43 protein-coding genes (2 of these 43 running past the window's edge) are annotated in these 57,671 nt (G+C 48.7%); 20 read left to right on the forward strand and 23 right to left on the reverse strand.

The window, feature by feature from the left end:
• From AC5FX6_RS05260 to AC5FX6_RS05270, 3 genes are all read right to left on the reverse strand, one after another.
• On the reverse strand, positions 1 to 65 hold the beginning of the coding sequence (locus AC5FX6_RS05260; protein WP_493595969.1) for a ferredoxin reductase family protein. 1,270 nt of this gene lie to the left of the window's left edge; the window shows 65 of its 1,335 coding nt (coding positions 1–65); the start codon lies at positions 63 to 65; its stop codon lies beyond the left edge, outside the window.
• A 54-nt stretch (positions 66 to 119) separates the two neighbouring features.
• The gene (locus AC5FX6_RS05265) at positions 120 to 3,257 is read right to left on the reverse strand and encodes a transglycosylase domain-containing protein (RefSeq protein WP_493595970.1); all 3,138 of its coding nucleotides are present in this window, start codon (positions 3,255 to 3,257) and stop codon (positions 120 to 122) included.
• A 101-nt stretch (positions 3,258 to 3,358) separates the two neighbouring features.
• Complete coding sequence (locus AC5FX6_RS05270) at positions 3,359 to 3,577, reverse strand: hypothetical protein (RefSeq protein WP_493595971.1); 219 nt, start codon at positions 3,575 to 3,577, stop codon at positions 3,359 to 3,361.
• A gap of 249 nt (positions 3,578 to 3,826) precedes the next feature.
• On the opposite strand from AC5FX6_RS05270, the gene AC5FX6_RS05275 reads away from it, so the two are divergent.
• The 3 genes from AC5FX6_RS05275 to AC5FX6_RS05285 all read left to right on the forward strand — a co-directional run bounded on the left by AC5FX6_RS05275 (position 3,827) and on the right by AC5FX6_RS05285 (position 6,592).
• The gene (locus AC5FX6_RS05275) at positions 3,827 to 4,714 is read left to right on the forward strand and encodes an SRPBCC family protein (RefSeq protein WP_493595972.1); all 888 of its coding nucleotides are present in this window, start codon (positions 3,827 to 3,829) and stop codon (positions 4,712 to 4,714) included.
• 24 nt (positions 4,715 to 4,738) lie between these two features.
• Complete coding sequence (locus AC5FX6_RS05280) at positions 4,739 to 5,173, forward strand: VOC family protein (protein ID WP_493595973.1); 435 nt, start codon at positions 4,739 to 4,741, stop codon at positions 5,171 to 5,173.
• A gap of 135 nt (positions 5,174 to 5,308) precedes the next feature.
• On the forward strand, positions 5,309 to 6,592 hold the full coding sequence (locus tag AC5FX6_RS05285) for a cation:proton antiporter domain-containing protein (protein ID WP_493595974.1): 1,284 nt from the start codon (positions 5,309 to 5,311) through the stop codon (positions 6,590 to 6,592).
• A gap of 183 nt (positions 6,593 to 6,775) precedes the next feature.
• Here AC5FX6_RS05285 and AC5FX6_RS05290 read toward each other — a convergent pair whose 3' ends face one another.
• The 5 genes from AC5FX6_RS05290 to AC5FX6_RS05310 all read right to left on the reverse strand — a co-directional run bounded on the left by AC5FX6_RS05290 (position 6,776) and on the right by AC5FX6_RS05310 (position 14,871).
• Positions 6,776 to 10,684, reverse strand: a complete 3,909-nt coding sequence (locus tag AC5FX6_RS05290; protein WP_493595975.1) for an AsmA family protein — start codon at positions 10,682 to 10,684, stop codon at positions 6,776 to 6,778.
• 306 nt (positions 10,685 to 10,990) lie between these two features.
• Positions 10,991 to 11,803: a hypothetical protein gene (locus AC5FX6_RS05295; RefSeq protein ID WP_493595976.1), complete on the reverse strand. Its 813-nt coding sequence runs from the start codon at positions 11,801 to 11,803 to the stop codon at positions 10,991 to 10,993.
• Between the two features lie 279 nt (positions 11,804 to 12,082).
• Entirely contained in the window at positions 12,083 to 13,549 is a 1,467-nt protein-coding gene (locus AC5FX6_RS05300) for a hypothetical protein (RefSeq protein ID WP_493595977.1), read from the reverse strand.
• Positions 13,543 to 14,085: an RNA polymerase sigma factor gene (locus AC5FX6_RS05305; protein WP_493595978.1), complete on the reverse strand. Its 543-nt coding sequence runs from the start codon at positions 14,083 to 14,085 to the stop codon at positions 13,543 to 13,545. Before AC5FX6_RS05305 ends, AC5FX6_RS05300 begins: the two co-directional genes overlap by 7 nt.
• A gap of 72 nt (positions 14,086 to 14,157) precedes the next feature.
• Positions 14,158 to 14,871, reverse strand: a complete 714-nt coding sequence (locus tag AC5FX6_RS05310) for a hypothetical protein (protein ID WP_493595979.1) — start codon at positions 14,869 to 14,871, stop codon at positions 14,158 to 14,160.
• 252 nt (positions 14,872 to 15,123) lie between these two features.
• Here AC5FX6_RS05310 and AC5FX6_RS05315 point away from each other — a divergent pair, with 252 nt between their 5' ends.
• On the forward strand, positions 15,124 to 16,089 hold the full coding sequence (locus AC5FX6_RS05315) for an HNH endonuclease (RefSeq protein ID WP_493595980.1): 966 nt from the start codon (positions 15,124 to 15,126) through the stop codon (positions 16,087 to 16,089).
• A 163-nt stretch (positions 16,090 to 16,252) separates the two neighbouring features.
• Here the strand turns inward: AC5FX6_RS05315 and AC5FX6_RS05320 are convergent, their stop codons facing one another.
• The 3 genes from AC5FX6_RS05320 to AC5FX6_RS05330 are packed head-to-tail and all read right to left on the reverse strand — an operon-like array spanning position 16,253 to position 20,830.
• Positions 16,253 to 17,401, reverse strand: coding sequence for a response regulator (locus tag AC5FX6_RS05320; RefSeq protein WP_493595981.1), 1,149 nt, complete (start codon positions 17,399 to 17,401; stop codon positions 16,253 to 16,255).
• On the reverse strand, positions 17,398 to 19,587 hold the full coding sequence (locus tag AC5FX6_RS05325) for an ATP-binding protein (RefSeq protein WP_493595982.1): 2,190 nt from the start codon (positions 19,585 to 19,587) through the stop codon (positions 17,398 to 17,400). The genes AC5FX6_RS05320 and AC5FX6_RS05325 overlap by 4 nt, the downstream gene beginning before the upstream one ends.
• On the reverse strand, positions 19,574 to 20,830 hold the full coding sequence (locus AC5FX6_RS05330) for a DNA cytosine methyltransferase (RefSeq protein WP_493595983.1): 1,257 nt from the start codon (positions 20,828 to 20,830) through the stop codon (positions 19,574 to 19,576). Before AC5FX6_RS05330 ends, AC5FX6_RS05325 begins: the two co-directional genes overlap by 14 nt.
• Positions 20,831 to 21,348: 518 nt before the next feature.
• On the opposite strand from AC5FX6_RS05330, the gene AC5FX6_RS05335 reads away from it, so the two are divergent.
• The 5 genes from AC5FX6_RS05335 (at position 21,349) to AC5FX6_RS05355 (ending at position 27,376) form a co-directional block, all read left to right on the forward strand.
• Positions 21,349 to 21,747 (forward strand): NUDIX hydrolase, encoded by a 399-nt coding sequence (locus AC5FX6_RS05335; protein ID WP_493595984.1) that lies wholly within the window; start codon positions 21,349 to 21,351, stop codon positions 21,745 to 21,747.
• Positions 21,748 to 21,816: 69 nt separating this feature from the next.
• Positions 21,817 to 24,042, forward strand: a complete 2,226-nt coding sequence (locus AC5FX6_RS05340) for an FUSC family protein (protein ID WP_493595985.1) — start codon at positions 21,817 to 21,819, stop codon at positions 24,040 to 24,042.
• Positions 24,043 to 24,141: 99 nt separating this feature from the next.
• Positions 24,142 to 24,465: a hypothetical protein gene (locus AC5FX6_RS05345; protein ID WP_493595986.1), complete on the forward strand. Its 324-nt coding sequence runs from the start codon at positions 24,142 to 24,144 to the stop codon at positions 24,463 to 24,465.
• A gap of 374 nt (positions 24,466 to 24,839) precedes the next feature.
• The gene (locus AC5FX6_RS05350) at positions 24,840 to 26,651 is read left to right on the forward strand and encodes a hypothetical protein (RefSeq protein ID WP_493595987.1); all 1,812 of its coding nucleotides are present in this window, start codon (positions 24,840 to 24,842) and stop codon (positions 26,649 to 26,651) included.
• 5 nt (positions 26,652 to 26,656) lie between these two features.
• Positions 26,657 to 27,376, forward strand: coding sequence for a hypothetical protein (locus AC5FX6_RS05355; protein WP_493595988.1), 720 nt, complete (start codon positions 26,657 to 26,659; stop codon positions 27,374 to 27,376).
• 5 nt (positions 27,377 to 27,381) lie between these two features.
• Here the strand turns inward: AC5FX6_RS05355 and AC5FX6_RS05360 are convergent, their stop codons facing one another.
• Positions 27,382 to 28,278 (reverse strand): aldo/keto reductase, encoded by an 897-nt coding sequence (locus tag AC5FX6_RS05360; protein WP_493595989.1) that lies wholly within the window; start codon positions 28,276 to 28,278, stop codon positions 27,382 to 27,384.
• 783 nt (positions 28,279 to 29,061) lie between these two features.
• On the opposite strand from AC5FX6_RS05360, the gene AC5FX6_RS05365 reads away from it, so the two are divergent.
• The 4 genes from AC5FX6_RS05365 to AC5FX6_RS05380 all read left to right on the forward strand — a co-directional run bounded on the left by AC5FX6_RS05365 (position 29,062) and on the right by AC5FX6_RS05380 (position 32,660).
• Positions 29,062 to 29,529 carry a MaoC family dehydratase gene (locus AC5FX6_RS05365; protein ID WP_493595990.1) on the forward strand — a complete coding sequence of 156 codons (468 nt, stop codon included), beginning with the start codon at positions 29,062 to 29,064 and terminating at the stop codon, positions 29,527 to 29,529.
• A 35-nt stretch (positions 29,530 to 29,564) separates the two neighbouring features.
• Positions 29,565 to 30,797: a cysteine desulfurase-like protein gene (locus AC5FX6_RS05370; RefSeq protein ID WP_493595991.1), complete on the forward strand. Its 1,233-nt coding sequence runs from the start codon at positions 29,565 to 29,567 to the stop codon at positions 30,795 to 30,797.
• A gap of 214 nt (positions 30,798 to 31,011) precedes the next feature.
• Positions 31,012 to 31,659: a fasciclin domain-containing protein gene (locus AC5FX6_RS05375; RefSeq protein ID WP_493595992.1), complete on the forward strand. Its 648-nt coding sequence runs from the start codon at positions 31,012 to 31,014 to the stop codon at positions 31,657 to 31,659.
• 350 nt (positions 31,660 to 32,009) lie between these two features.
• Entirely contained in the window at positions 32,010 to 32,660 is a 651-nt protein-coding gene (locus AC5FX6_RS05380; protein ID WP_493595993.1) for a fasciclin domain-containing protein, read from the forward strand.
• A gap of 80 nt (positions 32,661 to 32,740) precedes the next feature.
• Here AC5FX6_RS05380 and AC5FX6_RS05385 read toward each other — a convergent pair whose 3' ends face one another.
• The 3 genes from AC5FX6_RS05385 to AC5FX6_RS05395 form a co-directional block, all read right to left on the reverse strand.
• A complete protein-coding gene (locus AC5FX6_RS05385; RefSeq protein ID WP_493595994.1) occupies positions 32,741 to 34,255 on the reverse strand; it encodes a SpoVR family protein in 1,515 nt (504 codons plus the stop codon).
• Positions 34,256 to 34,543: 288 nt separating this feature from the next.
• Positions 34,544 to 35,809 carry a YeaH/YhbH family protein gene (locus AC5FX6_RS05390; protein WP_493595995.1) on the reverse strand — a complete coding sequence of 422 codons (1,266 nt, stop codon included), beginning with the start codon at positions 35,807 to 35,809 and terminating at the stop codon, positions 34,544 to 34,546.
• A gap of 9 nt (positions 35,810 to 35,818) precedes the next feature.
• On the reverse strand, positions 35,819 to 37,747 hold the full coding sequence (locus AC5FX6_RS05395) for a PrkA family serine protein kinase (protein WP_493595996.1): 1,929 nt from the start codon (positions 37,745 to 37,747) through the stop codon (positions 35,819 to 35,821).
• A gap of 528 nt (positions 37,748 to 38,275) precedes the next feature.
• Here AC5FX6_RS05395 and AC5FX6_RS05400 point away from each other — a divergent pair.
• Complete coding sequence (locus AC5FX6_RS05400) at positions 38,276 to 38,737, forward strand: hypothetical protein (RefSeq protein ID WP_493595997.1); 462 nt, start codon at positions 38,276 to 38,278, stop codon at positions 38,735 to 38,737.
• A 55-nt stretch (positions 38,738 to 38,792) separates the two neighbouring features.
• Positions 38,793 to 39,116: a hypothetical protein gene (locus tag AC5FX6_RS05405; protein ID WP_493595998.1), complete on the forward strand. Its 324-nt coding sequence runs from the start codon at positions 38,793 to 38,795 to the stop codon at positions 39,114 to 39,116.
• Positions 39,117 to 39,181: 65 nt separating this feature from the next.
• Here AC5FX6_RS05405 and AC5FX6_RS05410 read toward each other — a convergent pair whose 3' ends face one another.
• Positions 39,182 to 41,494, reverse strand: coding sequence for a T9SS type A sorting domain-containing protein (locus AC5FX6_RS05410; protein ID WP_493595999.1), 2,313 nt, complete (start codon positions 41,492 to 41,494; stop codon positions 39,182 to 39,184).
• 581 nt (positions 41,495 to 42,075) lie between these two features.
• On the opposite strand from AC5FX6_RS05410, the gene AC5FX6_RS05415 reads away from it, so the two are divergent.
• On the forward strand, positions 42,076 to 43,362 hold the full coding sequence (locus tag AC5FX6_RS05415) for a citrate synthase (protein ID WP_493596000.1): 1,287 nt from the start codon (positions 42,076 to 42,078) through the stop codon (positions 43,360 to 43,362).
• A gap of 188 nt (positions 43,363 to 43,550) precedes the next feature.
• Here the strand turns inward: AC5FX6_RS05415 and AC5FX6_RS05420 are convergent, their stop codons facing one another.
• From AC5FX6_RS05420 to lepA, 4 genes are all read right to left on the reverse strand, one after another.
• Complete coding sequence (locus AC5FX6_RS05420) at positions 43,551 to 45,476, reverse strand: OmpA family protein (RefSeq protein ID WP_493596001.1); 1,926 nt, start codon at positions 45,474 to 45,476, stop codon at positions 43,551 to 43,553.
• Between the two features lie 6 nt (positions 45,477 to 45,482).
• Entirely contained in the window at positions 45,483 to 46,136 is a 654-nt protein-coding gene (locus AC5FX6_RS05425) for a 7-carboxy-7-deazaguanine synthase QueE (RefSeq protein ID WP_493596002.1), read from the reverse strand.
• A 319-nt stretch (positions 46,137 to 46,455) separates the two neighbouring features.
• The gene (locus AC5FX6_RS05430; protein WP_493596003.1) at positions 46,456 to 47,337 is read right to left on the reverse strand and encodes a bifunctional 5,10-methylenetetrahydrofolate dehydrogenase/5,10-methenyltetrahydrofolate cyclohydrolase; all 882 of its coding nucleotides are present in this window, start codon (positions 47,335 to 47,337) and stop codon (positions 46,456 to 46,458) included.
• 134 nt (positions 47,338 to 47,471) lie between these two features.
• Positions 47,472 to 49,256: a translation elongation factor 4 gene (lepA, locus tag AC5FX6_RS05435; protein ID WP_493596004.1), complete on the reverse strand. Its 1,785-nt coding sequence runs from the start codon at positions 49,254 to 49,256 to the stop codon at positions 47,472 to 47,474.
• Between the two features lie 185 nt (positions 49,257 to 49,441).
• Between lepA and AC5FX6_RS05440 the strand changes: the two genes are divergently transcribed.
• The 3 genes from AC5FX6_RS05440 to AC5FX6_RS05450 all read left to right on the forward strand — a co-directional run bounded on the left by AC5FX6_RS05440 (position 49,442) and on the right by AC5FX6_RS05450 (position 53,988).
• Positions 49,442 to 50,143, forward strand: a complete 702-nt coding sequence (locus AC5FX6_RS05440; protein WP_493596005.1) for a LuxR C-terminal-related transcriptional regulator — start codon at positions 49,442 to 49,444, stop codon at positions 50,141 to 50,143.
• A gap of 144 nt (positions 50,144 to 50,287) precedes the next feature.
• On the forward strand, positions 50,288 to 53,674 hold the full coding sequence (locus tag AC5FX6_RS05445) for a methylmalonyl-CoA mutase family protein (protein WP_493596006.1): 3,387 nt from the start codon (positions 50,288 to 50,290) through the stop codon (positions 53,672 to 53,674).
• A 152-nt stretch (positions 53,675 to 53,826) separates the two neighbouring features.
• Positions 53,827 to 53,988 carry a hypothetical protein gene (locus tag AC5FX6_RS05450; protein WP_493596007.1) on the forward strand — a complete coding sequence of 54 codons (162 nt, stop codon included), beginning with the start codon at positions 53,827 to 53,829 and terminating at the stop codon, positions 53,986 to 53,988.
• Between the two features lie 101 nt (positions 53,989 to 54,089).
• Here AC5FX6_RS05450 and rnk read toward each other — a convergent pair whose 3' ends face one another.
• Both rnk and AC5FX6_RS05460 read right to left on the reverse strand, forming a co-directional pair.
• Entirely contained in the window at positions 54,090 to 54,500 is a 411-nt protein-coding gene (gene rnk / locus AC5FX6_RS05455; protein WP_493596008.1) for a nucleoside diphosphate kinase regulator, read from the reverse strand.
• A gap of 1 nt (position 54,501) precedes the next feature.
• Entirely contained in the window at positions 54,502 to 56,058 is a 1,557-nt protein-coding gene (locus tag AC5FX6_RS05460) for an FMN-binding glutamate synthase family protein (RefSeq protein WP_493596009.1), read from the reverse strand.
• Between the two features lie 743 nt (positions 56,059 to 56,801).
• Between AC5FX6_RS05460 and bamJ the strand changes: the two genes are divergently transcribed.
• Positions 56,802 to 57,401, forward strand: a complete 600-nt coding sequence (gene bamJ, locus AC5FX6_RS05465) for a BamJ family beta-barrel-assembly machinery protein (protein ID WP_493596010.1) — start codon at positions 56,802 to 56,804, stop codon at positions 57,399 to 57,401.
• 81 nt (positions 57,402 to 57,482) lie between these two features.
• On the opposite strand, the gene AC5FX6_RS05470 is transcribed toward bamJ, so the two are convergent.
• On the reverse strand, positions 57,483 to 57,671 hold the final stretch of the coding sequence (locus tag AC5FX6_RS05470; protein ID WP_493596011.1) for a hypothetical protein. 303 nt of this gene lie beyond the right edge of the window; the window shows 189 of its 492 coding nt (coding positions 304–492); its start codon lies off the right edge, out of view; the stop codon is at positions 57,483 to 57,485.

Below are 57,671 nucleotides of genomic sequence, written 5' to 3' on the forward strand. Positions count from 1 at the left end.
AGGGCAAGTATAGTAAAGAGTAGCAGCCATGAAAAACCTCTTCGGTAGGAATATCTCATTTCCATTCAGTTAGTCCGCCCAGCTATACCTGCCCCTGATTTAGAAGTCAGGTTCGAGGTTTAGAAAGCGGGCGCATCCGTGTTTACAGCATAATGTTTAGTATACTGATTTTCGAGCTTGTTGGCCATATGTAAGGTGGAATCCTGTGGTACAGGAGCCTGTATGCTATCACCTGCTGCCAGGTAGGGTGCCAGGATCGGCGCCATGCCGCGTAGTACCTGCACGGGCAGCGAGGAAGTAAAGTGAAAGTCGGCTGCTTCACGCCCTGGCACGAAAGCGGTCAGCGTACCAAAGTGATTATCACCTATAAAAAAGACAAAGGTAGCCGTGCGGTTGACGCTTCGGGAGGAAAGCCGCTGTCCTTTTTTGTTCATGGTCACGATCCGGTTATCGCCGGTGCCGGTCTTGCCACCCATGTGCAGTGTCTCCCCGTCGGTGCCTGGTATACCGCCCTGCAAACGACGGGCTGTACCTGTGTCCACGACTTCCTGCAAAGTTTCCCGTACGAGCGCGGCAACTTCCGGTGCCAGCACCTGCTTTCCTTCTGTTTCCTGCCACTTCAGACCGGTTTCATAGGGTGTTTGTCTGGCGAAGCGCAGCTCTTCAATGCGACGGGTCCGGTGTCGCACGCCATCGTTCAGAATGATACCCATCAGTTCAGCCAGTGCTTCGGGACGGTCACCGGATGAGCCGAGGGCCGTCGCCAGTGAGGGAACCAGCTGCTGAAAAGGATAGCCTACTTTGTGCCAGCGTTGCTGCAGATCAGCGAAGGCGTCCAGCTCGAGCATGGTGCGGATACGGGAGTCACGGGCGCTCTTATGACGGGAGCGGAACAGCCAGGCATATACCTCCTGCCGGGTTTCCATACTGGCCTCAGCCACTTCTGGCCATTGAGTGTCCGGGTGTTTCTGAAGGTATTGTAAGAGCCACAGCTCCAGCGGATGTACCCGTGAGATATAGCCCTGGTCGTTCAGATCAAAAGCATCCGGCCCGAACTGGTGATACAGCTCCATGATGCGCTTGTCTTTCAGTTTTTTCTCCAGCGGCAATCGCTCGCGCATCATACGGGTGAAGCTGATGGAGTCAGTATCGGGATAAAAGAAGCGATGCACCGTGGCCAGGCGAACCGGGTTGAGGCGCATGCCTTTGAGCAGCGTTTCAAAACGCTCTTCTTCTGACTTGCCTTTATATTTGTGCCAGTAGCGAAGCAGGTATACACCTCCTTCCCGATTCGCGAAACGGGTCAGATATTCCCGCCGGCGCGGGTCTGTATCATTTCCGAGCAATGTGGCGCTCCCTCCTGTCTGCTGCTGTATGCTGTAGCGCACCACGTCCCGCGTCAGCCTGACAAAGGGCAGGTTGATCGATTTCAGGAAAGCTTCGCGCACGCTGGGGTTGCGGCCATTGTCGGTGTTGCTGAAGTTGTGGAAGGTATGCATGCCACCGCCTGTAAAGAAACACTCGTGCGGACTGGCCGAGTAACGGCGCTCCATGGCCGCATCGAGTGTGGCGGCCAGGCTCTTGTCGCTGGCCTGCAGCAGGTAGCGCAGCACCCAGCGACTCAGGTTGTCCTGCGAACCGGCCAGTGCCCTCCGCAAGGCTGGTGCAGACTCCCCGGCATAGGTTGTATGGAGTTCAGCGATCATCTCCAGGTAAGTGACGAGCATGCGTAGTTTGGCGGTAGAGCCCAGTTCCAGCTTACTGCCTTCGTTCAGGTCCAGTGGCTGCTCGGTATTGTCGGTTTGCACGCGCACCAGGTTGCCCTGCGGACTGCGCTCGTACAAGGTAAAACTATAGCGGATTTCAGTGGCTTGTTTCGGACTCAGCAGCCGCTCTCCGTACAGTCCCAGCTCTCTGGCGTAAGCAGGGTCACTGAGGCGATTCAGGTAGGCGCTTACCTCCCCTTGCAGGGCGTGCTCCAGTGTGGTGGTCGCGCCTACATCCATGCGGTCGAGGTCGTAAAGCGTTTTGCCCAGCATCCCAGCCAGGTGCGTGCGCACCATCAGCGACCCCTTGTTGGTTTCGGCTGGCACCGTGATAGGGTCGCTGCTGAACTCCCGGAAGGTCACGTCCTGGCTAAGCCCTGCATCGCGCAGTTCGGTGCTGATGTGCCCGTTCTCGGCAAGCAGGCGCAGGTAGCTGCTGGTTAGCTCGTTCAGGGCGTCGCGCCCACTCTCGTTCAGGTAGTAAGCCGGACGTCGCTGCGCTATGAAAAGCGAAATAACCTGTCGCAAGGCCTGGCCCTGGGCCAACAGGCTGTCGCCCTCAGCCGCAGGTAAACTGAGCAAGCGGTTGACCTGATCAAACTGCGTCCCGAACCACACCCACAACCCATCGCCCAGCCCATGCACCTCGCCGTAGCCCGGAGCACCGTAGAGCGGCAGCGTGTTTATATAAGAGAGCACCAAAGACTGACGGGCAGGGAGCGTTTCGGGTCCGGACTGGTAGGCGCGTACACTGGCCGACACCATCTGCTTCAGCTTGGCTTGCGGGCTCACCGTAATGCCGGCCGGGGAATGACGAAACTTTTCGATCTGGGTAGCCAGGGTGCTCGCTCCCATGGTCTGGTACTCGAGTCCCATCCGGCTGGCGGCCAGGTGCAGACTCGCCTTCGTAAAGCGCAGCCAGTCCACGGCCGGGTTCATATAAGGGCGGTCGGTGGCCAGCAGTTCGCGGTTCTCGATAAATAAAAGAGAAGAAGTGATCAGGGATGGAATAGCTTCGTAGCTGGCATACAAGCGGCGCGGGTACTTGAAATTATACACCGGTCGGCCCTGGTAATCGACGATGTGAAGACCGGCCTGCGTCTTTTCGGGGTAAGGTGCGAAGTAACCCTGCGAGGTATAGTGCATCAGAGCATCTGAAAAGCGGGCCTGCTCCACCACCTCCATACCGCGCGACGATGCCCGGTCGAGTAGTTGGGGCAGCTGCGCATAGCCGAGTCGCTTGTCAAAAGGTCCGGGCTTGGGGTAGACGATCGCGTCGCTTCGGCCAGGCTCTACCTGATAAGTCAGTGTAGTGGCATAGCGCGCAAGTTCGCGCGCCTGCAAACGGGATGTACGGGCTTCATATAGCACGGCCGCGACGACCACTCCGATAATGATGAGTGTGATGCCAAAGAGCATCCATTTGAGGATGGTCCCACGTTTTGTCTCTTTACTGGCCGTGTGGGTGGGACGGTAATTGCTGACTACCATCACCTAAGTGTTTTATTTTGTAAGAATTAGCTGGTAGTACTTGTACGTTTATTTAGTGTTAAAAGTGACTAAATATTAAATAACTACAATTTTCTATCTCTTCATATTCCCATGATCGTAGGGGATGAAGTTCTGCCCCTACCAGGGGTATAGGCATCCCCGAACGTAGTCCCGTGCAGTTCCCCGAAGATACTTTCCGCATTATCGCTATAGCTGAGGATAACGATGCCATTGCCCTGCTCCGGGAAAATGGTCGAATAGTGCTGAAAACCATTGCCGTGTCTCTCCCTGAATGTACCTCTGCCGTAGGGCGACTGCAAGAGCACTAAAACGCTAGCGCAGAACAGTTTCTTAAAACACAAAAACACTTAGAAGCAACGCCCCTTTTTTTGTCGCAAATCCCCCTCCTTTTGTCATGTTCACACCCGCTATGATCCTCTTCTTTGCGCTACCTTTGAATTATAGAAATTAAGCAGAGCAGTAGCCTGATCAACACGAATTTATCTGTACATTCAGGCTAGTCTATACCTGACTTACACAACAGAAATTAATACTTAAAAACGCATACTATGGAAAACACCGCAAAAATCGACACCATTACCATCAGCGCTACCATTCAGGCGCCAGTTGCAAAAGTCTGGAAGTTCTGGACTGAACCGCAGCACATCACCCAGTGGAACAATGCCTCTGATGACTGGCATACCCCACGGGCCGAGAACGATCTTCAGGTAGGTGGCAAGTTCCTCTCCAGGATGGAAGCCAAAGACGGCAGCATGGGCTTTGACTTCAACGGCACTTACACCGCTGTGCAGGAGCACGAACGCATTGCCTATAGCCTGGAGGATGGCCGCAAAGTAGAAATCAGTTTTGAACCTCAAGGCACGGAAACCCGCGTTACCGAATCTTTTGAAGCCGAGCATACCCATTCCGTTGAAATGCAGCAGGCGGGCTGGCAGGCTATTCTGGATAATTTCAGAAACTATGTGGAAGCCGCTTCCAAGCCGCGCACCCAGCACTACGAAGTCAGCATTGCCGCACCAGCCGAACAGGTATACCGCACTATGCTCGACGCGGAGCAGTATAAAACCTGGACCGCCGTGTTTCACCCTACTTCGCATTACAAAGGCTCATGGGAGAAAGGCGCTAAAATACAGTTTCTGGGAATAGAGGAAGATGGTAAAGTAGGTGGCATGGTGAGCCGGATCAAAGAGAACATCCCCAACCACTTTGTCAGCATCGAGCACCTGGGTCTGGTGCAAGACGGTGCCGAGATCACCAGCGGTCCGGAAGTAGTAGGCTGGGCTGGCGCACTGGAGAACTATACCTTTACCGAAACGCAGGGTGAAACAGTACTCGCTGTGGATGTAGACACCAACCAGGAGTTTGAGGACTTCTTTGCTGATACCTGGCCCAAAGCGCTGCAGAAAATTAAAGCCCTGTGCGAAACCGGATCTTAAACTGTTAACCTACCAGATATAACGATGGCCTCAGTAAGCACTTATCTCAATTTCACGAACCAGACCGAGGAAGCCTTTCTATTCTATAAGTCCGTTTTCGGAACGGAGTTTATCGGCAGCATCGCCCGCTTTGGCGACATCCCTCCGGGCGAAGACATGCCGCCTATACCCGAGTCAGACAAAAACCTGGTGATGAACGTCGCACTGCCGATCCTGGGTGGGCATGTGCTCATGGGAACGGATGCACCCGAGTCGATGGGTTTCCGGCTAACGAAAGGCAATAACGTGTACATTACCCTGCACCCCGACTCGCGCGAAGAAACACAGCGCCTGTTCAAAGCGCTGTCGGAAGGCGGTAAAGTAGAGCAGGACTTACAGGACATGTTTTGGGGCGACTACTACGGCAGTTGCCAAGACAAATTTGGCGTACACTGGATGTTCAACTGCGATCGGAAGTAGTTGCGGATAGCCATTATGACAGCAAAAGAGCCGCTCTTTCACTTCTGAAAGGCGGCTCTTTTCGTTTAGATAGTCACCTGTTGCTACTCATTGCCGTATGAGGCACAGCACTGCCTGCAAAGCAACTGCAAGAAAATGAACACCGAAAAGATCAATACGATTGTAACCATCTTAGGGGGCCTGGTACTGATACTGGGCCTATGCTCCAAAAAGCTGGAGCAAAGCCCTATACCTGCAACGCTGGTAGCTCTGGTTATCGGCATTCTATTAGGCCCGGAAGTCTTGGATATAATAGACCCGGAAGAGCTTGGCAACCGGTCCTCTATCCTGGAAAAGGTGGCTCGTCTGGTGCTGGGCATCGGTTTGGTGAGTGTGGCACTGCGTATACCTAAGTCCTATCCTCGTCAGAAATGGGGGCAGATGGTGACGCTCGTCGGCCTGAGCATGGTTTTGATGTGGGGGATCAGTACCCTCCTGATCTACCTGATACTTGGACTGCCCTTTTGGATGTCCGCACTTATCGGTGCCATACTCGCCCCCACCGATCCTATTGCCGCCAGCCCCATCGTAACGGGCCCCGTTGCCGAAAAAAACCTGCCAGAGCGGATCCGGAATGCCATCTCGTTTGAATCCGGTGCGAACGACGGACTGAGCTACCTTTTTGTATTTCTTCCGCTGCTCATGCTTACCAAAACGCCCGACAGTGCCCTCTCCCATTGGCTGACACATACTTTCCTGTGGGAAGTTCTGGGCGCCACGGCTTTCGGTTTGCTGCTGGGACTGGGAGCGGCCAAGCTGCTGAGGCTGGCCGAAAAACACGATCTGATTCAGGAGAACTGGCGACTCGTATACACCGTGGCACTCTCCTTACTGGCTGTTGGGGGTGGCAAGCTCATCAAGAGCGATGAAATACTGGTGGTGTTTGCAGCCGGCGCAGCCTTTGTGCAACTGGTGAGTGAGGACGAACGCGGAGAAGAAGAAAAAGGACAGGAAGCAGTGAACCGCTTTTTCTCCTACCCTATCTTCGCCCTGCTTGGTACCGCTATTCCCTGGAGTGGCTGGTGGCACCTGGGCTGGAGCGGATTGTTGCTGGTTGTCGCTATACTTTTGCTACGCCGACCGCCCGTGCTGTTGCTCCTCAAGCCGCTGCTTCCTGACCTGAGAAGTTCTAAAGATGCGCTGTTCCTTGGATGGTTCGGGCCAATTGCGGTAGCTGCGATATACTACGGTTCGTTGGCTGAACACAAACTAAAAGAGCCTTTGATATGGGAGGTTGTGAGCCTGGTGGTTTGTGCCTCTGTGGTGATACATGGCATAAGTTCCACCCCTTTATCGAAACTCTACGGGAAAGTGACGGGCCAGCGTGTACTTTCTGAGCGATCACATGATGATCAGCAGAAAAACAATCAAAGCGACTAGAAATGATAAAAGCACAAAGAGCCGCTCCTTCTACTCAGAAAGGCGGCTCTTTTACTTTCATAGCCTGTACGTGTAAGTTGGGTTTAACATCATAGCCACCCCAGGCGATGTGTATAGGTCTGCCCTACCCCTTTATGATCGGGTAATGAGAGTGATCAAGGGCTGGTGATATTACCTTCTTAATTACAAATCCACAAACACAGAGACAATCCGCTCCACCCAGTTGACCATCAGGCTGGAGGTAACGCCATCGAGCAGGGACTGGCCCATGTGATGGGTAACAGCCCGCTGCATATCACGCTCTTCCTTCACACTCCCTTCTCTGAATTTGCCCAGCGTGGAGGGGTTGTTGGTCTTCACGATCAGCGTATTTATAAGCCGGGTGCCCACCCGGAGCAGCAGACCGGGGTTGTCGGGGTCGTCTTTGCTCAGGAGCTGTATTTTCAGGTTTTTGTACGGAAAATGCACTTGCCCCGTGGAGGCCGTTGCCGTCGACTCGATCGAGAAAGTAGCCTTGCCGATCTGCCCGCTCCTGATACGAATAAACATCATGTTCTCAAACAAAGGGTTCAGCGCCGTGAAATCCATCGGGTCCAGCGTGCCCTCGTAGGTATAGCGGTCTTCCGGATGATTCATCTCAAATTGATAGCGCCCCTGCAGGGTGCTTGCCCCCATCAACTGGGCCGACACGTCTGCAGTAATGATGTTGTTCTGACGGATGAATGCCGAGTCGTTTGTGACGTTAAACAGCTCTAAATGCACGTCTTCTAACCTGAACACGCCTGGCTTATCTGCATTGATGGCGATAACCGGATGTACAAGGTTTTTCTTGTCGACGATGATCGTGTCGAGCCGGATGTAGAGCTCCGCATCGCGCAGCATCTGTTGCAGGGTCGGTGGCTTGCGGTCCGGATCGAGGCCGATGCTGTTGTCGCGGTAAATCTCCACCGTCGGGTTGCGAACAAGCATTTTGTGCGCGATCAGATCCTGGCTGTTGAACAGGGCTCGCAATCGGACGTTCATCAACTCCACTTTCGGCACTTCCAGGTCTACCCGGTCGCGGGCATATTCAAACAAGTCAGCATATTCTTCTTTGCTGAAAAGAGGCCGCAGACGCAGGCTGTCGACAAGCAGGGAGCTTTGCTGCATCGACGCAGTAATTTCCTTTATCTCCGGCACATACAGACTGTCAGGCATGTAATAAGAATAGCCTTGAATAAACACGTCGATGTCGTCGACATCAAAGATATCCAGGGGGTCGTTTTCCTCCAGCGATACGAGCCGAAGCTGATCGATGCCCAGCGCCACATGGTCCAGGGTATGGGTGGTGCGAATAGTATCGTTCCGCAGAATCCCAAAGTCAAATGCGCCGTCTGTCACATCAATCCGCCCTATCCGCAAAGTCGAAATCAGTTCCGCCATCTGCTCAGCAGTGCCGTTGTCTGAGGCAGTATCCTGCTCGGCCAGGGTAAGGCTCCTAACAGTGGGCACGTCCTGGTCCTGGATGATGTTCACCTCAGGGCCGGCGAGCAGCAGCCTGTCCATGTGGTACTGCCCCGTCGCATAGGCGTGAATCAGGTCAAAGCCTGTGATGCGCGATCTTCTGGCGGAAATATTGATCAGGTTGTGACTGGCCATGTCCGGGTTGGAGACTTTCAGACGTTCGTTCACCTCCCTGTCGGCATTCACCTGCAAGGTACGGGCGACCAGTTCCTGCTGCCTGCTGGAGTAGTGCAGGCTGTCCAGGCGGAAGGTATACAGGCTGTCGGTGGAGCGATAGGTATAGTCTGTTGCCAAAAGGGTCAGCTCCTCCATCGGAAGGGTGTCGTTCAGGTTGGCAAAAGTTTCCGGGGTGAGCTGAAATCCCGAGATCGTAGCGGTGGCGTGCTCCAGCTGATGAGTTCGCATCACAGGCCGGAGCTTTTCGCTGAAGGTAAAGGAGCCGTCTACCAGCCGGATGGTATTCACTGAAATCAGATCAACTATTTCAAAAAGAGTCTTTCCCGCATCCTGCTGCCCTGAGCCGGAAGACGCCGCTACCTGGCGGTCGAGCAACATGGCGACATCCGGTTGCCGCAGCACGAGCTGATCTGCCTCCAGCCGCCCGGTGTTCACCGCCTCGATCAGATCCAGTCCGGTGATCTGGAGCGAATGCGCCGACAGGTCCATCAGTTTACGGCTTGCATTGTTGAACCGCTTCTGCTGGTTGTTGGCTTGCAGGCTCGAATGTACGTCAATGGATCGGGCAGTGAACTCCTGCTGCCGGGTGGAGTAGCGCAATCCACCCAGGGTAAAGGTATAGGTATTGTCCGGCATCTGGTAACGGTAGTTCCGCGCCGACACCACCAGGTCCTGTAAGGGGATTTTATGATTGGGGTCGAAAACAAAAGCAGAATCGAGCTCCAGGCCAATGGCTAAAAGCGAGGCATGCTCCAGGTGCTGCAAGCGCTGTATGCTGCCCGATTTGCTGTGCTGTGTCAGGGCGGCATCGCGTATGCGTATCTCCCCTACCTCCAGGCTGCTCACCACACCCGACACCTGCCGGTACAGCTCCTGCAGATCGGGCCCTCCATCGGCAGGCGCAACACGCTGATCAGTGCGCACATCGATTATTGGCTGCTCAGCCTTTATACTGCCGATCGTCAAGCGGGACGTTTGGATAGCCTCCAGCAGATCCATTTGCTCAAAGCGCAGTTGCGGCAGCCGGATGTCATATAGCGTGTGCTTCGCCAGGCTCTGACTTTTCAACCTGTCGTTTTCCTTCCAGTCGCCGGCCAGGTGCAGGGCCTTTGCCTCGAACAGCTTATCGCGGGTAGAGAGCTGCATGCCGCCCGCCTGCAAGGTATAGGGACTCTGTACAGGGTGATAGGTATAGCGACCCGTCGTGATACTGACTGCATCTGCAAAGGCTTTTTGGTTAGGGGCAAACAGTGAAACGGAGTCGAGCTGCAGTCCTTCCAGTTGGACGTTTGCATCAGCCAGCCGATGAATAGCCTGCGCCGTATCGGCTCCCTGATGATAAGAAAAACTGGCATCCGACAGGCGCAGTTCCTGTATACCCAGCGCCTGCAGGTAGGGCGACAGCCGGGCATATTGCGCTTCCAAACTGAGGCTTTCCGGGTCTTCGGGTACGTTTGGGTTTTCGTGTATTTGCAGGCTTCCGCTCTTTAAGAGCAGCTGGTCTAGCTGTAAGGCTTTTGTTTCCCAGGCTGCTGCCATATCCAGGCCGTTAATGTCGAGCAGTGGCGAACTGAAGCGGTAAAGCGTGCGATGGGCCTGGTCCTGGGGAAGTGCTGCGTTGGCCTGCAGGTTTGGCTGCACGTCCATGTGCTGTGCTTTCAGTTGCTGTTGCCCCGAAGCGTAGGTAAAGCGCCCGACCCGAATGGTATACACGCTGTCGGGTGCCTGGTAGGTATAGCGCCGGATGTCGAGGGCAAGGGCATCAGCTTGCACCATCTGGCTGATATCGCCCTGCGCCTGCAGGTCCAGTTGCAGCTCCTGTACCTGCAGCGACAGTTGCGGAATGTCATGCAGCGGCCTCCCCTGCTCCCCCAGCAGTTGGTAGCGGTAGCTGGCTTCCCGCAGGTCGAACTCCCGGATGCGCAGCGCTTCCAGACCACCGCTCCTTTTGGAATTCTGCTGGCCGGCCTTTGGGACTGACGCATCGTGCAGTTGTGTGATCACGGGTCGTTCTGCTACGACTTTGCCTAACGCCAGACGGTCATTGAAGATAAGGGCACGGAGGTTGATGCCTGTGACTTCCAATTTAGGGCTTTGCACCTCGAACAGGTTGGGACTGGCTTGCCCCTGCTCCTTTTGCTGCCGGTGCACGGCGGTATCCGGGTATAGCTGCACACCCTGCAGGGTGACACCCCAGTTGCTGAAGCTCAGATTCAGTTCGTCGAGCTGTAGTTGGTAAAGCCCTTGTGTTTGCTCGGCTACCTGCTTTTTGAGATAGCGTTCTACCAGGGGCTCGGCAAAAAGGAAGAGGACAAACAGCGCCAACAGCAGCAAACCAGCGAAACTCACAAGCACAATGCCTGCCATTTTCAAGGCTTTCCGACCCTTGCCGGGCGTAGCTGGTTCTGACATAAATCGTTTCTGTTCGGGGAAAAGATGAAAGGCATACCCTGATGCCAGTGCCTTGTTTTACGGGAGGAAGGGGTTTGGGATATTTCTGAAGAGGGAGCCGTAGTAATTAGAGAGTAATTTTATATTAATTAGAAATCAGACAAGGACTTCGCACCCGGTACAGAACTTAGGCCATTAACGAAAAGCTAATTCATTAGCATTCTCGGCATAAGGCAATAACAGAGCGCCCTGTATACATAGCAAAAAGAGCCGCCTTTCATCCTAGAAAAGCGGCTCTTATCAATTTAAGTTTTGTCTCGATAGCTATTAGTAAGTATAGCCTTCACTTATGGCTGGCACGTGTGGGTGCGTTTGCAATCTGGTGTAGCGGCGCTCCGGCATACCTGACTGGTGGTAGCTGTAGGTATAGATCTCAGCATCGCGGAAGCCCGGGTTGTTTTCAAACAGCTTCACACCCGGCAGGAACATGGTGCTCTGGATGTAAGGCAGCGGATTAGGTTTGTTGTCGTAGCTGCCCCAGCGAATGGTGATCGGTGCGCTCAGGTCTTCGGCTTTGCTACTGGTTGACCAAGCCTGTACTAATTCGGTCAGGTTACCTTTCGCGTCATACTTGTAATCAATCACGTGCAGTCTTCCTTCTGCTGAAGTTGCATAGCTGATGTTGGACTCGCGTACCAGTTTGTCACCGTTGTAGGTATAGGTATAGTGATAAATTGGCTGGTGGTCGCGTGAATAAGTAATGGCTTTGATCACCTTGTCGCCCTCGTAGGTATAGAGCAGGTAATGCTCACCTCCTTTAAAGTTGAGCCGCACTGGCTTGTTTCCCTCCCATATCACGGTAAAGCCGTGTGTCCGTTGATCGATGTAGCTCAGCTCTATTAGCCTGTTTTGCGCATCGTACCGGAATGCGCGGGCACCAAACTGCTTGAGCAAACTGTTGGTCGTCACTGGTGGCTGCCCCTGATTGTTTGGCGGTGTGGTCGTAGGCGGCGTAGTGGTTGGAGTGCCTGTAGAAGGCTTGCTTGGCGCAGCAGGCATTACCGATTCCTTGTCGCAGGCAGAGAACATGAAGGTGGACACAACCAGCCCAGCCAACAGCACTAAATGATTTGATTTCATGACGGTATTCTGTATAGTTTTATTTAATCATAAGACATGCGGCACCACCTGACCGTTGCCTGCCGTTAAAAAAAAATTAAAATAATTTCGCAGATTATTTACTTGCTTCGGTTCTGAATGGACACCCCTAAACGAGTTTAAAAACAAAAGAGGAAATAGCGTCAGCTACTCCCTCTTCCTATTCCATCTAGAACACTTCCTATACCTTGCAAGCAGCATAGCAGCTGCTACATATGGGCAGGTATAGGCTCTGGCTACTAACCAGTCCTGTCAGATAGATTACCGGTTAAAGCGCCTCTTTAACTGAAGAGTCAGCCCCAGCGAATACGGCTTGAGCCCCAGCGGCTCCCGCTCTTTAAAAGTGGAGCCCAGGAAGTAGTTGATGGCTGGCATCAGTGTTACCTCATAGCTCTCCAACATTGTCGCATTGTAGCCAACCCCGAGCTGCAGGTTGTAGTTCGACTGCTCCAGGATGTTCTCTACAGACGGAAACTCTACTGTCTCGGTCCAAACACCGTCGCTGTAGCGTTGGGTTCTGCCTTTCACCAGCAAATTGGCGCCAGCACCCACTGTTATGTTCAGCCTGCTTTTTCCTCGCTCCATAAAGTAATACGTCGTGCCCAACCGAAGCCCGGCATAAGCATAGGAGCTGATAAGCTGGCGCTCTTCTGTTTTGAGCCGCGACTCCACTACAATCTGCCCAGTACCTGATTCTCGCACTTCTATAGTTTCCAGCTCACCTGTAGTCAAGGTATAGGCAACGTTTTCCTTCAGCTGCATCCAGCTCATACCTGCTTCGCCAAAAAGCCTTGGCATTAACACCCGGCTATAATTTGCGCCAAACTCAAAGCCCATCCGCTCCGGGTCCAGCTGATTGGCACTGCTCACCTTTGTAATAAGCACATCATCCGTGGCATTGGGTATAAATTTCCGGAAAGCATAGCGGGGGGCAAAGTACACACCCGCCGTCCATTCATTTCTGCTGGCCGGGCGCACCTCCTGTGGAGCAGGCTTCGCTGGTTTTGGTTGCTCATCCAGGGCTTTTTCAGGTATAGCTACTTTTTCAGTTTTTTCCTCTTCAGCATATACCCCTAATCCTTCTTCTTTAGAAGTAGCCGCTTCTCCCGCCGACACCTTGGCTATACCTGCGGCAGCCTCCTGCTCCACCCTTTTTCGCTTTTCTGCTACCCGAAGCTGAAGCGCTACAGGAGCCAAGCGCTTGTTGGCCAGGTAACGGTGATTTCTTTCTACACTATCAGCCCAAGTGGTAATATGCGGTGTTTTGGAAGATAGGACAGGTATAGCCTCTGCCTCAGGACGATGCGCTATACCTGACAGTGCAGACGGGGTGGCTTTCGCTACAGAAACGCTGGCAGTCAGGCGTGTGCTGTTTTGCTGACCAGGCTGCTTTACTGGCGGCTTTGCTTCTGCTTTATTTTGTTCCTGCTGCTCCCCAAGTTGGCTATCAGGCACAGGTTGCATGGCAGCGTCATTCGTTTGCGTGGTGGCATGGGCACTTTGCTCAACTTGGCTGTCCAACTGCTCCGTTTGTCTTAGCTGATGCGTACCTATACCTACCAGCAGCAACAGCAGCAACAGCAGCAGCGGCAACAGCCACTTCAGCCACGACAAGTCCTGCTTTGGCTTTACTTCGGCTTGTATACTCTTCCAGCTTCCTACAGGAGGCTCCTCTTCGAGCTCCAGCATTTTGCGCCTTATCTCTTCAAGTTCTTTTTCTGTTAGCATGCCTCTGAGATTTTCTGTTTCAAAAGGATCTTTTTAAGCGAGCTTTTCGCCTTTGCCAGCTGCGACTTCGACGTGCCCTCTGCAATGTTGAGCGCCTCGGCTATTTCGAGATGGTTGAAGCCCTCAATCACGTGGAGATTAAACACCAACCTATACCCTTCCGGCAACTGGTTGATGAGCGCCAGTAATTCCTGCCCCGAAATCTGGCTGATGATGTCTTCAGAAGAGGGTGTGCTCTCTTCGATGGAGCTATAGTCCAGCTGCTCCAGGTACTTGCGGTTTTTGTGATAATGGTTGATCGCCGTGTTCACGAAGATGCGCCTCACCCACCCTTCAAAAGAGCCGCCACTATATGAATCCATGTGCTTGAATACCTTCACGAACGCCTCATGAAAGATATCTTCTGCCTCAAACCGGGAACTGGTATAGCGCAAGCATACGGCCATCATCCGTCGGGAGTATAGCTGATACAGCTTCTCCTGCGACGATGCCTTGCCCTGCTTGCACCCAGCTATGATTTCCTCTTCTGACAGCACGTAAAAATTGCTTCAATACAATGGTACACTACTTATTATCCAGCGCATTATCCTCTTAGAACCCAAGCGGCTCTATCTGGCTTTTACTGTTATCTTCACATTCACCTCCTGGTAATCATTAGCATGAACGCCCACGTCGCCTCGCGGGTACACCCGATAGGTATAGGTATCTTCTCCTACAAAATTCTTTTTCGGGCGGTAGATAAGGACCTCGTTTTTCACGCCTTCCCAATAATTCATCACCTGCATGGTGCCGCTATTTGGTCCCCAAAACTTGACGGTCCAGCTTTCGTTGGGGTAATAGCAAATAACATCGTTCAGGAAAATCCGGATTTCTTTCGGGGTGTTTCTTGTGGTCTCCAGTATATCTTCCACCAGTATTGTCTCGCAGTCATTGGGGTCGCTGAACTGCGGGGCCTCGACGACAAACCGTATGGTAGCGGTTTTACAGACGCCTCCACTGCAAACTTCATAAGTAGCACTGTCCAGTCCAACATACCCTGGCTTGGGCTTATAGCCCATGATATCCGGATTGTCGTTGGCGTAGTTAGGATAAAGCTCGCCGTGTACGGGCTGGTTGTAGGTTATTTTATCATAAACGGCTACGGTATCATTCACAGCGCTATACACCCTGCTGTCTTTGGTGTTATAGACATACAGCAAATCGTCGTTGAGCTTGAAATTGGTAAAGTAAATGGGCGCCACGTCCTCGTACACCTGCTCACAACCCCAAAGCGACAACAGGCCAGCAACCAGCGCCAGCGTAAAGGTTTTGCGGAGATTCATATCGTATTTCATCGTGTCATTATTAGCTTCTGTGGGTAAGACAGGAGGCGTTTCAGAAGCGTTGCCCGACTATGAAAATAAAAGTATGAAATTAAGTTTTTGGTTGTTGGTGTGGGATGAGGATGCTAACAAAATAGTTTGAAGTTACCAATACTTCATAAGCAAGCTTTATGATTGTCTGATTACTATAGGTATGCGAAAATGGAAGGCTTTAAGAATTCAGATAGATAAGGAAATTACTATATTGTCGGAATGAAAAAGAAAAGTCCTGCCGTTATACCTTCTGCCCTTCCTGCATATCTGAAGAGATTTGTCAAATTAAGGCAGGGCGTAACCAAGTATGGTAAAGCACCACATAAGCCAGTTCTATTGCTCACGCTCATCGAGCTATTTGAAAAAGCTGGACTGACTGATAACAAGGTCTACATATCACCAGAACTAGTAGCGCAGTTTAAAGAGACATTTGCTCTGCTTGTAAGAACGGCCCATACCTCTGACTTTTCATTACCTTTTTACCATTTAGCTGCAGAAGGTTTCTGGCATGTAAAAACAAAGCTAGGTCCCCTACTACAGGTCCATATCAGGAGCATTCATACATTGAGTGAAGTGGTTGACTTCGGTTATTTTTCTGATGAGCTCTATCAACTTCTACAAGACTCAGATTCACGGAATATTTTAAAAATTGCGCTGCTCGACCATTATTTCCCGGACACGAAGGCTGAATATGTTAAAACTAAACAAGGAGGCTACATCCAGAACCTGCAGAGCTACCTACTCAACGAAAGTCCGACAAGCTATACCTTGGCTTTGAACGAAACAGACGAGGAAGAGCAATTTATACGGGGTGGAATGTTTAAAAAACTTGTACCGCAGGTATACAACCACACCTGTTGCATTTCTGGTATGCGGCTGGTTTCCAACCACGGATTTTCTATGATCGATGCTTGCCACATCGTGCCATTCAGTTTAAGCAAGGACGACAAAATCAACAATGGATTAGCTCTCTGTCCCAACCTTCACCGGGCTTTTGATCGTGGCCTGATCTCCGTAGATGAAAAGCTCAAAGTGCTGGTATCAGACGCAATAGCAGAAGACCTGACAAATGCTTATGCACTTCTACACCTTAATGGTAAGCCGCTATCCCTGCCTTTTGGAGCAAAGCATTATCCAAACACATCTAATCTAGCCTGGCATCGGGAACATGTGTTTAAGAGATAATGAAAGAGTCAAATTTAGTTTTGGAAGCTGTAGGTACTAAAAAGGACTTTACTACTTAAGTAAGTAAAAAGCACGAGCTAAAAACTCGCACTAAATGGGTGTAATTTTCTTTATAAATTTTAAACTCTACAAATCCCACACTCTTATTTTAGACTTTAAGTTATTATTTATTTTGTCCTTCAGAATTATCTATTGGATTCTGCTCCATAAGCATTTCTGCTACTATACTATCTATATCAAGATCTGGCTGTCCTTGACGTGAGTAATAGTATGAAAACCTTGCTGTTATATCCTTCATAAAAGAAGATGACACACTAGCTACTATATTATATTTACTTTCTTCCTTATTAACTGGGAATGAGTGAATATCTTGGAAGTCAATAAATTTTGCCTTCAGATGTAAATATGGTGGTAAAAAATGATATTGATTTGAAGTGTTTCTGACTTTTGCAATAAGCGGTGATAATTTATTAGATCTACTTTCACTTGTCAGTGCTGGGAATCTATCATCTATCTTATTCCAGTCTACTAATTTCGATGCAATGAATTTAGTAGCGTTTGTTTCGAATTTGCCAGGCACTTTTTTGTTTTCACGAATAACCATATCGCAAGATGGAGTCAGGACAATATAAAGTTCTCCATCTTCATCGATAATGTCCCCTGTAAATATATTTTCATCAATTGATGGGAATATATAAACTTCTGATGCATCATGTTTTTCAAAACCACCTGCATCAGTTCTATAAAGAGTTTCGATTAAGTGAAACACAGTATATCTTAACAAGACTTTCTCAATATCCTCATTGGATGTTGAGTTTTTCAACCAATAATCCATACTATGGATAAGGTGCTTCCAGAATATCTGACTAAGATGAGCCTCAATTAGCCCCTTTCCTCCTAATATTTTCGTTATCCCAGTACTGTTTATACGAAGAATTTGCTCCAGCAATTTATTGAAGTGTACATCATCCCTTGAGTGTACTTCTAAGAAAACACTTTTAGAGAACTTAGAAGCTAGTAAATGAGTGTTACCAGAATACACGAATACAGGAAATCTGCGCTTACCTATTATTTGTTGAATCACTTCATTCCCACTTTCTTCCGATGCAGCACCTTTTTCTAGAATTAAATCAACTATAGCCGCATCAAAATGCTGGTTAGATTCTAAAAGTCTATTAGCCTCTTCTAAATCCTTCGCATGGTGTACATTAATTTTTACTTCCTTTTCTTCTTCAAAGACCTCTATTGTTTTGTAATGGTTTCTAAGATTGTCTACTTGATCTTCTACAATTAGTAGTTCAATAGTTTTCATTTAGGCTTGATTTGTATATGTGCTCCTGATTTACTAAATATTGCTTCTAATGAATAGTTATTTCTAGTCATAGCCTCACCAGCTATAGCTAAACCAAGCCCAGACCCATTCGATTTTGTTGTAAAACCAGGAACAAATATGGCTCCGCTCTCCACGTATTTTTCCTCAATCCCAGGCCCATTGTCTTTGAAGTCAACCAATACCCCATTATTTAGTATTGTTACATCAATTCTTATCTCCCTATTTTGACTTGATGATTGACTTAGCCAATGAATACTGTTTTCAACTAAGTTTGTGAATGTTATATAGAAATCACTTTCCCATGCCAATAGATCCAATGTTGAATCACAACTTGTCAAAAAGCTTATATTATGTTTCGACAATTGCTCTTCAAAAACTCTAGCGACATTATTTAAAAGCTTATAGAGGTTAAACTTAGTTTTGACATCTCTTCTTCTAGCTGCCAACGGATCAATTTTGGCAAATAGATTTGTCAGAATTTTCGCGTTTACATCAATCTCCTTTAACTCGTCAATTACTTTGTCTATAATCTTTTGATCATAATCTTTTGCAAGTTTGTTTGACCAAGAACTCATGTAGTAACTAAGATTCTTAAAATATCCAACAGGTTTTCTTCCTTCATGTAAAACAACATCTACTATTTTTCCCAATGTAGCCTGACCTTGATATATCGCTATAGTCTCTCTCAGAACAGTAGCAGCTTTTTGATTCTCCTCCTCCTTTTTTGTAATAATGCTATCAATTCTAGACTTGCTTTCATCTTTCAAACCTGATTTTTCTAACTCTTGGAACAACTCAGTCTTGAATAAAGTCATATCAGAAAACACGTCTAGAGCTTTTTCAACACTATTTTGTTTTCTCCCTTTACCAGTTTTGTACCTAAAGTCAAATCGTCTACTCTCCAGCAGGTTTAATATTTTTTGATTTATCTCAACTAAGCCAAAGTAATAGTTACTTTCACGTAAACCATCACGCGCACTCTTTTCTTCTAGATGAGAAATATCTTCTGATTCTATATTAATAAATCCGATAACCTGATCGCTACCAACCCTCAATGATGGGTTCTGAACTCTTAACTTATCAAGAAGTAACCAATCATATCCAGGATCTCCATGTGGTCTTATCCTAAACCCATTTCTGTATATCCCTATACCGCTATAAGAATTAAGTAGTATCCTAGCTTCCCTTCTTCCTAATGGTTCGCCACTTACCGGGTCTTTCAAACCTCTGTTTATCAAACTTTGTATTGCTTCTGGATCTCGATCAAAAACTCTGAAATCAACAGAAATTGGCCCAGGATAATCATTTTCGTCCTTAATGTTGATTGTTAAATTAATTGATTCAGAAGCTATTCCTATGACTGATTTATTCTCGAAAAGAAGGGATGCATCTCCTTTTTGTGAGATAATACCTGAAATACGATAGTCAAATAAGTCTACTAGTGGAAAGGGTTCTATTTCTTCCGTATAATTTTGATATTTACCTTTAGTGAAGTTTTCAAATTTTATTACAATGGAAAATTTGTCTTCATCAGCATATTGTTCAGTTGGAGATTTTAATCTCTTGAGTTCAGAGATTAAAAGATCGATTTGGTTTTCACCCCAATTTTCTAAATACTCTTTTTTGCCTGTAATCTCCAAATATGTTCCTGATCGTCGAGTTGTTTGGAAATTTTCAATTAGAACTGGAACATCAGATAAATAGTCATATTCTAAAAACTTATTCCAGTCTATATAAATAGTTGTTTTTCCACCATCAGGTGTTATTGTATCAAGTAAAAGCTCATTACCCAGAAGTGATACTGCATATCTGCCAATCCCTTTCTTACCTTGTACTTTTCTTCCTCCAGGACTTGTCCTACCAACTTTATCATCGGTAGAAGGAACCATCCACTTTTCTGTAACTGTAAAGAAGTTCATTCCATGGCCATCATCTTCTACAATGATTCTTATACCGTGCTTCTTTTCATTTTTTTCATCTAAGTAGTCATTTAGCTTAAATGTTATAGTTATGTTGGTAGAATCAGCATCATAAGCATTTTTGACCAATTCAATTACAGCTGCATAAGCATCCTTAATAAGATCACGCCCAATAGTTAAGATGTGCCTTCCAGCAGGTCGTATATAGTACTCACCACCCTGAATTCTTTGTTCAGTTGATTCCATTTTGTTCCAGTAAGTTGTGAATTCCGACAGCTATAGCATCAGCCATTAGAGGAGGTACAGCATTGCCTATCTGTTTGAAAGCTGACGTTCGGGAGCCCTCGAAGAAATAATCATCAGGGAAAGACTGCAATCTGGCAGCTTCCCTTATAGTTAAAGATCTCAATTGGTTCACATCCGGATGAATGTAATAGTGACCATCCTTCGCTATATGTGCTACTACAGTTTGTGAAGCAGTTACATCCTGTGCTACAACCTTGAAGCGATCAGCGAATGAATTTTTATTTCTGTGAAATGACAAATTATCCGGTATATCAACATACTTCAAACGTTGTTGCTTATTATTCCAAAGCTCAATAGCCAGTTGATAAATTTGTAGATCTTCTTCTCTATGTGGCCTAGCAATATGTTGTGTGAGTACTGGACAACCGTTTCGTATGTGGCTTCGCTGCAAGTATGGCGTAACAGGGTTTATATATGGTCCAGTATAATTTTCACCTGGCGCCAAGGCTGGAAGGTCCTGCAATAGTTCTGAAACTTGGTGAAATTGCACCGTTTGCCAAAGTTTAGGGTATTGCAATGGCTGTTGTCCTTCACGTCTCCAACCAATGATTATTAAGCGTTTCCGGTTTTGCAGAACACCAAAGCTAGAAGCATTCTGCTCACGTATTTCAAAGTCATATCCTGACTTGTCAATTATCCTGCTGATATTCTCCAACATCACACCTTTACCAGCAGTTAATAGCCCTTTCACATTTTCGAAAACGAACATTCGGGGCTGGTACCTGCGTAAAAATTGTGCATAGTACTTATAAAGATAATTCCGGGGATCGCCTTTCATTTTATCTTTACTTCTGGAACGGCCTATAACTGAGTATGCTTGGCATGGAGGACCACCAATGATGACATCCACTTCCTGATCTTCCTCCGGAAGTTGCGCGATGCGTGCATCTATCTGATCAAATATCCCTTCAATAGTGTCTTCGCCAATTGCTTGGTTAATTACTGAGTTAATCTCTTCTTCAGGTATATGCGCATATAATTCGTCACGCGTAATTTCCCTCCGAAGATAAGAATAGTAAATTTCAAGGTTGTTCTGTTTCCGAAGGTGATAATAAGCAAGCCTAGTCTTTAGAGTAAAGCAGGCATCAGCATCCATCTCCACATGGGCTATAGGGTTAAATTCGTTACGAATAAAACCCTCTGACAAGCCGCCGGCTCCTGCAAAAAGGTCAATGTAATTCATTGGCGCTAGTTACCTATTTTACGCCTAACTTAATATATTCAGAAACATATTTAACTGTATTTTTTAATATTTTTTTCCCAATTCAAGCCATTATATCGTTAAAAATCTCAAATCCAAAACTTTAAGTGATTCTGTGGCTTTTATACCTCTATCTGTATCGCCGGCAACTTTACCCTGACGCCTTTCGCCACTTTTTTGAAATACCGTAGTTTCAGCAACCTTTAAGGTCGTGCCAGAACCATCCATTACGAATGGCTAAGATTCATTCCCTAATTCTAAATGATTTAATTTTTTTTAATTACTAAAAAACATCTTAAATTTTTAATATTAAATAGACAGTTATGAGTATATTTTACAGTGGCTGCATGAAATATGACCATCTGCATGTCAAGTTGCAGCAGAAGCACGAGCGAATAGTCTAGAAAATATTACCTTTATATTATACCAATTGACGCCAAAACCGAATCTTCAGAGGCGGGTATAGAGATTTGTAATACCCCTCCCTATCTTTGACTCCCATGCAAATCATCGACAAACTCGCCTGGATCGAAATCCAGGACGGTAAAATACTGAGCACCCGCAGCAAGGGCAGGACCAAATACTATTTTCCAGGTGGGAAACGGGAACTGGGAGAAAGTGATTTTGAAGCTTTGGCGCGGGAAATAAGCGAGGAGCTTAGCGTCACACTAATCGAAGCTAGCACACAATTCCTGGGTATATTTCAGGCGCAGGCCGACAGCCATCCCGATGGGGTACAGGTACAGATGACCTGCTATACCGGCGCATACACGGGCACTATCACTGCAGCCAGTGAAATAGAAGAAGTGGTGTGGCTGACCTATCAGGACAGAGAGGCCGTGTCGCCCGTTGACCAGATCATCTTCGATTGGCTAAAAGAACGGAAGCTTATCCGGTAACCTACACCAGTTTCTAAAACTTAACACACCAGATACCACTTCCCACCCGCAATCCCGTAAATTTGCGGTATGCTGCAGGAGCTGAGACAATTTTTCAAGACTACCGATTTTGTAAAGGCGCTGGTGATCACCTTTGGTGCCGCTGTGCCTCTTTCACTGGGGTTATGGCTTGGGCAGGTGCCTTACTTTTTGAGCGTCACCATGGGCGTTGTGCTGGCTTCGGGAAGCGATGTGCCGGGTAGCAGGCAGCATAAGACCGTCGGCATCCTCGTTTCGGCAGCCATTGCCATGCTCGCCAGTATCGCCATCGGCCTGGCCTCGGGTAGTCTATACCTGCTGCTGCCTGTACTGGCTGTCGTGGTGTTCGCCATCTCCTTTATTTCCGTGTATGGCTTCCGGGCTTCGCTGGTATCTTTTGCCGGACTGATGGCCATCGTGCTGAGCTTTATACATGCGCACACAGGCGCTGATATTTTTATACATGGCTTGCTGATGGGGGCCGGTGGTCTCTGGGCGCTGCTGCTTTCGCTTGTTTTTCATTCGCTGCTGCAAAGGCGCCAAACCGAAAACCTTTTGATTGACTGTCTTCGGCAGACAGCCCACTACATACAGCTGCGCGCCAAACTGGCCACCGAGACCCAGGACCAGGAGACGCTCCAGAAAGAACTCTACAACCTGCAGGTCAAACTAAACGAAACGCACGAGGCTTTGCGCGAGGTGCTCCTGCACGAAAGGCAAAGCTCGGGCACTTCCAACTACCACCGCAAGCAGCTCCTGATCTTTATCGACCTGATCGACATCCTGGAATTATCACTGGCCAACCCGGCCAATTACGAACGTGCCCGAGCACTGTTTGGCCACTCCGTCCGGGTATTGCTGCCTTTCATTAAACTGGTTTATGAGTTGTCGGCTAAGCTGGACAACCTGGCCGATAGTATGCAGCAGGGACGTGCCTTGTCAACTGAGCATGAACTGGAGCCCCTGCTGGAAAAGTGCAACGACAGCATCCGGCAGTATGTGGAAGAACTGAAACTGCCCCAGGCCCGGGAGGGTGCGCTCCTGCTCCACAACCTGCTGGACTATGAAGAAAAACTGCTGCAAAAGATCACCTCTATCGAGCGGGTATACCTGAACCTGGAGGAACAGCAAAGCATTGGTCTGCAAAGCAGGGAGAGCCGGCAGTTCATCACCCAGCAGGACTATGATCTGCGGATCTTACGGGATAACCTCTCCCCGGAATCCCCCATCTTTAAGCATGCCGGCCGGCTGACGATTGCCATGCTGTTGGGTTACGTACTGGGCATCATCTTCCCGATACAAAATGCTTACTGGATCCTGCTCACGATCGTGGTGATCCTGAGGCCCGGCTATACCCTGACCAAGGAGCGGTCGAAGCACAGACTTTATGGTACCTTGCTGGGTGCCGTGATCGCAGGCCTCGTGGTACTCCTGGTGCAGAATGTATACCTGTATGGCGTGCTGGCCCTGGTGTCGCTGATCCTCTCATTTGCTTTTATCCAGCGAAACTACCGCACCTCCTCTATTTTCGTGACCACAGGCGTCATCTTTATCTATGCCCTCATCACGCCGGATGCCTTCGACGCGATCCAGTTCAGGGTGATCGATACCCTGACCGGAGCAGCCATTGCCCTGGGGGCGATCTCCTTTTTGTGGCCTGCGTGGGAGTCGCTGAGCATCAAAAACAACATAGTGAAGGCCCTGAACGCCAACCGCAGCTACCTGGCCGAGATAGACAAGTATAGCCAGCAAAAATCTCAGAATACGACGGCCTACAAGCTTGCCAGAAAAGAAGCATTCCTGCAGATGGGTAACCTGAACGCGGCGTTCCAACGGATGAGCCAGGAGCCGAAGTCCGCACAACAGCAACTGATGCAAATCTACGAGATCGTCGGCCTGAACCATACCTTTCTGGCTGCTGCGGCTGCGCTGGGCACCTTTATCCGGGACAACCAGACGGAAGCAGCTTCAGAGGACCTGCACCTGATCATCAAATCGATAGACGCTAACCTGGTGCAGGCACTCCAAACCCTGCAGGAAGAGGCGCAGGCAGAAGAAGTTCTGAAACAGGAGTTGGTGGAGGCATACGACCACCTGGAGGGCAGGTATAACGAGCTGGTAGCCATCCGTACCCGCGAACTGGCCGGTGCCACCTACAAGCCCATCGCCCCCGGCTTTCTGAAGAACCTGAAGGAGGCCCGCCTGATCTCGGATCAGCTGAAGTGGCTGCACACCATCTCCGGTAATCTGAAGAAAGCAGTAGAGGAACTGGCCTGACAAGCGTATACGATCCGCTATACCTCTGCAGATAGGCGCGGTATTTCATACACATTTCCCCTATCTTGCGTTTAATTACGCTTAGCACAACATACCACTATGCCACATCAACCCCACTACTCTCCCATGGCCCGGCAATTGTTCGGACAGTTCCTGGACAAGGAAATAGACCGTGATACCCTGATCGGTCGTTTGCAGGAAATGGAATTGCAACTACAGGCAGATGCCGAGGATGAGAATGAAGAGGTAGACGAAAGTAGCTTGTCGTTACGCATCCGTATTTTCGGGGGTGATACAGAAGGTATGAGCATCCGGGAAATAGAGCAGGACCTGCAGGACCTCTCCCACCCCAACGCCCGTATCCTGATGCAGGGCATCGCCTTTGGTCTGGCGGAAGATGAACTGGAAGTGCATTACGAATAAAAAAATACCGTATATTTAGACAAATCTTAATCCCTATACCTATGGCAAAGTCACAAGACGCAAAAAAGGACGTAAAGAAAAAGCCAGCCAAAACTCCAAAGGAAAAGCAGGCGGCCAAACTCGAAAAGAAAAAGAAAAGCTACGACTAACCTATAAGCCCTGCCCTACCTGGCAGGTATACCCTACCATATTATGAAAAGCAGCAGCCACACCGGTTGCTGCTTTTTGTTTTGCTCATTGGCGGGTAAGTCAGGCAAGTCTATTTTTGCTATAACAACAGGCATATTATTATGCTGATTTATTATACAAATAGCAGACAACCTGTATATTTGCGTCTATCTATACCTAGCTGAAGTTTATCTGCCCACCAGCCTATGAAGCAAATTTTACATCTCCTGCTCGGGATCATCCCGTTCCTTTTCTTTGCCTGCGACTACAGCCCTTCGGGGAGTCATTTTGAGGAGATAGCCCCTATAACCAATGTAGAAGGCGATCTAAACCTGCATGACGCTGAGGATACCATCTATGTACAGTATGTAAGGCAACTTTCATTTAATGTGGCCATGCCCGGCCGCACCTATTATGGCTATCAGCTAAGCTTTAACAATAAAGTTGTTGCGCAGGGTACAGAATGGCAAGGCGCTTATATACTCGATACGAAAGATTTTAAGGATGGCTTCTACCCCTTACAGCTGTCTGTCCTTACCAGTTCTGCGAGTGGCAGTTTAGCTGACAAGCGCGGCGAAGAGGGACTTGTGGTATACCGCAACTGGGTGGTACAGATTGATCGCTCACAACCCAACCCATCTGCCATTACGAATATCGCGCCGCAAGACGGCCATTTGCAGATAACCTGGGAACCTACTACGCATAAAGGTTTTTGGAAATACGAACTGGTCCGTTATTATGATGGCAACATGGACTATGTAGCCTCCTCCAGCGAACGTAACATCACCTCCTTCCCGGATAAGAGGTATGTAGGCGGAAATGTGTCTTACCAGGTGATTACCTACACAAAAGGTGGCCCGCTAACCAATGGTCCTACCAGGAGTTATAATTACCCGGTACCACACATATTATCTACCACTTTCGACGGGAACCGTAACCTGACAATCACTCACAGCTCTACTCCTTTCTATAACAACTTATTACAATACCGTCTGGTCAATAACTCTTCCTATCTAAGTGAAACGACCAATGTAAACGACACCGTGTTTGTCATGCGTGACGTACCTTTTGGGATAGGCGGCTTTGCACTGTCACTTAGAACATTCCCTAAGAATATGAATAATTTCTCACTGTCGTCTTCAAAGCTCATGGTACCAATACATGATGCGGCATGGGGTCCACAACCGGCCGACAAAATAGTGCGTCGGCCAGCTACAAACCATTTTTATTTCTTCGGAGACGAACAGCTCAAAGTGATCGATGCTACAACACTTCAGGTAAAACAGATACGTAACATACAACACCAGCAACTGGCAAGAGATTTAACGACACAAACGGTTATTTCAGAAAATGGGCAGTACCTGTATACGTTCCTGGACAATGTGATCCACAAGCTGCACCCCACCTCCTTACAGACCCAGGAAACAACTACGCTGGCGCGTCTGCTGCCTGATGTAAACTATGAAAACGTTAGCCTGCAGGTAAGTAACAACAACAGGCTCCTGATTGAGGCCAACAGTCCTTCAACAGGCCATGACACAGTTTACGTGGTGGATATGAACCAGAAAAAAGTGATCCATAAACAGATGGCAGCTTATTACCCAAACCGTTCCTCGATCAGCTCCGATGGAAAAACCATTTCGGTGAATGAACAACTCTACATCGAGGGAAGCGCCGGTAAATGGAAATTACAATCGCTGCTATCAGGCAACGCAGCGCATGTGGTATACCATCCTACCTTGCCTCTCTTTAGCATTCAAAGCGGTCGGTACTTGCAATTCTATTCTACCATAACCGGGGATTGGGTGAAGACCATCACGACGGAAGAAGAAATGGAGGCCAGTAGTTATTACATAGACAGTGCTTCCGGTTACCTCTGCGGCGTGGGCGCCACGGGATCGCCACTGTATGTCTATAATTTTGACACCGGGCAACTTGTACGAAAGCAGCATGTGGCAGGCCCTGTCTTTGTCTACAAGAACCGTATCTATTCATCCAATCACTACATACCGCTCTAGGCCCCATGTATCACCTGAAAAAACTAGTATTGTGCGGCCTGGGAATGTTTTTCTTTGCTGGCACCACCTCCGCGCAGACAAAGCTATCGGTTGAACCACGTGTCGGGTATGGCACCTTTCAGATGAATGCGATGAAAGATTACCAGCAGGTGCTCATTCAAAAATCTGAAGTGAACGCTCAAGCTACCGACTCATTCGGCCCTTACCTGGTATATGGCATAAGTGTCCTGCATGGACTAAGTGACAAAACCAGCATCAATCTCTTTTTAGAGCATGGCTCTACCGGTGGGCGTGTGCATTATGAAGACTATTCTGGTAAGTTGCAGTATGACTTTCTGTTACGTTACAGGTCGCTGGGGATGGGAATTTTCACTAAGTCAAATATACGTGGAAGTAGGACTCAGTTCGTGCAGGGACTTGAGATGAGCCTGATCTATAGTCGTATGTTACTGGAAGAAAGCGGCCAGGTTTATGAACGGGTTTATAGTGGAGAAACAACGTATCGCGCTACGGGCTTTGGTGTTAAGCCTTACTTTGGACTGGAACGCAGTATACTGTCATTACCGACACGACTGACAGTTGGTTATCAGTTAAGCGGAAGTGGCACCTATTTTACGCCCGGCAACAAGGGAACCTATCCTGCCAGTTTAAAAGAGAAAGACCTTAAACCAAATTGGAGTGGTTTCCGCATCAGTCTGGGAGTTACAATCCCAGTTATACGCTAGCGCACTCAGCGATGCTGTTCAAACCTATTAGCAGGCAAAGCTTGCTGTAGTACTTTGATCTCTTCAACCGATAATAGTGCACTTTTACTAGCTTGAAGCGCTTGGTTAAGCTGTTCACTTGTGCGTATACCCAGCACCGCCGCCGTGACAGCCGGGTGGTTCAGGCTATACCTGACCGCTACCTCGGCTGCTATGAGTTCTGTACCGGCCACATTCTGAATAGCGTTAGCTGCCTGCTGCACTTCCTCCAAGGTATAGCCGAGGTAAGGCTTGGCAGGTTTACCGGCCAGCAAGCCTTGCGCCAGACTGCCCCGTGCCAGTACGCCAATACCTTTTTGCTGCAGCAACTCTAACACTGATTCCTCCGGCCGTCGGTCTAGCAGACTGTACTGCATCATCACGCTCACGATGTTGGAGCGCTTCACATACTCCCGTATCACGTTGGGCCGGATGGATGAAATGCCATAATGCCGGATCTTGCCCTGATGCCTGAGTAGTTCAAAAGCCTCAATGGTTTCATCAATTGGATCGTCGATGGTGCCGCCATGTAGCTGGTAGAGGTCAATATAGTCAGTCTGCAAGCGCTTCAAACTTTTCTCCACAGCCTCCAGAATGTAGCTTTTAGAAGGATTCCAGTCCCACCCGCTGCCGTCGGGATGCCACTGGTTGCCAACCTTCGTTGCGATGATCACCTGCTCCCGCATACCTGCAAATGCTTTCCCGACCGTTTCTTCGTTAGCCCCTTTATCATAGAGGTCAGCTGTGTCAAAGAAGTTGATGCCCTGATCCTGTGCCCGATGCAGGAGCTGTTCGTTGGCTGCGTAATCACTTCCCAACGACATACACCCAAAGGCGATTTCACTTATGCGAAGGTCCGATTTCCCGAGCTGCCTGTAGTTCATGATGATGCTTTTTGCGTGACGTAATAGCTATAGCGGGTTTCGAAGGAGAAGGTTGGGGGTAGTTGGGTAAGTATGTGAGTTGAGCAGTTGTTAATGTGAGTTGCTAGAATAATCATCGTTCTTTTGCTAAAAGAATTTTGGGCCTTAAAAAAGGATCTCTGCCATTAGTACTTGTAAGTTTCTGGTGCATGATTAACGCACCCCTGCCTCTCTTTTTAAAGGGCCTTTACCCCTATAGGAGAAACCAGAGAACAATTGTCATCCCCCTACCCCCTTTAAAGGGGGACTTGAGCCATTACCATCCACAGGTATAAGCCTTGTAGTGACTGGAGCAAACCTCTGGCATGAATAACAAGATTAACTTGCCCCTTGAACAATGAAACAGATCACATAAGCCAGGTGCACTTTGCGGCGCTCCACTGTTGGGGGTGAAGGGGTCCCCCTGTCAAGAGCGTTCAGCGAGTGAGGGTAGGGGCCCTCGATTTGGAGCGTCTTGATTTTTTTGCTTACTGGGGGTAGGGCCCTCGATTTTTGTGTCAAGACAAAAAGTAAGGCCCGCCCGGCCAGGGCAAGCTATAAAACAAGGCAAGTTGACAACCACAACATCTGCTACTACACCAGTTACCCCCCTCCAAGCTCCACTACAACTCGTATCTCACTCTAACCACATATAACAAAATCACATGTTTATTGGTTAAAACACCCTATCTTCAATATAGGTAATAACTAATTTTCCAGAATAAAACGTAAGTTTATACCACCAACACAAACACTAAATCTAACATGAGTCAAGTAACCATAAACAGCCTGGAGGAACTGGAATCATACCAGGGAAAAGAACTGGGTGTCTCCGAGTACCACACCATCACCCAAGACCAGATCAACAAATTTGCCGATGCGACCCTTGATCACCAATGGATTCATCTGGACGAAAAGCGCGCAACAACAGAGACGCCTTTCCGCTCAACGATCGCACACGGTTACCTGACAGTATCCTTATTGCCTTACCTGTGGGGGCAGATCGTGAAGATCGGGAATGTGAAAATGCAGGTGAACTACGAAATAGAAAGTTTGCGCTTCAACCAGGCCGTTTCCGTAAACAGCGGTGTGCGGCTGCGTGCCAAAATGCTATCCGTTAAAAACCTGCGTGGCATCGCCAAGACACAAATTGAAGTAACCCTCGAAATTGAGAACAGCCGCAAACCGGCCTATACCGGCGTGGTGACTTTCCTGTATCATTTTAACGATTAACCTATCTCTGAACAGGCAATTGAGTTAAACAGCTTATGAGTCAATTAGCAGTAGAAAAGCTTCGCGCATCCTTTCCAGCCTTACAGGAGTCGGGTGATAAAAAACCATTCATCTATTTCGATGGGCCTGGCGGCACCCAGATGGCACAACAAGCCATTGACGGTATGCTCGCTTACATCACGGGTGGTATGGCTAACCTTCACGGCGCCTTCCCAACCAGCATAGGTACAGACAACCTGCTCCTGGAAGGTCGCAAAGCGATAGCGGACCTACTGCATTGCGCTCCCGAAGAAGTAGCCTTCGGACAGAACATGACGACGCTAGCCTTCAGCATCGCCCGCAGCCTCGGCAGCTTTATTTCGGCTGGCGACGAACTGGTCGTGACGGAGATGGACCACCGCGCCAACGTAGATCCATGGGTGACACTGGCCAAGGACAAAGGCGCACAGGTGAAGTTTCTGGAGCTAAACCCGGAAACCTATACTCTAAACCTGGATAAGCTCGACGAACTGATCACAGATAAAACAAAACTGGTCGCGGTCGGGATGTCATCGAACGTGACGGGGACGGTGACTGATGTAAGGCGGGTGATTGCAAGGGCGAAAGAGGTGAATGCGATCGTGATAGTCGATGCTGTACATGCCGTGCCGCACCTGCCCATCGACTTTCAGGAACTAGGCTGCGACATCCTGTTTTGCTCTGCCTATAAGTTTTTCGGACCACACATCGGTATTGCTGTAATCGCAACTTCCCTCTTCGAGAAACTACAGGTATACAAGCTGGCCCCGGCCCCACAGCAGATTCCGGACAAGTTGGAAACGGGTACACAAAACCACGAAGCCATTGCCGGCCTGATCGGGGCGATCACGTTCATTGAGGAGCTCGGTGAGGGAAACAATAGAAGAGAACGCCTGGTATCAGGTATGCAGCGTATCGAAGAGCACGAGCAGCAATTAACAGCCCGTATGGATAATTTCCTGCGCCAGGTACCTGGACTGAAGCTATACCGTGCGGCAGAAGGCACCTATAAAACCCCAACTTTTGCTTTCACCTTACCCGGCATAAAGGCCCGTGAGGTGAGTAGCTGGTTTGCTGAGCACTATAACATGTGTGTTGCCGACGGCCATTTTTACGCTTCCACCCTGGCCGACAAACTAGGCGTAAACCCCATGGGCGGATGGGTTCGCATTGGCTTGGCGCCTTACAATACGATGGAAGAAGTGGAGCTGTTTGAGAAAGCCCTACTGGAGTATATAGAAAAGCATTAGAAATTGACCTTTAAGAGAGAACCTGACTCGGGCTCCAAAACAAAAAGCTCCTGCTGAATGGCAGGAGCTTTTTGTTTTATTACTGCTGTTCACCAGATCGCTCTGAAGTAATTGTGACGGCAATATTGTTATGTTTGGATGCATTTCCTGCTGATATGACAACCATTCCTATTCACTATACCGTTTACTTCATAAAGCAATGATTAGTAATACTATGAAGCAAAAAATAAAAGTAATTGTAGCGTTAGTTACCGCAGCAACTTCAACAGTTTGCTGTACCAACACAGAGAGTACCACAGGCTCGGGTACAGCAGTTGGCACATCGACAGAGGTAAGAGCCACTGAAGCTCAGTCAGAATCCCAACAACCCAGGAGTGCGGATACGAACATGTCAGAAGAGAGCAATGCAGAAAAGAATGTCTCAGCCAATAATAAATTAGGCAGCGACCAGAGTATTTTCGCTCTACTGCAGCAAAATCAAAACCTCACAACCTTTGTAGAACTGATACGAGCTGCTGACATGATAGTAACTTTAGAGAGCCCGGCACCCTACACTGTTTTTGCACCTACAAACCAGGCTTTTGCTTCTCTCCCATCTGGTACTATTGAGACCTTAAAGGCACCCGGAAACAAAACGGAATTAACCCGCCTGATACAAGCACACGTGCTGCCCAATCGGATAACATCAGCAGAAATGAAAGACAATATGAGCATGATTACAGCAACTGGAGAGGATGTAGTCGTGAAGAAGAATGGATCAGCCATCACTGTAGGGGGAGCACAGTTAATTGTCACGGACGTGAAGGCATCCAATGGAGTGGTGCATGTGATCAATAAGCTGCTCGTACCTCCCGAAGAGTAAAATCAGGCAGAGATGTTAAAGTTAATATTAGGAATGCTAGCATTAACAATCAGCTTGTATATGACACACCCAAAGGCTGCCCCTGTTAATTTTAGTGAAGGTGTAAATATCTTAAGTGAACACGCCTAATTTTTGAGTAAAACTGCTGTAATGGAGGCAGGAGTAGCATCTTCAATGTAACAACTTAAGATCAAGTCAGTTTAATATAATATACATTAACTGAATATAAACTTGTTCAACCTCAAACTATGAAAACAATGAAAAAGATAATTTATAAACCAATCGTAGCAATGACTGTATCGTCATTCATAATGTTTAGCTGTGCCAGTTCAGGAGAAAATACCACCGCTATGGAAGAAACTGCTACCATGAGTGAGACCGGAACAATGGCAGGAGATGCTGCCGACACCGGAGATGACACTAATAACATGGAAGCATATGATGTATTAGTGGTAGAAGAACAGGTAACAGTTCCGATAGTTACCCTGTCAACGACGGCTCTGATGCTGGAAAACCCGGTGGAGGTAGATCAGATGTTTGAAGACATCAACAATACCGAGAGCTACGATGTTCTGGAACTGGCCAAACAGAGTCCGAACCTTTCCACTTTCGTACAGCTTATTGAGCAGGCTCAGCTTGCAGATGACATACAGCGCGTAGACAAAGTAACACTCTTCGCTCCTACGAATGAGGCATTTGCTAGAATGTCAAAAGAAGAACTGGAGAAACTCCTGATGGCCGATAATTATGCGTCACTTTCAAAAATGCTGCAGAATCATATCGTATCGGCAGAGGTGACATCAACACAGCTACAGAATAATGACCGCATACGCATTACAGACGACAGCTTTATAGCCCTTGACACAGACATCAACCTGGGTAATACTCGTGTTGGTGGTGCACAGATTGTCAAGAGTGATATCGAAGCATCTAATGGTCGTATCCATGTGATAGACTCCATTATTCAACCAACCACTAATGACACCAGAATTCGTCGATAATCAGGGTTTCGTAATTTTTATCAAGAAAAAAAGCTCTCTTTTAACAAAGGGAGCTTTTTTTTGAGCATAACAAGCTGCTTTTACTTTACCTCAAATGAGCTCTCGTTGATACCCAGCTTATTCTTAGAATGTAGCTCAACTGGAAAACCCCAGAGATAGCGCAGATGTGCTAGAGTATGACGGGCGCTTTTAGCTTCAAGCTTGCGATCTTTCTGCATGTAATGCGTCAGGTATAACTTACTCGTTTGGTGGCGGTCAACACGTGTCACCTGGATGTTGGGAATATAACTGGCGCGGTCGTACTGCGACGCCAGCTGTTCCCGCACACGACGATACCCCCGTTCATTGTGAATAGCCCCGATCTGAAACTCGGATTCCCCTTCATTGTCAATGATCGTGAATAGTTTCATATCCCGGATCACCTTCGGGGAAAGGTACTGCAGAATAAAACTGTCGTCGCGGAAGTTCTCCATTACATAAAGCACCTGCTCCAGCCAGTCTTTGCCGATCAGGTCCGGGAACCAGGCCTTGTCCTCCTCCGTCGGCTCCTGACAGATCCGCTTGATGTCCATGAAAATATTGAAACCTAAGGTATAGGGGTTGAGCCCGGAGTAGAACTTGCTGTTATACTCCGGCTGAAAGAGCACGCTGCTGTGGCTCTTGATAAACTCCAGCATGAAGCCGTCGTTGAGGTAACCTTCCTCAAACATCTTGTTGATGATGTGATAATGCACAAAAGTGGCAAAGCCTTCGTTCATGACCTTGGTTGCACCCTGCGGGTAAAAGTATTGTGCTACTTTGCGAACGATACGGACCAGTTCACGCTTCCAGGCTGGCAGGGTTGGCGCATATTTTTCGATAAAGTATAAGATGTTTTCTTCCGACTCTTTCGGAAAACGACCATCGTCGGGTTGCGGGGGCTCAGCGATTACAGCTCCCTGTGGCAAGGTGCGCCATATTTCATTGTAGTTTTCATGCCGGATTGAAGTGAGTTTTTTCAGACGTTCGTTTTCTTCCAGCGCCGATAATTTAGAGGGTTTTCTATACTTGTCGACGCCGTAATTCATAAGAGCATGGGCAGCGTCCAATACCCGTTCCACTTCCTCTTCACCGTATTCATCTTCGCAGCGCAGCACATACTCCCGCGCAAAAGACATATAATCGACGATGGAGTCGGCGGAAGTCCAGTCGAGGAACATGTAATTATTGGCGAAAAAAGCATTGTGACCCTGGCAGGCATGGGCGATCACGAGCAGCATCATGCAGGTGGAGTTGTTCTCCATGTTATAGCTGATGCAGGGGTTGGAGTTGATCACCAGTTCGTACGATAGCCCCATGCGGCCCTTGGTATAGTTGTTTTGATTCAGCACGAAGTCCTTGCCAAACTTCCAGTGTGGATAGGAAGTCGGCAAACCGGTCAGCGCATAGGCATCCAGCATCTGCTCTGAAGTTACCACTTCAATCTGGTTTGGGTAGGTTTTCAGTTTCAGGTACTCCTGCCCGATCCGGCTGATTACTTCATCCGCCGCCTGCAGCGTTTCATAATCCCAGTTCGGATCACAAAACATCGCCCGGTATTTCTCTTTATCTGTCATGGATCAGGATTTACAGGATTTTAGGATTTTCAGGATTGTAGATATTACATAATGTCTGCTTAGTTTCTGTTTCTCAACCAGGGATAGTTAGCTACTATTCTTTCGTAACAGCGACCTTAAAATGTCATCTCGAATGCAATGAGAGATCTGAATTAATTTAGAGCATTGGCAGCATCCCAGATTTCTCCCTAAGGTCGAAATGACAAAATAAGATCGCTTTAGGGTACAGGTGATTTAATCCTGCTAATCATATAATCCTGTCAATCCTAGAATCCTGAAAATCGTGATTCAGACGGTACTCCGCTTTCGGAATAACCCCTGAAAAACAGGCCAGATCTCGAAGGGCTCGTATACCTGCCGGATCGAGAAAGAGTCATCGTCGCTGATGCGGCTATAGGCCTGCCACAGGTCACTCTCCCGCGGATTGTTGCTGATCTCGATATAAGCCATGTACTGGATGACGGGCAGGATATCTTCCAGCAGAAGTCGCTTACACTCCGTAGCATCCTGCTTCGACCACACATCGCCGTCCGAAGCCTGGCAGCAATACACGTTCCAACTCTCGTCGTAGCGGGTACGCATGATCTGCTCCATTAACTTGAGCGAGGGCGCCACTACGGTACCGCCGCTCTCCCGCGAGTTGAAAAATTCCTCTTCGCTTACTTCCTTCGCCTCAGTGTGGTGCCGGATGAATACCAGCTCCACGTTCTTGTATTGTCGCGTCAGGAAAATATAGAGCAGGGTGAAAAAACGTTTGGCAATATCCTTTTCATGTTGCCCCATAGAGGCCGACACGTCCATGATGCAGAACATCACAGCCGAAGTGACAGGTATAGGCACCCGCTCAAAATTGTTGTAGCGGAGGTCGATGTCCTCAAAGAACGGCAGGGTATTGGCCTGTCTCCGCACTTTCTCGACCTCTTCAGCGAGTACTGCTTTATCAGCAGGGTCGGTCGCCAGCGACAGCTGCTCCTCCAGCAGCGCCAACTTCTTGTCCAGTACACCCTTGAGGGCCAGTCTACGCCCAAGCGACTGTTGGTAGCTGGACTTGATGTTGAGCCGCGAAGGAACGCTGTCGCGGGTATAACCGGCACGTCGCATCTCAAAATTCTCGGTGCTGTCCATCAGTTTTTTCACCATGTTGGGCAGCGCCAGGTCATCAAAAAAGTACTTAAGAAACTCTTCCCGCGACAGCACCACGGTAAACTCATCTTCGGTCACCTCCGGACTGTTAGAGCCTTTGCCCCGGCCGCTACCGGAGCCCGCTCCTCCCCCCTTTGGTTTGGGCACACGGTCGCCTTCGCTATACTTATCATTGCCGGGGCGCACGGTCTGCTTCTTACCGGTTTTGGAATCGTGGTGAAAAGTGGGCTCCTCGAGTCCGCGCACAGGCACCTTCACACTGCCACCGGCACTGCTGTCCTTGATGCTTTCCTGCGAGATGATATCGGGTATAGCCTTCTTGATCTGGTTCTCCACCCGCTTCAAAAACTTCTGCCGGTTGCCAGTAGACTTTCCCCGATCGTTCTTCCGTCTGTCGATGATGTGGCTCATACTCCCCTCCTATGCCATTGTCTTGCGCACGCGCATAAACCAGTCAACCAGGATGCGGATCTGCTTGTCGGTATAGCCGCGGTCGCGCATGCGGCGGGTGAAGTCGCGGTGTTTCTTCTCGTCTTCCTCATTCGTTTTCACGTTGAAGGATACCACCGGCAGCAAATCTTCGGTGTTGGTGAAGATCTTCTTCTCAATCACGTTCTTGATCTTTTCATAAGAGTCCCAGCGAGGGCTCTTGCCGCCGTGGTTCGCTTTGTGTCGCAAAAAGAAGTTCGTTACCTCGGAGCGGAAGTCTTTGGGGTTTGCTATACCTGCCGGCTTCTCAATTTTCTCCAGTTCATCATTCAGAATGCTGCGGTCAAAAATCTCACCGGAGTCCGGATCGCGGTAGTCATTGTTTTGCATCCAGTGGTCGGCGTAGACCACGTATTTCTCGAAGATGTTCTGGCCGTACGAACTATAAGACTCGATGTAGGCCTTTTGGATCTCATCTGAAATAAACTCGGCATACTTGCTGGCCAGCACCGATTTGATCAAGTGCAGGTACTTGGTTTCTGTCTCAGGCGGCAGCATCATCTTGATCACTTCCTGCTCCAGCACATACAACAGGTGTACCGGGTTGGCGGCAATCTCTTCACTGTCGAAATTGAAGACCTTGGAAAGAATCTTAAACGCAAATCGGGTTGATATACCTTGCATGCCCTCATTGATTCCGGCATCATCACGGTATTCTTGTATAGACTTGGCATTGGGATCGGTCTCACGCAAGGTTTCACCGTTATACACCCGCATCTTGGAGTAAATGCTGGAATTTTCGGGCTCCTTGAGGCGCGACATCACAGAGAACTCCGCCAATAGCTCAATAGTCTTCGGTGCACAAGGTGCGTCTTTGAGGGAGCTTTCGCGGATCAGCTTTTCGTAGATTTTGATCTCTTCACTCACACGCAGGCAATAAGGTACCTGCACTTTGTAAATGCGGTCCAGGAAGGCTTCGTTCTTTTTGTCGTTGAGGAATTTGGCCCACTCTGACTCGTTGGAGTGCGCCAGGATGATGCCGTCGAAAGGTATAGCGCCGATCGGCTCGGTGCCTTTGTAGTTCTTTTCCTGGGTAGCGGTAAGCAGTGGATTGAGCACCTTGATCGGGGCCTTGAACATCTCCACGAACTCCAGCAAACCCTGGTTCGCCAGGCACAGGCCACCGGTATACGAATAAGCATCAGGATCACTCTGCTGGTAGTCGGCCAACTTGCGGATGTCTACTTTACCAACCAGGGTCGAAATATCCTGGTTGTTTTCATCGCCCGGTTCGGTTTTAGATATGGCAATCTGCTCCTGAATCGATGGGAACAGCCGCACTACTTTAAAGCGGTTAATGTCACCGTCAAACTCACGCAATCGCTTAGAAGCCCAGGGACTCATGCAACCCGGTATGTAGCGGGCAGGTATAGCATACTCGTCCTCCAGCTCTTCGGCATAATCAGCGAACAGCCCCAGCGGACTCTCAAATACCGGACTGATCTGTTCGCCGGCCTTGAGCACATAGATCGGGTGCTGCTGCATGAGATGCTTCAGCTTTTCGGCCAGGGAGCTTTTACCGCCTCCCACCGGCCCCATCAGGTATAGGATCTGCTTCTTTTCCTCCAGGCCCTGCGCTGAGTGACGGAAGTACGACACGATCTGCTCAATGGTGCTTTCCATCCCATAGAAATCGCGGAAAGCAGGGTAAATCTTGATTTTCTTGTTGGAGAAGATGCGGCTCAGTTTGGGATCCTGGCGTGTGTCGAGCATCTCCGGCTCCCCGATGGCGTCGAGTATACGCTCAGCGGGCTTGGCATACATTTTTGGGTCTTTTCGACACTCCTCGAGATAAGCAGCTACTGTCATCTCGTTCATGGAGGCACTGTAATTGGTTTTGATTTTTTCTAAAATGTTCATAGGGCGTATTTTTAGAGAATCATTTTATATCTGAACGCAATAAGCAGTGGTCCCAAAAAGGAAAATCTGTTTACTGCCTGTCAGCTGAATGTGTCATATTTCGGGTTATTTATGGTCTGCACCCCTGCTACATTGGAGTGCCGCTTTGCTTGGTTGTATGTTATATACCTACACATGGGCTCAGCCTAGGGTAAGTTCTGAAGCTGTGTGCTCACGCACAGGTCTACGGGCTGGAAATGTGTACACGTACACATGAAGCAGGGCGCTGCTTTCCGTTGCCCGGTACAGGGGAAGAGTGGCTCGGCGACAATGAATGGCAGTCCCCTGTGCCCTATGTTATTCTATACGTAGATTTTAAGCTTTCTATAGTCGGGTGCGGCCCCTCTTTAGTTGCAGAACAGCATCCCTGTATTTTAAATTCAAAATCGGTAATATTTTATAACTTCACATCTATACGTATTTTGTACAAAATTGTCTAAGCCTATACCTGTTGTTGCAGTCGTGTTGGCTTCTATTAAATTGATTCCTATGCACGAAGACCACTTCAATCCACGCCAGATGCCGCTTTTCCAGAAGGGACGCGAGATCTATGAAATCACTGTGAAGATAACTGACCTCATACCTGATGATGACCGTCGCCTGGCCAGTAGCAAGGCTTTTATGCTGGAAGATGCCGCGCTGCTGAGCGTAAAAGTAGCCGGCGCTGAGGGTGGTGACCTGTATGATATCCGCATGGAGTGCGCCACCCTGATCCGCAAAGCAGCCCGTGATCTGCAGAACCACTGCAACACGCTGACCATGTTTGACTTCGAGCATACCCAATACCTGCACCTGATCAGGGAGGCGCTGGAAGAGTACCGATTGCTGTTTATAGATTGGGTGAAAACGTTTGATGCCTGGAACTATGCCGTGGACCGCTGGGGACTTTTTAACCCGCCCGGCGTACAGCCTGATGACCCCGATCCGGAAAGAGGTATGGGTGGATTCTGAAAACAGGACATAGCCTTAAGACTTATAGGTTGAGTATAAATGATAAAAAATTCTGATGATGGAGCAGGAAATGGAACACTGGAATGAAGACAGGTATACGGAGCTGAATACCTACTTCAGAATAAAAATACAGGGCATGGTCGACTCAGATCCTTACATCCAGGAGCTTCAGAAAGCGGAAGGCGGCTTGCAGCTAGCAGACTTGATCAACAGGATGTCGGCGCAGGACCAAGAGCGCTGGGCAGAGTTTATCAGACTGGATCGCATTAAGCTACACCTCGATATGCAAAACCACCTGGAGGGCAAGGGCACACCCTATAGTCCACAGAAAGGGTTTGGCAGCAACACCGATACGCAAGACGGCCAGACAACCTGGTAGCCTTACTAAACTAAAAAGGGAGACCCACACAGGCCTCCCTTTTTTATTTGCTCAATTCTTTGGTCTTATTGCTGCACGATCATTTTCACTGATCTAGTATCATGTTCCGTTACGAGGCGAGCCAGGTACATTCCTTTCGGCAGGGCGCTGGCATCTACCTGCACCTCCACTAGTTCGTCAGCCTGTGCGCTGCCCTGACTCAATTCCTGCACCAGCACACCTTTCATATCATACAGGGCTATCGTGTAACTGCTTTTCTCTTTCAGCTCAAAACGGAGTGTGGATGTACCTGCAAATGGATTTGGATAAGCGGTAAGATTGCTGGCAAGTTCTTCCTGCGCATCTACCCCATTCTGCTTATCAGCATACAGCTTGTCGTTGTGATGAATCACAATGTTGCCTCCGCCGATGGCAGGCCCCTCGTCTGGGAGGAAGTAAGCAAAGTCTGATGCATGACTGTCATAGTAGAGCTTATTGCCCTCGAGCTTATCCCAGATGCGCAAGCGCAGCATGTCTGTCCCTTTATTACCTTGACCCGCATCCACTACAGAAACTGTAAAACCGAAGTTGCCGCGTCCGTTAATTTGGCCAGCACCCTGCCAAACAGCTTTGTCCTCCTGCACTACCAGCCAATCGTAGCTGGTGCTTTCAAATCGGAGTGCGTTAGTCAGTTTAAAACTGGTCTTGCCAGTCGGTAGCAGATTGTCCTTGCCCTGCTCCTTATACCTGATGTTGAAGTCAAACTGTACTTTTATGCCATCAATCGGCAAACCCGAAGGAGTAAACCAGCCACCACCAGTCACAAAACCGGCATGAGGATCGAAGATGGCCAAAGGCTGCAGGTTCATTTTCTCTTCAGGAGTCAGGCACGGGTTGTCAAACGTTAATGTGGGGGTGTAAATGCCAGTTCTGCTATAGGTATGCTGCCCTGTTACCTGACTGGTCCCGGTGGTGTGGTAAGCAGTAGAGGTAGCACCATCTCCCCAACTCCATTGTGCGTTAATATTTGCGGGCAAATTCTCCGCCTCCAGCAAGGCGGTAGTGCTTACCGCCTTGCCTACCTGTTGTCCGTTTGGCGGCAGAATAACTTTCACCGCCACTGGCGTGTCGCAGCCATTTATTTCGGCTCCGTATTTCATAGCAATTATCTTATCCATCCCCTCAGACCTTCCAATGCCGCTCAGGTATAAGTTATTTTGCTTATCAAAGTGAAGGGCTGAACCTCCGCCGTACAGTGGCTCTGCTGAATCAAAAAGCTCTTCGGATAAGAGTTCGCCGCGTTTATCGAACTGAACCAGCATCATCATATTTCTTTTTGCCTCTTCTGAGAAAGTAGCTCCGGTCACTGCAATGTTTCCATTTGCATCCACTGCCACTGCTCTTCCTACACCAACCTTATATTCTTTTGCCCAATCACGTACTCCATTTTTTGTGTACTTGATAAGGTGGTTGCCGTATGGCCAGGTGGCCAGGATCAGATTCTCTTCCGCATCAACGGCCATGTTCCACATCACAACACTACCTGCTCCATCAAAATCCTCTACCTTAGACCAAATCATGCTGCCATCTGCGTCCGCCTTTGTAAGTAAAATGGCATATTGGTAACCTATGGTAGTTTGAGAAACAGTGTAAATCATACCCTCAGCACTTATATGCAGTTGTCTGGGATCAGCGCCATTACCATCACCGCCCATTTCGGGTTCCGTAAACTTTTTGGTGGTAATCACCTGGCCGCTAGCCCCGTCAAGTTTAAGTAGCAGCGGATACGGTCTAACGTCCTGCGATAATATCCTGCCTCTGACAGCTATGTAAGGGTTTCCAGCCGGATCAAGTGCCAATGTAGGTCCATAGGTAGAATGGCCTCTTATATTGTCCAAACGCCTTTCCCAGGTCAATTTGCCTGACTTATCAATTCTTAGCGCGAACATGTCATGGCCTTGGGTAGTAGAACAGAATCCTGCCACGATTATGTCGTCATTTGCGGAGAGCTCAAAGTCATAGGCTCTGTCAATTCCTGCATATCGATAAGTGTAGGGAGTCATCCACTGCGTTACACCATCTGCAGATACTTTGTAAAACAGTAGACCTTGCCCACCATTATTAAGGGATGTGAGGGCCAGCACAAAAATATCTCCCTGCTTGCCCACTTTTAAAGTAATAGGAAACTCTCTTTTACTATAGTAAACATTTTCCAGCTTCCTATGCCATACTTTCTTTCCATTGGCATCGTACTTCATGAGCGTTAGAGTATGTTCTCCACCCGGTGAATCCTGGCTACCAAGCAGGTACAGGTTGTTCTCGGAGTCAAGAGCACTTTCAGAAAACCGCTGTGCTGTGCTGCCCTCTGTAGAGGCAAATACATTCCATTGCTGCACCATTTGTGCGGAGACGCTATTCGCAAAAAGGATTAAAAATAAGAAGGTAAGACTAAAAAATTTGGATAAAAAAGAGGGGTGACTTTGAGAATGTTCTGCAAAGCTTACAGAATAAACGGGTAATTTTTGTTTCATAGCTTTAGGGTTACGACTTAAATAAAAAATTCAATAAAAGAGATAAAATATTAATAGATGTAGCAATAGCAGAGTCGCTACAACCCCCTATAAAGGACTGAGAGGCAACTTTATGTAGTAATATCTGCAGAACTTACAGGCTGTAGATAATCATAAAACACTTCTGAGAATTGTACTGAAGTATCATAAAAAGTGTTGTACCGATTTCAGAAATATTTAAGACTTTAAGTCTTTTTGCTGAAGGCCTTAGCTGGCACATATTCTAAATGCAAGTGGGATTTCAGAAACTTTTTAGCGGGCTGACGTTTATACAAATGTCAGGAGCAGGTATGCAGGTTAAAATATTATTAACTTAATATATTCATGCTCTCCTGATTTCATTTTAATTACATTTTTCTATAATTTCGCTTCGATAAGAGATAATTCACGGACATATAAAAAATACTGGCATGTCAGAACACGCTGAAATAATTCTAGAGGGGAAGTCCTACAAGTTCCCGGTTGTAACTGGTACTGAGAATGAGAAAGCAATCGATATCGCTGCTTTGCGTTCGGAGTCAGGCTACATCACCCTGGACTCAGGCTATAAAAATACAGGTGCTACCAAGAGTGCGATCACTTTCCTGGACGGAGAGCTAGGCATTCTGCACTACAGAGGTTATCCAATTGAGCAATTAGCGGAGAAGTCAAACTTCATTGAAGTGGCTTACCTGTTGATCTACGGTGCACTGCCAACCAAGCAGGAGCTGGAAGATTTCAGTGGCAAGATCAAAATGCACACCCTCGTGAACGAGGATATGCGTAAGATCCTGGACGGCTTCCCATCTGCGGCACACCCGATGGGCATCCTTTCTGCCATGATCAGCTCACTTACGGCTTTCTACCCGGAGTCGCTTAACCCGAACCAGACAAAAGAGGAGATGGATCTGTCTATCATCCGTTTGATGGCCAAAATCTCTACCATTGCTGCCTGGTCTTATAAGAACTCTGTTGGACACCCGGTAAACTATCCAAAAAACAAACTGGATTATTGCTCTAACTTCCTGCACATGATGTTCGCCTTCCCTACGGAAGATTACGAAATCAACCCTGTAGTAGTAGATGCGATCAACAAGCTGCTTATCCTGCACGCTGACCACGAGCAAAACTGCTCTACCTCTACTGTGCGTCTGGTAGGTTCAGCAAACGCGAGCCTATACTCTTCTGTATCTGCCGGTATCAGCGCCCTGTGGGGTCCGCTGCACGGTGGTGCCAACCAAGCTGTAATTGAGATGCTCGAAGCCATTAAGGCTGACGGTGGCGACTCGAAGAAATACATTGCCAAAGCTAAAGACAAAGACGATCCGTTCCGTTTGATGGGCTTCGGTCACCGTGTGTACAAGAACTTCGACCCGCGTGCGAAGATCATCAAGAAGGCTGCTGATGAAGTGTTGACTGCCCTTGGCATCAACGACCCGATCCTGACCATTGCAATGGAGCTGGAAGAAGCTGCCCTGAACGATCCGTATTTCGTAGAGCGTAAGCTTTACCCGAACGTAGACTTCTACTCTGGTATCATCTACCGTGCCCTTGGTATCCCAACTGATATGTTCACGGTGATGTTCGCCCTGGGCCGTCTGCCAGGCTGGATCGCGCAGTGGAAAGAGATGCGTGAGCAGAAAGAGCCGATCGGCCGTCCGCGTCAGATCTACACTGGTGAAACAGAGCGTAACTACGTTGATATCGAGAACAGATAATTTCCCAGTGATAATTAAGAAACGGCCCGCTACAGCAAAGTAGCGGGCCGTTTTGTTTTGGAGCTTTTGCTAAAGACGGCTATGGCACCAGCGTCCTTACTCGTGTCCTTTGAGCGTGCGCAATCCAGCGGATTCAAGCTGCTTTTACCAATAAGGATTGAAATGAGAACGCTAAATTGAAGCCAGGTTTACAACACCCGCATCTCAATGCGGCGGTTTTGACTGCGGTTTTCGTCTGAGGTGTTTGGCTTGACAGGCTTGCTTTCGCCGTGTCCTACAGAGGTGATCCGGTCTTTCGGGACTTTGTTGCTGCGTAGGTAATCGGCTACAGAACGGGCACGACGCTCAGACAGAACTTTGTTGTCAGCATCAGAGCCGATATCATCGGTGTGACCTGATATCTCAATGCGAACAGAGGGGTTCTGCTGCATGAAGGTGATCAGCTTATCAAGTTCGGTTTTCGACTTGCGCTCCAGTTTATACTGACCGGTGTCGAAAAACAGGTTGTTCAAGACAATGGCCGCACCGGACTTGATCGGCTTCAGGTATACGTCGAGTGCCACAGGGCTCAGGGCTTTGTGCGAGGTATAGTCAAAGCTGAGGCTGTTCATCAGGAAACCCGGTGCTGAAACATACAAACCATATTGCCTTCCCTCCGATAGTACTATGGTATACTCGCCAGATACTTTATCAGAGTTTACCTGCTGCACCAACGAGTCGGCACTCACATCATAAAGCTGTACTACTGCTGCGAGAGGCTTCTTGCTATCGGCATGAAACACGCGGCCCTGGGCATAGGTGCTGTTTACTTTACTGCGCCAGTTCTCCGGCACATCCAATTCATAGAGTTGTATTGTGGGAGCACCTGCTTCTGTCAATTCCTGACGGGAATAATACCCTTTTTTGTTATCGGCAGTGATGAAGAGTGAGCCTTCATCTGCATGTGTGTTCAGCGGATAACCCATGTTCTCAGGTACGCTCCACTTGCTTCTGTTGTCCTGTGTCGTCATAAACACATCCAGGCCGCCCATTCCTAAATGTCCGTCGCTTACAAAATAAAGCGTGCTTCCACTCACGTGAATGAAAGGTGCCATGTCGCGGCCTTTGGAGTTCACCGGTTCGCCCATATTTTCGGGCTTTTGCCACGAGCCGTCCTCGTTTAACCGAGTCACCCAAATATCTTCTTTGCCTATACCGCCAGGTCGTGTGGAAGTAAAGTACAAAGTACGACCATCAGCAGAAAGGCTAGGCTGGGAATCCCATGCTTTGGAATTCACGACGGAGCCCATGTTCTTCGGTTTGCTCCATTCATCACCACTTCTGAACGAGATATACAAGTCACAATCGCCTTGGCTGTCTGATCGGTTGCAGGAAGTAAATACGAGTGTCTTGCCGTCGCCGGAGATGGTGGCGGCACCTTCGTTGGCAGTGGTATTGATGGAAGGTGAAATAGAGCTGGGTGGACTCCACTGATTGTCGCGGAACTGGCTCACAAATATGTTTTCGTCCTGATCAGGGCGATGGCCTGCCCTTGCTGTGAAGATCAGATGGCGCTGGTCGGCTGTGGTGGAAGGGAAATACTGCAGCTCGAAGCGGTTGACATTATCTGGCAATCTTACCGGGTTGAAGCTAACAGGCTTCTTCATAGCTTCAGCGGCAAAGTCTGCTGATTGAATCTGCTGCCGGGCAAAATCTACCATTCGGCCATTGCGGGGCTTACCGCGCAGGAACAGCTCAAAATTCTTGCGGGCGTTCTCATAGTCACCACGCTCAAAGTAGAGGTCTGCCAGGTCGAAGTAACTGTTCATCAGACCGGCGTTAAAAGGCTTAAGGGCCAAACCTTTCTGCAAGTTTTCAAACACCTCCGGTTTGTTGCCCATGGAGCGGTGCAGGTGTGCAATCTTCAGATAGGCATCCGCGTATTTAGGATCACGCTCTACGGCCTCAGCCAGGTAGTTAAGGGCTTTGTTAAAGTCACGTGCCTGCGCTGCTTCTTCTGCTTTGTAATAGAGCGTTACTGCTTTTCTGGAATTGGAGGCTGGTCTGCCCTGTGCCAGACAGGTGTTCGCTATACTAAAGGTAATCAGAATCAGAAGAAGCAGTGGCTTAAGCATAGCTTGTTAAGGAATATCCATGTACTTGTGCGTCTGCAAGGACACACGCCATTGGGGGTTGTTTTTTACGTATTCGACAATTAGTGGCATTAGTTGCGTGGCTTTGCTCCACTCCGGCTGCAGGTATAGCTTACAGTCAGCTCCTACCCTGGCCGCATGTGCTTCAGCCCATGCAAAATCCGATTTGTTAAATATAATGACTTTTAGCTCATCTGCAAAAGGATACACGGAAGCATCTGGTGCTTTGAACTTTTTAGGGGACAAACACACCCAGTCCCACTCGCCGCTCAGAGGATAAGCTCCAGAGGTTTCGATCATGGTACGTATACCTGCTTCCTGCAGTTGGCTAGTCAAAGGATGAAGATTATAAAGCAGTGGTTCGCCTCCTGTTACTACGACAGTTTTGCCCGGAAAGGAATTAGCCGTTGTCACGATCTCCTCTACTGCCGTGAGTGGGTGTTGTTCTGCATCCCAGCTCTCTTTCACATCACACCAGTGGCAACCCACATCGCAGCCACCCAGTCTTATAAAATAAGCTGCAGTGCCCGTGTTACCACCCTCACCCTGAATCGTGTAAAATGCCTCCATTAATGGGAGCTCGCTACCGTCTTTTGGCACGGTGTGGATAGAGGCGGTCTTGTATGCTTTTGTAGTTTCCAAATCTGTATTCCTGCGGTTATACCTAATAATCAGGTATAGCCTTCATTAAATGATAGCGCGGCTATACCTGAAAAGCTATCAGCCGCACCGAACTTGCAAAGTTAGTTAAAAAAGCAACAAGGTATACAGGCTGTTCCGTTCCAGGATCAGGATTCTCAGGATTTTAAGAATTACAGGATTTTGAGTAGGGAAGAAAAATTACTCTTATGCTGGCTAATTCTTATAAGTTTTGAGAACCGAGGTAAACACTAAAAGAAAGAGGGCGGACCTACAATAGACCCGCCCACTTTATAAAAAATTTTGCTAATCCTGATCCAGACTACGCGTATACCTCATTTCTCGCTGCCCGCAGTGTGTTCTTCAGCAGCATTGCAATCGTCAGTGGACCAACGCCGCCCGGTACAGGGGTAATATAACTGCACTTTGGCGCCACATTGTCGAAGTCCACGTCACCGCGCAGGCGGAACCCAGACTTACGGCTGGTGTCAGGTACACGTGTAGTGCCCACATCAATTACAACGGCACCTTCTTTTACCATTTCGGCGGTCACCAGTCCAGGCAGACCAACTGCCGCAATAATGATATCGGCTTGGCGGGTATAATAAGGCAGATCAACGGTATTGCGGTGACACAAAGTAACCGTAGCGTTACCTGGGTAGGCGGCTTTCGCCATCAGGATGCTCATAGGCGAACCCACAATATTGCTACGGCCGATCACCACGCAGTGCTTGCCGTTTGTTTCAATGCCGTAGCGCTCTATAAGTTGCAGAATGCCGAATGGTGTAGCTGGCAGAAAGGAAGTCAGACCGGCCACCATACGACCTACGTTTGCCGGATGGAAACCATCCACGTCTTTCTTCGGGTCCACTGCCTCTAGTACTTTCTGGGTGTTGATGTGCTTTGGAAGGGGAAGCTGCACGATAAAGCCGTCTACTTCTTCGCTGTCATTCAACTCCTGTATCTTGCTGAGCAATTCTTCTTCGGTTACATCGTCTTCGTAGCGCACCAGTGTAGAGCCAAAACCTACCTTCTCGCAGGCCAGCACCTTGTTGTTCACATACGTAACAGAGCCTCCGTCATTGCCTACCAGTATAGCCGCCAGGTGAGGCACTTTGCCTCCGTTAGCTTTAATTTCGGCAACTTCAGCAGCAATCTCTTGCTGAATAGCTTCGGATGTTTTTTTACCGTCGAGCAGAATCATGTTTCTATTTAAGAGTTTTGTGTTAAGAGTTCTGAGTTAATAGCCAGATAAATGAATAGAAGACAAACTGCCTTTGTCAAGTATCTGAAAGCGACAAGCCCCGACGCGCAGGGGCACGTCGGGGCTTGGTAGTATTAGTCGAGTTTAAGCACGGCTAAGAAGGCTTCTTGTGGGATCTCCACGTTGCCTACCTGGCGCATGCGTTTCTTACCTTTCTTCTGTTTCTCGAGGAGCTTGCGCTTACGGGAGATGTCACCGCCGTAGCACTTGGCCAGTACGTTTTTGCGCAGGGCCTTCACCGTTTCGCGGGCGATGATCTTCTGACCGATAGCTGCCTGAATGGCGATCTCAAACATCTGGCGTGGCAGCAACTCACGAAGCTTCTCGCACAGGCGCTTGCCCCAATCGTAGGCTTTGTCACGGTGCACGATGGCACTCAGAGCATCCACCTTCTCACCGTTCAGCATCACGTCCAGCTTCACCATGTTCGACTGGCGGAAACCGATCAGCTCGTAGTCAAGTGAGGCATAACCTCTGGAAATAGTCTTTAGTTTATCAAAGAAGTCAAATACGATCTCAGCGAGCGGCATTTCAAAAGAAAGCTCTACGCGGTCGCTCGTCAAGTATGTCTGGTTCTTCAGAATACCACGCTTGTCCATACAAAGCGTGATGATCGGGCCAACATACTCCGCCTTCGAGATGATCTGCGCTTTAATGAACGGCTCTTCGATGCGGTCGATATAGTTCGGCTCCGGCATTTCGGATGGCGCGTTCACCTTCAGCAATTCGCCTTTGGTAGAGTAAGCGTGGAACTGTACGGACGGCACGGTAGTGATTACCGTCATGTCGAATTCACGCTCGAGGCGTTCCTGTACGATCTCCATGTGCAACATGCCCAGGAAGCCGCAACGGAAACCGAAACCGAGTGCAGCCGAAGTCTCCGGCTCCCAAACAAGGGAAGCGTCATTCAGCTGCAGCTTTTCCATGGAGGCACGAAGCTCTTCGTACTCGCTGGTTTCTACTGGGTAGATACCGGCAAATACCATCGGCTTCACGTCTTCGAAACCCTGTATGCCTACAGCAGGGCGATCCACGTGCGTAATCGTATCCCCTACTTTTACTTCTTTTGCGTTCTTAATACCTGATATGAGATAGCCCACGTTTCCGGCAGCCATTTCCTTACGAGGCTCCTGGTTGAGCTTGAGCACGCCAATCTCGTCTGCCTCGTAGGTTTTACCGGTGTTGATGAACTTCACCTTCTCCCCTTTTTTCAGGGTACCGTTGTAGATTCTAAAATAAACCTCAATGCCTCTGTAAGAGTTGAATACAGAGTCAAAGATCAGAGCCTGCAATGGAGCAGTAGGGTCGCCTTTTGGTGCAGGTACCCGGTCACAGATCGCATTCAGGATTTCTTCTATACCTATACCTGCTTTACCTGAAGCATGTATAATGTCTTCTTTGTCGCAACCGATCAGGTCAATGATCTGATCACTTACCTCTTCCGGCATGGCGTGCGGCAAGTCAATCTTATTCAATACCGGGATGATTTCCAGGTCCGAGCCGATGGCCAGGTATAGGTTCGAGATAGTCTGAGCCTCTATACCTTGTGATGAGTCTACGATCAGGAGGGCGCCTTCACAGGCGGCAATGGAGCGGGACACTTCATAAGAAAAGTCGACGTGACCTGGCGTATCGATCAGGTTCAACACGTAGTCCTCTCCTTTGTAATGGTAATTCATCTGGATCGCGTGGCTCTTGATAGTAATGCCGCGCTCACGCTCCAAATCCATATTGTCCAGCAGCTGGTTTTGCATCTCACGCTCAGCCACCGTGGAGGTAAACTCCAACAGGCGATCGGCCAGAGTACTTTTACCATGGTCGATATGAGCAATGATGCAGAAATTGCGAATGTTCTTCATAAATAGTTCTTACGAAAAACAAAGTTAAGAAGAATGTAGGTTTGTTGCTGTATTCCGGCCTAAATCATTTTTAAGTTGACCTGCTTAGGAGGCCCGCCAGCCAGGTATATGGCCGATAGGTTGTATTTTCTAAATAGGTTTTATAAGTTTAAATGTTTTTCACTAATCTAAACCATTCAGACTTTATGACTGAACAGTCTTCCAGTGCCGATAAGATTGCCGCCATGGAGCGAGAAATTCGAAATCTGCGGGAGAAGTGTGAGTTCCTGGAGAAGGTTATCCATGAGGTCCCTGCCAATATTTACATCTCTAACCTGGACTTAGGAGTGGTCTGGTGCAATCGCACCAATGAAGAGACGCTTGGCTATACCTTGTCGGAAATTCTGGAGATGGGTGGTATGGCCTATATGCAGGCTATTGTGCACCCTGATGATCTGGACGTACCAGAGAACAGCATCAATCATTACCAAAACTTCGACGGGACTGAATTTGGAGGTTTGTTCCGCGCCAAACACAAGCAGGAGGATCAGTACAAATGGTTTATGGGTTGGGCCAAGGCCTTTAGCAAAAACCTACAGGGTGAGGTGAAGGAGCTGATCTGTGTAGATATTGACATGAGTCCCCGCATGAACACCGAAGAACAGCTGACACAAGCCCTCAAAGAAAATCTGAAGGAAAAGAACAGGTTACTGCTAGGCAGCTTGCGTAAGCGTGAGATCGAAATTCTGGGGTTGATCTGCCAGGGCTGCAGCACCAAAGACATCGCCGAGCGGCTCTTTATCAGTCCGAACACAGTAAGTACCCACCGTAAGAGCATCCAGAAAAAGCTTGGCACCAATAATGTGGCCGATCTGGTGTCGCTTGGAAAAGAAGCAGGCATGGGTTAAGAACTTAGTCTGAAGGTCGCCAGTGCTGTTATTCCCCTTCTTTTCGTACTGCTCAGACCTGTTTCAAATGGGGCTGTCCCTGTCAATCCTGCACAAATTTGACTATATTCGCATCAAATTTGAGAAAATCCTTGTTAGTAAACTATGCAACTTACTAAAATAGAACCATATAAGCCGGTCAACCATATTCGGATCGTGACGGCAGCTTCGTTGTTCGATGGGCATGACGCCTCGATCAACATCATGCGCCGCATCATTCAGGCATCTGGAGCCGAGGTAATTCACCTGGGTCACAACCGTTCGGTACAAGAGATAGTGGATTGTGCCGTGCAGGAAGACGCACAGGCCATTGCCATTACTTCGTACCAGGGCGGTCACCTGGAGTATTTTAAATACATGTATGACCTGCTCAACGAGCGCGGCTGCGGCCATATCCGCATCTTCGGCGGCGGCGGCGGTGTGATCCTGCCTACTGAGATCGAGGAACTGCATGAATACGGCGTGGCCCGCATCTACTCCCCTGACGATGGACGCGCGATGGGTCTGCAAGGTATGATCAACGACATGCTGGAGAAATGCGACTTCCCGACAGGCAAAGACCTGAACGGCGAAGCCAAGCACCTGCGTGACAAAGATCCGAAAGCCATCGCCCGTCTGATTTCTGCTGCTGAAAATTATCCGGAAGAAGCCCGCAGCATTCTAAATGAAGTGAGAGAGCAGGCCAAAAAAGGGAAAACACCCGTGCTAGGTATAACTGGTACAGGTGGTGCTGGTAAATCTTCCCTCGTGGACGAACTAGTGCGTCGCTTCTTAATAGACTTCCCTGAGAAGAAGATCGCTATTATTTCGGTAGACCCGTCGAAGCGCAAAACGGGCGGTGCCTTACTTGGTGACCGCATCCGAATGAACTCAATATCGAACGAGCGGGTATACATGCGCTCGCTGGCAACCCGCCAAAGCAACCTGGCCCTGAGCAAGTATGTGCAGGATGCCGTGGACATCGTGAAAGCTGCTGATTTCGATATGATCATCCTCGAGACCTCCGGTATAGGCCAGTCCGACACCGAGATCATCGAGCACTCGGACATGAGTTTGTATGTGATGACGCCGGAGTACGGTGCCGCTACGCAGCTCGAAAAAATCGATATGCTCGACTTCGCCGATGTGATCGCCCTGAATAAATTTGACAAGCGCGGTGCCCTGGACGCCCTGCGTGACGTGAAGAAACAATACAAGCGCAACCACCAGCTGTGGTACGTGAACGACGATGATATTCCGGTATTCGGCACCATCGCCTCGCAGTTCAACGACCCGGGCATGAACCAGCTGTACCGTGCTGTAATGGCTAAGCTGGCAGAGAAAACAGGCGTGGAATTCAATTCTAACCTGCAGACTTCAAAAGAAATGTCTGAGAAGGTGTTCATCATCCCTCCTGCCCGCACCCGCTACCTGTCTGAGATTTCTGAGACCATCCGCAACTACGACAAATGGACGAAAGACCAGGGTGAAGTTGCCCAGAAACTATACGGCATCAAGAAGTCGATTGAAGCCGTGCAAGGTATAGAGGTCGAAGACAAAGACCGCCTTATCAAGCAACTGGAGCAAGCGTATGCCGAAGTAGAACTGAGCCTGGACGGACAGAACAAGAAGATCCTCGAGAACTGGAAGGAGAAGGTACAAGCCTACAAGAATGAGTTCTATATCTTCAAAGTACGCGACAAGGAGCTGAAAATCAAGACGCATACTGAGTCACTCTCCCATCTACAAATTCCGAAGGTATCTACGCCGCGCTACGAAGCATGGGGTGACTTGCTGAAGTGGAACCTGCAGGAGAACGTGCCAGGTGAATTCCCTTACACAGCGGGTGTGTTCCCATTCAAGCGCGAAGGCGAAGACCCGACCCGTATGTTTGCGGGCGAAGGCGGACCGGAGCGTACGAACCGTCGCTTCCACTACGTGAGTTTAGGCATGCCGGCTAAGCGTCTGTCTACAGCTTTTGACTCGGTTACGCTTTACGGTGAAGACCCGGATTTCAGACCAGACATTTATGGTAAGATCGGTAACTCCGGCGTGAGCATTTGCTGCCTGGACGATGCCAAGAAACTTTACTCTGGCTTTAACCTGGCCGATCCGATGACTTCGGTTTCTATGACCATCAACGGTCCCGCTGCGATCCTGACCGGCTTCTTTATGAACGCCGCTATTGACCAGCAGTGCGAACTGTACATCAAAGAGAACGGGCTGGAAGATGAAATCAACCAGAAGATTGACGCTATCTATAAAGATAAAGGTGTAGAGCGTCCGCGCTACCAGGGCGAGCTGCCAAAAGGCAACGACGGTCTGGGCCTGATGCTACTCGGCGTGACTGGTGACCAGGTACTCCCGGCTGAGGTATACGAGCCGATCAAAACCCGCACACTGGCAGCAGTGCGCGGTACAGTGCAGGCCGACATCCTGAAAGAAGACCAGGCGCAGAACACGTGTATTTTCTCCACGGAGTTCTCGCTGCGTTTGATGGGTGACGTGCAGGCGTACTTCATCGACAAGAACGTGCGTAACTTCTACTCGGTGTCGATCTCCGGCTACCACATCGCGGAGGCGGGTGCCAACCCAATTTCGCAGCTGGCCTTCACGCTGGCTAACGGCTTCACGTTTGTAGAGTACTATGTGAGTCGCGGTATGGACATCAACAAGTTTGCGCCAAACCTGAGCTTCTTCTTCTCCAACGGCATCGATCCGGAGTATGCGGTAATCGGTCGTGTAGCACGCAGAATCTGGGCGAAGGCGATGAAGCACAAGTATAACGCAGATGCCCGCTCGCAGATGTTGAAATACCACATCCAGACGTCTGGCCGTTCATTGCACGCGCAGGAAATCGACTTCAACGATATCCGTACTACGCTGCAGGCGCTTTATGCGATCTACGATAACTGTAACTCGCTGCACACCAACGCTTATGATGAGGCTATTACAACGCCAACAGAAGCATCCGTTCGTCGTGCGATGGCGATCCAGTTGATCATCAACCGAGAGCTGGGTCTGGCGAAGAATGAGAACCCGCTACAGGGCTCGTTTATCATCGAAGAACTGACGGATCTAGTGGAAGAGGCTGTATTGACAGAATTCGACCGCATTACAGAGCGTGGCGGTGTGCTGGGTGCTATGGAAACTATGTACCAGCGCGGCAAGATCCAGGAAGAAAGCTTGTACTACGAGACGCTGAAACATACAGGCGAGTATCCGATCATTGGGGTAAATACTTTCCTGTCTTCTACTGGTTCTCCGACCGTGTTGCCTACAGAAGTTATCCGGGCAACAGAGGAAGAAAAGCAGTACCAGATCTCCATGCTGCAAGGACTGCACCAGCGCAACGCTGACAAGTCCGCTGAAATGCTAAAGCGCATCCAGCAGGTAGCTATCAACAACGGCAACATCTTTGAGGAAATGATGGAGACGGTGAAATTCTGCTCACTTGGCCAGATCACCAATGCACTGTTTGAGGTAGGCGGACAATACCGCAGAAATATGTAATTAGTAAAATAATATGCCGCTACCCGTTAGCGTTATGTAAAGCAAAGGCCGGACAGATGTCCGGCCTTTGCTTTTATACTTACTGACATTCAGCAACTTGACAACATATTCTGGATTAGCAAGGTATAAGGCAACATAGAAGCATCGTGTTTATGAAAACTAAAAACAAAGACTTAGAAGATTTTCCATTTGTGCTGGTTGGCTCTGCTCTCCTGTTCTTAGGATTGGCAGCTTATGCCTACTTGAGCACCAGAATTGAAGAAGAAGACATTGATTTTGACCTCTGGGACGAAAACATCAGCGATTATGCCTGATCGTATTCAGGTATAAGTTGCTCTTAAACTAAAGCAGAAAAGCCAGTTCGCAACCTTAACAGGTATAGCGAACTGGCTTTTTGTTAGGTATAGGTATAAATCTAAAGTGCAAAGTTGCCGGAAGCTTCCGGTTGGAACGTCACTTTTTCAATTTTATAGTTAATAGTGCCGGACGGTACAGGCCATTCCACCTCGTCTCCTTCTTTGCAACCGATAATAGCTGTGCCTACCGGAGCCAGTATGGAGATCTTACGGGCGTTCACATCGGCATCTTTCGGATATACCAGCGTGATTTCCATTTCACTTCCGCTTTTCAAATCCCGTAACAGCACACTGGAGTTCATCGTTACGACCTCCGCCGGAATCTCCTGGGAGGCAACTCTTTTAGCACGCTTCAGTTCTTCTCCGAGCTTGGCGATGTTTATAGGAGCGCTTGCTCCTTGTCTTTGCTGCTGCACGAGGTCAATCAGGCGTTTATAGTCCTGCTCGGTCAGATAGATTACATTTTCCATATCAATTAAGCACGTAGTTTTTACTGATTTGGCTGGGGGAAGGCGTTTTCGGGAAATAAATATCTCTGAAACTCTTCGTCTGCCCCTGTTCCACTCGTCTGAATATCTTGTCTGGGGTGATGCCTTCCAGGGAAGCGAAGCCGCAAGCCTCCATCACTTCGATGGTTGACTTGATGGTATTGCCATGGAAGTTCGCTACACGCACCCGCTTATCGGCCACGTCCAGGCCTTTGTACAGGTTCTTATCCTGGGTGGCTATACCTACCGGGCAGCGACCGGAGTCGCACTGCAGGGCCTGTATACAGCCCAGCGCGAACATCATACCGCGGGCACTGTAACAGATATCAGCACCCAGTGAGATGGCCTTGATAATATCAACACCCGTGATGATTTTACCGGCTGCGATCAGCTTGATCTCGTCGCGCAGCCCGTACTGCTCCAGCATGTGCTGCACGTAAGCCAGGGCGTCATAGAGTGGCATGCCGAGGCTATCAGTAAACTCCAGTGGCGCCGCACCAGTACCGCCCTCTGCTCCATCTATCGTGATAAAGTCCGGATAGATGCGGTTGTGCATCATTTCCTGGCAAAGGCGCTCAAACTCCTGCTTATTACCGATACACAACTTTATACCAATCGGCTTGCCTCCTGACAGCACACGCAACTTGTCAATATAAAGCAGCATCGTGAACTGGTCATTGAAGGCAGAGTGCGCTGGTGGGGAAGCGACTGTGGTATAGGGCTCCACTTTTCGGATAGCCGCGATCTCTGGGGTGTTCTTAGCAGCTGGTAGTATACCGCCATGCCCAGGCTTAGCCCCCTGGGAAAGCTTGATCTCCACCATCTTGATATGTGGATGTGCCACCTGCTCCTGGAACAGTTTCTCGGAAAAATTACCGTCTTTGTCGCGGCAACCGAAATATCCGGTACCGATCTGCCAGATCAGGTCGCCACCACCTTCAATATGGAAAGGGCTCACACCACCCTCACCGGTGTTGTGGGCAAAGCCACCCAGTTTGGCGCCGGCGCTCAGGGCGGTCACGGCGGTTTTGCTCAAAGAGCCGTAGCTCATCGCGGAGATGTTGTAAATGCTGGCGCTGTATGGCTGCTTACAGCGACTGCCGCCTATCGTAACACGCAGGTCCTGGGCCTTCACATGCACCGGGAACATGGTATGGGCTATCCACTCGAAGCCTGGCTCCTGGCTATTGGCCTGCATACCAAACGGCACGGTCTCCCGCACGTTTTTGGCACGCTGGTACACGATAGAGCGCTGACGGCGACTGAAGGGTTTGCCATCCAGATCAGACTCAAAGAAGTACTGACGCAGTTCCGGACGGATGCTCTCAAAGAAATAACGCAAATACCCAACCAGCGGATAGTTGCGCAAAATAGAATGCTTGCCCTGCCGGATGTTGCGCAGGTATAGCAGGTGCAGCGGCACAATAGCCACGAGCAGCCATAGGTATGGCGGCTCAAAAATTGAAAAGAACAGAGTAATCAGATAAGCTGATAAGAAAGCATATCCCATGGATTGCCTCACACTGACCTTATTTGCCATGATAAAAAATCAAAGAAAATGAATTAGAAAGAAAATTGAAGAACCAGTAAGCTGTTATTGCCAGTCTTGTCTGCTGAGTGCCAGAGCGGAGAGCTCCGGCTTACTTGTTAAAGGCCTTGGGAGAGGAAAAAAAGTTAAGACAATAGCCATTCAGCTCATCACACATTGCTACATGATGAGAGGCAGCCACCAGTCCCGAGACAGGTATAGCACGCCAGAAAGAAGGATATTTGCCAGATGGCTCCATGTCTTATTAGGTTGACGGTGCAAAGTTAGCTGAAAGAAAACAAGAAAACCCAAAAATCAACCTCTAATAATTTAATCTTCCTGTTTTGCAGAGCTTACAGACTGGGCAACCGGTCAACATGATGCATGAGTTCTAAAACACAGGAAATGAGGCCAAAGGATGCACAACCTAAATCCCTATATAGCGTTTAAAAATTCAAGTTTAACTCCTCAGGCTAAAAATCATGATGCGCTTTACGACAATTTCCTCTCTCCTGCTTATTGGCACCACATTCGGTTATTTTATTAAAGGCTGGATGTCTCCTGAGCAGCTTCAAATGGACCTCCACGAAGAAGAGATACACTTGTATCTCTAGGCTGGCAACTGTTATTTAGATAATGCAAAAGCAGGCGCATTGCCTGCTTTTCTCACTTGATTGGCTCCCTTTTAGGTTAATAGCCCCATTAGCCGTACCTTTATCTTTAGAAAATCAATCCTATCAACCATTCCATTATACATGACACAACAGGAAAAAATAAGCTACATCATTGGTCGTGACATGGCTTCTAACCTCAAAAAGCAAGGCATCGATATTGAAGCAGAAGCTTTTATGAAAGGCCTGAAAGAGGTAATCGCTGGTGAGCCTTCGTCGCTTTCACAGCAGGACATTCAAATGGCCATGATGACTTTGCAGCAGGAAATGCAAGAGAAACAAGGTGCAAAAGGTGGTGAAAACCAGAAAGCCGGAGAAGCCTTTTTAGCTGAAAATAAAAACAAAGAAGGTGTAAAAACCCTGCCTAGCGGCCTGCAATACCAGGTGCTACAGGAAGGTACCGGCAAGTCGCCAGCTGCCTCAGACAAGGTAACTACGCACTACCACGGTACCTTGATCGATGGTACAGTATTCGACTCAAGCTACGAGCGCGGACAGCCTGCTACCTTCCCGGTGAACGGTGTGATCGCTGGTTGGACAGAGGCACTTCAGTTAATGAAAGAAGGTGCTAAGTGGAGACTGTTTATTCCGTCGAATCTGGCCTATGGCTCACAGGGTGCCGGTGATGCGATCGGACCAAACACTACTTTGATATTTGATGTAGAGTTGATCTCTGTGCATTAATCTATACCATTAAAAAAGAGAGGTCCGGCATGTGAAATACTTCACTTCTGCCGGACCTCTCTTTTTTAGAAGCTACGCTACCTAAGCGAACTTCAAATCAGTTTCTGCCATTTCGTGTAACCAGCGACGGCTCTCCTCCGGGTAGAGAAAATGGTGAATGATCATAAAATTATCACCGTCCATTAGTTCGTCGCCATCTATTTCGTTAACCAGGCTATTGTAAGCAAACACGGGCATTACCACTGCTACAAACACATTCTTGTTGACAGC

The organism is Pontibacter sp. LHS2 (assembly GCF_058932845.1).

Coding starts and splice junctions, on each gene's coding strand:
- AC5FX6_RS05265 (WP_493595970.1), bottom strand. CDS start 3,257: ATGGTAGTCAGCAATTACCGTCCCACCCACACGGCCAGTAAAGAGACA.
- AC5FX6_RS05275 (WP_493595972.1), top strand. CDS start 3,827: ATGGAAAACACCGCAAAAATCGACACCATTACCATCAGCGCTACCATT.
- AC5FX6_RS05280 (WP_493595973.1), top strand. CDS start 4,739: ATGGCCTCAGTAAGCACTTATCTCAATTTCACGAACCAGACCGAGGAA.
- AC5FX6_RS05285 (WP_493595974.1), top strand. CDS start 5,309: ATGAACACCGAAAAGATCAATACGATTGTAACCATCTTAGGGGGCCTG.
- AC5FX6_RS05290 (WP_493595975.1), bottom strand. CDS start 10,684: ATGTCAGAACCAGCTACGCCCGGCAAGGGTCGGAAAGCCTTGAAAATG.
- AC5FX6_RS05295 (WP_493595976.1), bottom strand. CDS start 11,803: ATGAAATCAAATCATTTAGTGCTGTTGGCTGGGCTGGTTGTGTCCACC.
- AC5FX6_RS05300 (WP_493595977.1), bottom strand. CDS start 13,549: ATGCTAACAGAAAAAGAACTTGAAGAGATAAGGCGCAAAATGCTGGAG.
- AC5FX6_RS05310 (WP_493595979.1), bottom strand. CDS start 14,871: ATGAATCTCCGCAAAACCTTTACGCTGGCGCTGGTTGCTGGCCTGTTG.
- AC5FX6_RS05315 (WP_493595980.1), top strand. CDS start 15,124: ATGAAAAAGAAAAGTCCTGCCGTTATACCTTCTGCCCTTCCTGCATAT.
- AC5FX6_RS05320 (WP_493595981.1), bottom strand. CDS start 17,401: ATGAAAACTATTGAACTACTAATTGTAGAAGATCAAGTAGACAATCTT.
- AC5FX6_RS05325 (WP_493595982.1), bottom strand. CDS start 19,587: ATGGAATCAACTGAACAAAGAATTCAGGGTGGTGAGTACTATATACGA.
- AC5FX6_RS05330 (WP_493595983.1), bottom strand. CDS start 20,830: ATGAATTACATTGACCTTTTTGCAGGAGCCGGCGGCTTGTCAGAGGGT.
- AC5FX6_RS05335 (WP_493595984.1), top strand. CDS start 21,349: ATGCAAATCATCGACAAACTCGCCTGGATCGAAATCCAGGACGGTAAA.
- AC5FX6_RS05340 (WP_493595985.1), top strand. CDS start 21,817: ATGCTGCAGGAGCTGAGACAATTTTTCAAGACTACCGATTTTGTAAAG.
- AC5FX6_RS05345 (WP_493595986.1), top strand. CDS start 24,142: ATGCCACATCAACCCCACTACTCTCCCATGGCCCGGCAATTGTTCGGA.
- AC5FX6_RS05350 (WP_493595987.1), top strand. CDS start 24,840: ATGAAGCAAATTTTACATCTCCTGCTCGGGATCATCCCGTTCCTTTTC.
- AC5FX6_RS05355 (WP_493595988.1), top strand. CDS start 26,657: ATGTATCACCTGAAAAAACTAGTATTGTGCGGCCTGGGAATGTTTTTC.
- AC5FX6_RS05360 (WP_493595989.1), bottom strand. CDS start 28,278: ATGAACTACAGGCAGCTCGGGAAATCGGACCTTCGCATAAGTGAAATC.
- AC5FX6_RS05365 (WP_493595990.1), top strand. CDS start 29,062: ATGAGTCAAGTAACCATAAACAGCCTGGAGGAACTGGAATCATACCAG.
- AC5FX6_RS05370 (WP_493595991.1), top strand. CDS start 29,565: ATGAGTCAATTAGCAGTAGAAAAGCTTCGCGCATCCTTTCCAGCCTTA.
- AC5FX6_RS05375 (WP_493595992.1), top strand. CDS start 31,012: ATGAAGCAAAAAATAAAAGTAATTGTAGCGTTAGTTACCGCAGCAACT.
- AC5FX6_RS05380 (WP_493595993.1), top strand. CDS start 32,010: ATGGAAGAAACTGCTACCATGAGTGAGACCGGAACAATGGCAGGAGAT.
- AC5FX6_RS05385 (WP_493595994.1), bottom strand. CDS start 34,255: ATGACAGATAAAGAGAAATACCGGGCGATGTTTTGTGATCCGAACTGG.
- AC5FX6_RS05390 (WP_493595995.1), bottom strand. CDS start 35,809: ATGAGCCACATCATCGACAGACGGAAGAACGATCGGGGAAAGTCTACT.
- AC5FX6_RS05395 (WP_493595996.1), bottom strand. CDS start 37,747: ATGAACATTTTAGAAAAAATCAAAACCAATTACAGTGCCTCCATGAAC.
- AC5FX6_RS05400 (WP_493595997.1), top strand. CDS start 38,276: ATGCACGAAGACCACTTCAATCCACGCCAGATGCCGCTTTTCCAGAAG.
- AC5FX6_RS05405 (WP_493595998.1), top strand. CDS start 38,793: ATGATGGAGCAGGAAATGGAACACTGGAATGAAGACAGGTATACGGAG.
- AC5FX6_RS05410 (WP_493595999.1), bottom strand. CDS start 41,494: ATGGTGCAGCAATGGAATGTATTTGCCTCTACAGAGGGCAGCACAGCA.
- AC5FX6_RS05415 (WP_493596000.1), top strand. CDS start 42,076: ATGTCAGAACACGCTGAAATAATTCTAGAGGGGAAGTCCTACAAGTTC.
- AC5FX6_RS05420 (WP_493596001.1), bottom strand. CDS start 45,476: ATGCTTAAGCCACTGCTTCTTCTGATTCTGATTACCTTTAGTATAGCG.
- AC5FX6_RS05430 (WP_493596003.1), bottom strand. CDS start 47,337: ATGATTCTGCTCGACGGTAAAAAAACATCCGAAGCTATTCAGCAAGAG.
- lepA (WP_493596004.1), bottom strand. CDS start 49,256: ATGAAGAACATTCGCAATTTCTGCATCATTGCTCATATCGACCATGGT.
- AC5FX6_RS05440 (WP_493596005.1), top strand. CDS start 49,442: ATGACTGAACAGTCTTCCAGTGCCGATAAGATTGCCGCCATGGAGCGA.
- AC5FX6_RS05445 (WP_493596006.1), top strand. CDS start 50,288: ATGCAACTTACTAAAATAGAACCATATAAGCCGGTCAACCATATTCGG.
- AC5FX6_RS05450 (WP_493596007.1), top strand. CDS start 53,827: ATGAAAACTAAAAACAAAGACTTAGAAGATTTTCCATTTGTGCTGGTT.
- rnk (WP_493596008.1), bottom strand. CDS start 54,500: ATGGAAAATGTAATCTATCTGACCGAGCAGGACTATAAACGCCTGATT.
- AC5FX6_RS05460 (WP_493596009.1), bottom strand. CDS start 56,058: ATGGCAAATAAGGTCAGTGTGAGGCAATCCATGGGATATGCTTTCTTA.
- bamJ (WP_493596010.1), top strand. CDS start 56,802: ATGACACAACAGGAAAAAATAAGCTACATCATTGGTCGTGACATGGCT.